Genomic DNA, 55,550 nt, shown 5'->3' with positions numbered 1-55,550 from the left:
TGCGCCGCTTCAGGGCTTTCCATATGGATCAGGACGAAATTGGTAAAACTTTCAGGCACATTTAGCCCGGCCTGAAGCAGCCGTTGGCGCAATCCGTCGCGCAATCTCGCCGTTTCCCGACAGGTTTCGCGCATGTAGCCTTGATCCAAGAGCGCAGCTTTTGCAGCCGCCTGGCCGGCTATCGTGATGTTGTTGGGGTTCATCACCTTGCGAAGCTCTCGGGCGATTTCAAGTGGAAACAAGCCCCAACCTACGCGCATCCCGGCCAGACCATACGCCTTAGAGAAGGTACGCAGAACCACCGTATCGCCGCGTTCGACCAAATCGAACACGGGCTCTCTTATATGATCTGTGAACTCGCCATATGCTTCGTCGACCACCAGTAGGGTATCGCGCGGCAAGCCTTCGCGCAGACGTACCAGTTCGGCGCGCGGGATGCGGGAGCCAGTAGGATTGCCGGGATTGGCAACGAAGACGATACGGGTGTCGTTTCGGATAGCTGCAAGCAACGCATCGACTGAAACGCGCTTGTCTTCTTCCGGGGCGTCGTCATAGCGCGCTCGTGCTATCTGCGCGGCAGTTCGGAAAAACGGGTAGGCATGCGCCGGGGCCAGTACCGAATTGTGCTCATCCGCAAACGCTTGTGTGATGCATGAAATCAGCTCCATCGAGCCACAGCCACACAGGATGCCATCGGCAGGGACACCATGAAGCCTCGCCAACGCGGCGCGAAGCTCCCCCCAATCCGGGTCGGGGTAGAGATGTCCGGCCACCAGCGCTTTCGCGGCCGCGTCTATCGCGAGCGGGCTGGGAGGGCGCAGACTTTCATTCTGAGACAGCGAGATCAGGGGCTTCCCCTTCGGTGCCTCAAGTTGAGCCAGCGCATAAGGTGACATCGCGGATATATGCCCAACGGAACGGATCATGGTTTGTACCCATAGATATCACGCGCAGCCTCTTGACTGATCAGCCCTTCGTCGAGATCGCGTCGAACGTCGTTCAAACTACGCTCATGCGGATCTCCAAAACCGCCACCACCCGGAGTTTCGAAAAGCAATGTTTCTCCTGCCTTCACCCGAACCTCACCTTTTCCAGGCAGATCTGGTCCGTCATGGCCGATGCGGATGCGCCCCGGTGCGCCAGGACCCCCTCCCTGACGCCCGCGCGCAGGGTTTAAGACACGCTCGACCGAAAGAAACACCATGAATTCTTCGTCCTGCGACGAGCGTACTTCAATATGTTGACCTAAGCCGCCGCGTGTTCGCCCGGGTCCGCCGCTGTCCGGAATGAGCTCGCGCCGTGTGATCAGGACAGGCGCGACCGCTTCGGTCGTTTCCACCTGACTTCCCCAGACACCCGACGGAAAGGCAGTAGCCGAGAGCCCATCCAGATCAGGCCGCGCCCCGGTTCCACCGCTGAATACAAGCTCCAGCGCAAACTGCTCATCCCCGCGAGACACCGCCTCGGGTGTATGGCGCAGCGGCAGGTCATACATGCATGATGCCCCCTCGGCCGGAACGGAATCCGGCAGCGCCTGCGACAGGCAGCCGTAGACCAAATCGGGTGTCATCTGCCCCAGTGTATGGCGCATGGCGACCGGTGCGGGTGCCTGGGCGTTCAGAATACAGTTCTTTGGCCCCGTAACGTGGAATGGCTCAAGCGAGCCCGCATTGTTGGGAATGTCCGGCCCGATAGTACAGCGAAGGGCAAACACCGAATATGCGGTGGCATAATTGAGCGGCACGTTGATACCCTTTTTTGACAGGCCGGAAGTGCCGCTGAAATCCAGATTAACGTAATCTTCACCGATGGTCAGGGTCGCATGAAGATCAATCTCCTGCTCATACCCGTCTACCTTCAGCACAGTGTGCCACGTCCCCGCGGGAAGCTGGGCAATGGCCTCAACGGTGCCACGATATGAAGTGTCGATGATGTAGTCGGCCAGCTCGTCCAGATGGTCGATACCGAACTCATCCATCATGCCGGCAAGTCGTGCGGCACCAGTCTCGCAACACGCGATCAGCGCATAGATATCGCCTTCATTGGCGACGGGTTCGCGAGAGTTGGCTTTCACTATCTCCATCAGAAGTGTGTTTAGATTGCCCGTATCCACTAGCTTACAAGGTGGGATGAGCAGCCCCTCGTCAAAGATGTCAGCGCCCTCTGGCCCCATGCCCAGCCCGCCCAGATCGACTAAATGCGAGGTGCAGGAGGTAAACCCGACCACCTGATCCCGAAAAAACACCGGCATCATCAACAGGAAATCGTTCAGGTGCCCAGAGGCTATCCACGGATCATTCGTTAAGTAAATGTCGCCGGGCCTCATATCCTGAAGCTGAAAGCGGCCGCGCAGTGCTTTGACTGCTTCAGCCATGGTGTTGATATGGCCTGGCGTGCCGGTCACGGCCTGGGCCAGCATTCGGCCCTGTAGATCGAATATGCCAGCGGAAATGTCACCGCATTCGCGCACGATGGGGCTGAAAGCTGCGCGTATCAGCGCCTGACCCTGTTCCTCTACCACGGCCAATAGCCGATTCCACATGACCTGCAGGCGAGTATTCGACGTGCTCATCGGTTGCCCTCCCGTTTGCGTATGAGCCAAATGTTACTGCCGCCATCCAAATGGGCTGAGAAATCGGCGCTGACGAATGTCGTGGTCTGCGGCTCGATAATCAGGGCAGGCCCGCTCACTTGGTCGCCGGGCCTGAGCGCTGCGCGCTCGTGGATATCGGCCTCGCGCCACTCACCGGTGACATCACACAGGATGCGCCGCTGCCCATCTGGCCGCGCAGGCTTTTTCTCAAGCGTCTCGGGGTAATGCTCCAGCGCGGGTGGCTCTGACGTCACCTCCAGCGCCCAATTCAGAACCTCGATAGCCATGCCTGGCACTGCGCGGCTGAATTGGCGGCTGTATTCCTCCTCGAACGTCTTGCGAAGCGCAGGAATATCCGCCTCTTTCAAAGCCCGGTCAGGTAGCGTAATTTCAATCTCATGCCCTTGCCCATGATAGCGCATGAAAGCCTGCCTTTTCCGGGTTAGTCGCCCTTCTGGTGCGCCAGCCCTCACAACGGCCTCAGCCTCACTGATCATTGCGTCGAAGAAGGCACTAAGCCCCTCAAGGTCGAGCGCCTCAAGGGTGCTATAGCGCGAGCGGATGATTTCAAACGAGACCGGAGCAAATAGGAACCCCACCGCCGAACCTACCCCTGGATCACGCGGGACTAGAATGCGATCGACTTGTGCACGCCGCGCCACCCTTGTGGCGTGCAAGGGGCCATTGCCACCAAAAGCGATCATCAACCGAGCGCCCAGATCCTTGCCAGATTCCACCGCATGCATCCGCCCTGCGGCAGCCATGTTCTCATCCACGATCTCGCTGACCCCATGGGCGACCTGTGCGCTGTTTAGCTCCAGCGCCTGCCCGATCCCCGACGCAAGCGCAGTTTCAGCCGCGTCCGTATCGATCCCAAGCCGTCCCTCAGCAAAACGCCCGGGTTCAATCAGCCCCTGCACCACATCGGCATCTGTTACCGTCGGATTGGTTCCACCCTTGGCAAAGGCGGCGGGTCCGGGCTCGGATCCCGCACTTTCGGGCCCGACCTGCAAGCGGCCTAACCGATCCACATGCGCGATCGAACCGCCACCTGCTCCAATCTCGATCATTTCGATCACCGGAATACGTACAGGCATACCCGAACCCTTAGTAAAACGCGCCGCACGTGCGATTTCGAATTTTCGGGCTGTCTGCGGGCGATATTGGTCGATCAGGCACAGCTTGGCAGTCGTACCGCCCATGTCGAAACTCAGCACTTCGCGCTCGCCGGTCTCGGCGGCGATGCGCGCAGCCAGAATGGCGCCCCCTGCAGGACCGGATTCTACAAGTCGGATCGGCAGGCGCGCGGCGGTTTGCATCGTGGTCATGCCCCCACCCGCAGTCATCATCAGGATCGGGCATTGCAACCCCTCATCGCTAAACCGCGCTTGGAAATCGGCCAGGTAGCTTTCCATCTGAGGCTGGATATAAGCGTTGGCTATGGTAGTTGAGAGCCGGTCGAACTCGCGCGCCTCGGGGCTGACCTCGTTCGATAGCGAAATCGTTAGATCGGGTAGCGCCGCCAGCAGAAGTTCTCGCAGCCGCAACTCATGTGTCGGGTTGGCATAGGCATGCATAAGGCAAATGGCCACGGCCTCAGCGCCGCAAGCAGAAAGCTCTTCAGCCAGTTGGGAAACAGCCCCATCATCGAACGGCTGTAACTCCAGCCCGCGCGAGTCCATTCGGCCTTTAATCGTAAAAGCGCGCGCACGCGGCACGATCAGATCAGGTTTAACAAGATTGATCTCATATTGGTTGTAGCGGCGCTCATAGGCGATTTCGAGAATGTCTCGAAACCCTTCGCTCGTCACAGTCGCCACAACTGCTCCGCGGCGCTCGATCAACGCATTGGTGGCCAGTGTCGTGCCATGGATAAAGCCGCTGATCTGAGGCCAGTCCGCCCCGGTTTTGCCCAACACGTACTTAGCACCCGCAAGCGCCCCAAGTGTCGGGTTTTTCGGGGTGGTCGGTGTTTTGGCAGTGGCAAGGATATGACCTTGCTCATCGACCAAAACCGTATCGGTAAATGTACCGCCAATATCAACGGCAAGACGCAACGCGTTCTTGTTGTGCATCTAGAAAAACCAGAAAATCAGGAGAGGCAGAAGAGATGAGGATGCCCGGTCTAGCAAAAGCCAAATCGGTTCATGACCAGCGTCAGTTTAGACGACCAGATCACAGCCGGTTTCCCGGCGTCCCAGTTTTGCAATCATGATTTGCGCCATGTTTGGCCGCTCTTGCTCTTTTCCATGCCCAAAACGCTGCCCGAGCACAGGACTTGCTGTCAACAAAAATGTGGACATGTCCTGCAAGCATGCTGGTGCTGTCAGACGAATTTGAACCAGTCTCAGCTAGGCCAGTAGAGCTGTCCATTGAAAAACGCGAAGATCGCGCGATCTGGATGAACGGCCGTGCGCGTCAATTTGAGTACACCCCCCGTTGGCTAGCGATCTTTCCTAATTGATGTAGTTCTAGACAAAGCAATGAACGGCAGCGAACTTCTGCTGATTTTGCATGCGCCTGAAACGCTGCATCGCGCGTTCGCGTCGCCGGAACGGCAGGTGCGAGTTCTTAACCCGGTTATTGAGCCACCTGCCCGTCTGCTGTTTTTCGGTAGCACCAAGCCCTCTGAGAGCAGCCCGATACGATGCGAAGCGATCCGTGATTACGGTTTTCGCTTTTCCGTGACGCTTCATCAGTTTCCTGAAAAATTTCAGTACTCTAGCTTTATTTTGGCGTTTGGTGACAACGGCTTCTAGCACCTCACCTCGTGATCAACAGCCCGCCAAATATAATGCCGCTTGCCATTTAGCTTCACGAAAACCTCGTCCACATGCCACGTCCATTTGGAGAATGCGCGCAGCTGCTGAACACGCTTCCGCCGTATCTCAGCAGCAAACATCGGGCCAAACCATTTCCACCAATATCGGACAGTTTCGTGGCTCACGTCGACGCCTCGCTCGTGCAGCAGATCTTCGACAGTCCGCAGCGAGAGCGGGAAACGGATGTACAGCATCACAGCAAGGCGGAAGATCTCGGGGCTGGACTAAAACACTTGAAAGAGGCAGGTCTGGTCATGGGCAAAAGCTACGCAACCGCCCTACCCCGCTCAAGCAAAGTTCTTCTGACAAGACCCGGGCTAGTATGAGACCTCCGCCTCCGCCTTCGGCAACATCAGGTTGACCTTTCCTTCGCTGAAGTTACCAAACGACAGATCCCAGCTCGTCCCAGGCCATACCAGTTGCAATTGCTTTGTTGCTGGTCGGTAGACAGCAGTATAGAGCGTTCCGAACCCCGAGCTGAATGCCGTGGAATAGAGAGGCGGACGCAGGAAAGCGTCGATGAACCGCTTTTCGCTTTCGGGGTGCTGGTTGAGACGGTTCAGCAGGAACCGTTCCCGCTCAAGCGTAGCGGTAAAGCGTGCATGTTTCGACCATTCCACCTGGCCCTGGTGGTTGGTCGCCACCGGCACGTCAGAGATTTGCGGATGCCGGTCGGGGGCCAGAAACACCGTGCCATGATTGTACTTTGCGTCCAATACGGTGACGTTATAGCTCATGTGACAGGGAATACGACTTAGGCATTCAATCGCTTCAGCGGTTGTTTCGCAGGTTTGCAGAACATAGCGCAGGATCAGTGGAACGCCGAACCCATCACCCACCTCGCGCCGTCCGCCAAACGTCAGCGACACCGTCAGACCGGCATCGTTTATACCGTCGAGCAGGCCAAGTACGCCATCACTCATCCCGATCACGCCACGCTCACCCCAGCGGGTTCTAAGCAAGGCGGCATCGAAGGTCTTGGGGTGGTAATCATAGTTTCGCACCAGAATAGGTGTCTTGCCGCGCCAGACCGCCTGACTGCACCCGGACAGGTATTTCGGCGGGCAGTAAAAGCTGAGAAACCGCGCTTGGCTGTCGCTGCCGCCGACCAGTTCAACTACCTCTTCATACAGCGACATGATCTCGGGCATATGTTTTTGCAGGGCGCGCAGGCATTCACGATAAGTGGGGCGGGCCGAATACCCCTCTTGCGCCCACCATTTGCGGTAGGCGGGCCAGTATTCGGCAAACAGCCCGGCCAGCTTGGGACCGGGCTGCGCCTCGTCGATGGAACGAAAAACAAGCGTCATAGGACTTTCTACATGATTTTGAACGCGGTGTCTTCCATCGGTTGCGCGGCGGGCAGAGGTTCAGCCATATATGCCGAAGTGATCCCATGGATCCACTTTTTCGACTTGTCAGTCAGTTTGAAACCTTTGGTCATCGACCGCCCGCGCGTCACCAGAATGCCCAGATCAGCCCCTTCATAGCGGTAATCGCCAACATTCGAGATGCGCAGGAAAAACGCCTCATTCTCGCCCACGGCGCGGCGGTGATAGTCGAACCGGTCAAACACCACACGCCCGTCTTCCAGCATCTTGTAGATCCCCGATTGCGGGGCCTGCGTGATCCTGTCGACACTGTCATCGGTGTGTTTGATCACCATCTGTGACCAACTGTCGATCATGTCCGGGTCAGCCCAGCGGGCATTCAGTTCCTCGACATCCAGTTCGAACGGTTTCTTCGAAAACTCCAGCAGGTGGAACAGGAACAGTGGCGCATCGGCATGAGCAAAGGCTGCGTGGTTGGTCATCGAACTGGCTCCGGTGATGCGGGGGTTCAATTCGCCTAGCCAGAGCTCATCTGTTTTCTTGTCGATTAGGAAGTCGAGTTCGAAATAGCCACGATAGCCGGATTTGCGGAGTTCTTCTCCGAACTGGAAGGTCAACTGCCGCGCCTGTTCGCGGGCCTTGGGTGGGAAGGCGGTCGAGAAAATCTCATTTCCGCACCAGCCGCCGCGATAGGGGGTGAGTTCCTTGAAGCCCACAAGCTCGGTCATCAGCGGGCCGACGATGGTGCCTTCGGACGTCGCGCAGGCCTCGATCGCCGCACCACGACAATCGATCCGTTTCATGATCTTGATCTCGCCTTCCCCGATGATCTCGTGCTCATGCTTTTTGAAATCGGTCTCGGACTTGATGAAAAAAGTCGTGTGGCCACTGTCGCCAAAGGCCGATTGCAGCACCAGATCGTGGCCCAGACCCGCTTTGTCGCAGATTTTCCGCAGGTGATCGTAGCTTTTGACCACATTCAGGGTGTTTGGCACCGAAGGTACACCCGCCTTATTGCCGATGCGAACTGTTTCGATCTTGTTGTCGCATTTGGTGCGCAGCTTTGCCTTAGGAAACCATAGCTGGCCACCCAACTCCTTAACCAGCGCCTCGGTGGTTTCGTCAAACATCAAGAAGACAAACTTGGGCTTGCCGCCGCGCCGTTTGATCAGATCAATGACCTCTTTGTGCTGCAACAGATAGTTATTAATGTCTTCGATCGACTGGAATTCGTCATGCGGCATCTCGGAAGGGACGAACACGTTCGGATGTCGACCGTCAAAGCAATCCATGTAGCAGATATAGGTAAAGTTCATCACCCATTCATCCAGCCCCAACAAGTTGAAATTGGTCGCCGATACAAAATAGATCGGTTCCTTGTTGGTATGAAAATACCGGCGGATTTCCGAGATGTTTTTCAGCACCTTCTTTGGCATATGGTCCTCCCAGTCCCTTATGATTTCTTGATTGTTTTCAAAGCGTCTTCGGTAAATATGCGCAGGCCCAGATCGGCGCGGAATCCATGGATTTCCGAGACGTCCAGTTCCTGCATGAATTTAAGGATTTCAGGACTGATCACCTGCCCCGGCACAAGAATGGGAAAGCCCGGCGGATAAGGGATCACAAATGTGGCCGAGACCATCTCTTCCCCTGTTTCAAGCCGGTCCAGCATGTCTTTGTCGGGCTCGACATAGTCGCAGTTGTCTTCGTCATAAGACAAGAAAAACGCTGTGCGGATGTCGCCTGCCTCAGTGCCTTTTTCACAGCGGAACGCATCGTGGAACCGGCTGAAATCGGGCAGCGGCGGGACATGCTCGCTCAGGTTCCTGACGCGCTTGTCGAAAGCCAGTTTCTCCATCTTGGACGCATCATCCATCAGATCGTCCAGTTCCTTGGCGATCTCGACCAGCACTTCGATCAGATAGGCGACGGAACTGCGCGTGGTGCCTATGTTGGTCATGAACAGCACGGTATTACGCGATGTTTTGTTGATCTGGATGCCGTATTTATCCATCAAGATCTTCGTCTTGAACGTATCGCCGTCCCAGCCCGTCGCGCCGACATGCAGGGTGATGCGGGTGGCATCAAGAACGAATTCGTCTTTGGCCCAGCAATCCCAGACATCGGCCCAACCCTGATCCGGGTCGAAATAGCTGGTCATGCCGCTTTCGCGATATTGCTCGGGGATCATGTCGCCTGCGGTGACCAGCCGGAAGTATTTCTTGAGCAATGGATGCGTTGTAACCGCCCGGCGGATTGCCATGGCGCTTTCGACCTGCCGCTGGACGAACTCATACCCTTCGATCTCGACCTGCCTGCGGCCCACGTCCAGCGATGCAATGATCTGGTAGTTGGGCGAGGTCGAGGTGTGGGTCATATAAGCCTCATGAAAGGCTTCTTCGACAGCACCTTTGAACTGCTGGTCGTTGACGTGGATCATCGAGCCCTGCCGTAGCGCGGTCAGCGTTTTATGCGTTGATTGCGTGGCATAGACCCGCACCCGTGCGTCCGGTGGTGCGATCAGGCGCGTATCGAGCCACGCGTCATCTCCCTTGCCCTTCAGTTCCTTTTGCTGTGCCGCATAGGCCTCGGCGTGTTCGGTGGTGCGGAACTCTTCTCGCAGAATATTGGCCGAACGCATCGCGGTGCGTACGCGGGTATTGGGCGCAAAGCGGGCGTAACCAAACCACGCCTCATCCCACAGGAACACAAGGTCTTTCTTGATCGCCAGACATTCCTGCATCACCCGCTGGACGTTATAGACGATGCCGTCAAAGGTGCAGTTGGTCAGCAGCACCATGCGCACCCGGTCCAGTTTGCCTTCAGCGCGCAGGGCCAGCAGTTTATATTTGATTTCACGGATCGGTACCGCACCGTACATCGAGTAATCGTGCAGCGGATAGCTGTCCATGTAGACTACGCTCGCCCCCGCCAGCACCATACCGTAATGGTGTGATTTATGGCAGTCACGGTCGACCAGCACGATGTCACCGGGCCGGACCAGCGCCTGCACCACGATCTTGTTGCAGGTCGATGTTCCGTTGGTGGCAAAGAAGGTCTGTTTAGAGCCAAACGCACGAGCGGCGGCTTCTTGCGCCTCCTTTATCGGACCTTTGGGTTCCAGCAGCGAATCCAGCCCGCCCGAGGTGGCAGAAGTTTCAGCCATGAAGATGTTCGATCCGTAGAAAGCCCCCATGTCTTGAATCCAATGGCTGCGGCTGATGGATTTACCCCGGCTGATCGGCATTGCGTGAAACACGCCTGTGGGCTGTTTGGAGTATTCCTTGAGCGCTGTGAAGAAGGGCGTCTTGTACCTTCGTTGCACCCCCCGCAGGATGTTCAGGTGCAGTTCCAGAAAGTCTTCCTGATTGTAGAACACCCGCCGGCACAGGCCGAGATCAAGACCGGCGATATCTTCCGCCGAGCGGTCAGTGATCAAATAGGCATCCAACTCGGGACGAAGCATGCCGATCCGGCGGCAGGTTTCTGGTCCGTATTCCGAGGGCGACAGCGCATCTAGATCGGCGCCCTCGCCATAGAGGCTGATATAGCGGCCCAAAACATTGGTTTCGTTCTTGGATTTCAGGCTCAGGCCCGGGCGGACGATCACAGCCTGAACGTTCTGATTGAACAGAACCCCGATCAACGCGTCCTCGACACTAGGAACCACAACGGTTTCATATATGAACTGGTCTTCGCTGCGGCGCATCCGTTGCAAGCTGGTTTGCAGGAAGCGTTCCTGATGTTCGTTGACGTTGTCGACGATCATCACTTCGAAATAGGGCCGCCCCAGCGCGCGCGCCTCGTGGCTTTGGGCCGCTTCGTCCTCGAACTCATCGCCTTCGGTTTCATCCGCGATCAGGGGGATCGAGCGGCGACGATACGCCCCCGATGTAAGCGCACGCGACACCCGGCGCACGGCGGTTGAAAAATCGCCAAAGTTGCCATGATCCAACAACCGGCGCAAATAATCGAATGCAGAACCGCCCGGAAACGCAAAATACACTTCGATCGGGGCCAGCGCCTGCAACAATTGCCGTGCCCGGTCCCGATCTTTTTCGCTACCGCCCTGATCCAGAGATTCGGCCGTTTCCCGCAGCGCGCTCCATCGGTCTGCTCTCAGCTGTGAGGCGCTGTAGTAGTCCGAGATAGTGTGGAGCTTTTCGCTATCGGAAATGCCGTGCATGAAATTTTTCCTTTCTGCCGATACCGAAAAGTTGGGCTGGTATCAGTCTGTGCCGGAGCGCCCTTTGTAGAGATACAGATTGTCGGGCTTGGTCGCGGCGTCTTCGTTATATCCCAGCGCCGTTCTGGGGTCGGATGCAGCGACACCCGCGACGTCGCCTTTCTGCGGAATACGCAGTGGGCCCAGCGTATGCAGATAAGCATCCGCCCCGCTGGTACGGTCATAAACCGGGAAGTCCGCCTCGCGGTCACGGAAACTCTTGAGAACCTGCCCCAGACCTTTCAGTCCAACTTCACGTTGGCGACGGACCTGATCCAGATCGATCTCGATGGGGAAGATGTCCTCTTGCCCTGCCGATTGGTGCAGCACAGTGGCCGATGGGTCGACGACCAGCGAGCGGCCAACGCCCCCAGTGGCCAGCCCGTTCACATCGAACACATAGCATTGGAACTGCGCGGCGGTCGCCTTGGCAATCGATAGCTCGGCCTCGCGGTCGGTTGTGCCGGTCAGGACCGGATGCAAAAGAACCTCAACCCCCTGAGAAGTCAGGTGCCGAGTTGTTTCGGGAAACCAGATATCATAGCAGATCGACAGGCCAAACCGGCCCACTTCCGGCACGTCGAATATGCAGAACTCGGTGCCTGAGGCGATGTTTTGTTCATAAGGCTTGAACGGGAACATCTTGGAGTATTTAGAAACGATCTCACCATCCGGGTTGATCACCACGGAAGTGTTATAAATCCGCCCATCCTCGCGTTTCTCGAACATCGAGCCAGGGATCAGCCAGATCCCGTAACGCCGCGCCGCGTCCTGAAAGCGCGACAGGTCGTCATTGGGAAAGGGCTGGGCAAACCGGTCAAGCGGACCATGAGGCGCCAGCTCGCTGAACAAGGCCATCTGGGTCCAGGGGAACCGAGCCATCATGATGTCGATCCGATGCAACATAGCGTCAACATTCGACTGCAGCGCGCCGACATGCATCTGGATTCCGGTTATCGCAAAGGGGGTCATATTTCGTTTCTTCTCATTTTCTCGCCGATTGCGACCGCCGCTATGATCCGGCGCTCTTCATCGGAACACAAAATCGTGTATTCACGCAAGCCTGCTGTCCTCAGGCCAATTGTTTTGGAAGATTCCGGCGTCATAAAGCCTCTTCCTCGGCTGCTTCATCTGTTAGAGTTTCCACAAAATCGATATCGTTGCGGACCCAGAAGAAACGGAAGCCACAACTGCGAAGCCATTTTTCAAGGCGGTCCAGGCTGGACCATTCCCGCCGCAGACCGCGGGTGGATTCGACCAACGCCCATTGGCTATCGACCAAAAAATACACCGTCCATGTGTTGGGATGCGTCGAATGGTTGGCAAAGCCGCCGCTGACCACCTCGCGCGCCGTGCGCACGGCGACAGGGTAATCTCCGATGCGGTTTTCAGCCGCAAGAATCGCCAGATCGTTTTGACGGATAGTGAATGTTGGGAACGGTGCGACGCTCATGCAGCCTCGGTCTGTACGGCGTCGAGCAGCGCCTTGCGCCGTTCACTGATCTCCGCCGGTTTGAGGTTTTCGATACGGGTCGCAAGCGTCCAGACATGGCCGAAGGGATCGGCGATTGTAGAGCAGCGTTCACCCCAATAGGTATCGGTCGCCTCGGCAATCAGGCGGGCGCCATTTTCCAGCGCGGTCGCGAGGGTCGCGTCAGTGTCTTCGACATACATGTGATGTCCAACCGGTGTGACCGTGCCCGAAACGGCGGGACCATGCGCACCCCAACCGGCGGTGACAAACAGCATCGAATTGCCGATCTTGATGGTGGCAAATCCCGGAGCCTCTTCCACGTCGCAGGCCTGAACCTTCGCACCAAAGGCGCTTTCGTAGAACTGCAGCGCTGCGGGTACGTCACCAACGGCAAGCGACGCGGTGCAGGTACGATAGCCACGGGGCAGAGTGGCAGGCTTCTTCATCATTCCGGTCCTCTCCGAATTGGGCGACGGTCGCCCTAAGTGACATGCAGGAATTTCCCGCACTATGCATCATACTGTGGCTCATTCCGGCGGGGCCTGCAACACTATGATGCATAGTGCTTATTTTTCACTCCAAATGCTCAGAAAGTTGGCGGTGTGCAGGCGCTGATGATCCGGCAGACTACGGGGCCGACCTGCCGGAACCGTTGCGGCGTGCGACTGTTGAAGTAATAGGCATCGACCGGCCCCAGAACCTTGCGTTGATCGCCCACCGTCACCTCGACCCGGCCCGAGATCACGACGTCGCCCTTTTCCAACTCATGCCCATACATCTTCCGAAGGCTGACTTGCCAGCGATGGCCAAGTCGTTCAAAGAAGGTGCATACTTCCTGGTTCCAATCGGAATGCTGGTTTACCTGCTGTTGGGAAAGCACAGGAGCCCAGAAAGCGTCGTGTTCTGGTCAATCATGATGATGGTCGGAATCATTGTGTTGCAGCAGGTGATACTGGCGCGTCAGCATGGTTTGTCGGTCCTGAAAGGTCTCCGGTCGGGTGGAATAATTGTATTCTACTCATTGGTTGCTGGTGCGAAATCAATGACGGGCGTTACGGCGCTGTTTGTGCGGTCGGGATCATCGTCGGAATCGTTTCATCGACCGGGCTCAACAACGCCATGCTTGGAATTGTTGAAGCACTTTCACAGGGCAACATCTACATTCTGTTATTCCTTGTGGCTGTCGTTAGCATCATCCTGGGAATGGTGCTACCGACTACGGCAAATTATATTGTCGTCGCCTCCTTGATGGCGGGCGTAATGGTCGAGCTGGGCAACGCGTCGGGTCTGATTCTGCCTCTTATTGCCGTGCATCGTTATGTGTTCTGCTTCGGGCTCATGGCAGATGCGACGCCACCAGTTTGTCTCGCAGCATTTGCGGCCTCTGCCATCTCGGGTGCAGATCCTATGAAGACGGGTATCCAGTCCTTCAAATACGCGATCCGCACGGCGATCCTTCCAATTGTGTTCATTTTCAACCCAGAACTTTTGCTGGTCGGAGTAGACAGAATCTGGCAGGGGGGCTTAAACTTTGTCGTTGCGTTGATGGCTATCTTCGCCTTCTCGTCCCTGACACTTCAGTGGATATTCATTCGCCTGAAGCTGATTGAATCCGTGTTGCTGGTTTTTGTTGTAATCAGCCTATTCCGTCCGGATTATGTGTCGGATCGATTTTGCCCTGCCTATGAAGACGTACCAATGGCACAAGTTGTTGCCGGTGAAACCTCGGTTGGAGAAGGGCAGAAAGTGCGTTTGTATGTCACCCGCGAAACCGAATACGGGACCGCTTCAAACTGTTCACTGCAACTGTTCCAAATGCATCGGAAAATTTGCTGGAAGCCGTTGGCATCTCAGTTGAGGTCGAAAGTGATGGGCGTACCGCGGTCTCTGACATTGGATTTAATGGCCCAGCCGAACAGCTTGGGGTTACCTGGGGCGATTATGTCACGTCAGTTGGTCTAGAGCAGTCCGGTCGGATGCCTAAGGAGATTATCTACATTCTCGGCATTCTGGCTTACGTTGCTGTAGTTCTGATGCAGCGACGCCAAATGAAGAAAAATCTACAAACTGATCTGGTGGAAGTGTGAAAATGGAAGCCAATATTACCGAGCCAAATGTACGCAATAAAATATGGTTCTGGCTCGACAAAAATCGAAAACAAGTCGTCGATCTGACTCAGCGTCTGGTGAAAATCCAAAGCCAACAGCCCGAAGGAGATGTTCGGGCGATGGCAGACGAAATTGAAGCCATAGCAGCATCGATACCTGGTGTCGAGATTGAGCGCTTTATCTCAGAAGAACCGGTGCATAATGTTGTCGTCCGTCTCCGAGGCAATCGCCCCGGAAAACGTCTGATCCTAAACGGGCATATGGATACGTTCCCGGCCGGCGATTTGTCTGGTTGGACCCGCGATCCAAAAGGCGAAGTGGACGGCGACAAGGCCTATGGATTGGGCATCTCTGACATGAAGGGCGGCATCGCGGCCAGTCTTCTGGCAATGAAATGTCTAGCCGAAACCGGGGCGGACTTCCCTGGTGAAATCGTGGGTACATTTGTCGGCGACGAAGAAACTATGGGGGTGCTTGGAACCCAATACTTGCTCGACAACGTGCCGCACACAAAAGGCGACGCTATGATAAGTGGCGACGTCGGGTCCCCGCACATTTTGCGGTTTGGCGAGAAAGGGATGATCTGGGCCAAGGTTACGGCAAAAGGCAAATCCACCCATGCCGCCCATGTTCACCGCGGGGAGAGCGCAATCGAGAAACTAACCGCCGTCATGGACAGCTTCAAATCCTTGCGGTCTTTCACGGTTGAAACGACGGGCAACAATGTTGTCCCGCTCATTGATCAGTGGTCGGAAAAATCCGAACGCATGTCAGGTGAAGGTGAAACGGAAGTGCTGAAAAATGTGACAATCACATTTGGCACAATTGACGGCGGCAGATTGTCAAATTTGGTTGCCGACAGGGCTGATTTTACTTGTGATGTCCGGCTGCCGGTTGGTGTTTCGGTTGCGCAAATCGAGGCTGAGTTGACCCGGATGTGTCAGGATGTTGATGGGATTGAGCTTGAAATCACACGTCGATACGAACCCAGCTGGACCGCCCCAGACCACCCCGTAATCGAAGCGGTGCGTCAAAATTGTATTGAAGTTTTGGGACAAGAGCCGGCAGTTACCATGCGCGCCGGGGCGTCTGACGCGAGGTTATATCGCTACGCAGGCGTGCCAGTCGTTGTCTGCGGATTGATGGCCCATAACCTTGGTTCAGCCGACGAATACATCATGCTGGATGAACTCTATTCTCTTGTCGATATTTTCGCCCTGTCGGCACATGACTATCTGGTGAGGAATGCTTGATCTCACCATTATATGTGTCGCCGCTTTTCTTGCAGGTGTTTTAAACTCAATTGCCGGCGGGGGTAGTTTTTTGACCTTCCCGGCGCTGGTCTTCGTAGGAGTGCCTCCCATCCCGGCTAATGCAACAAGCGCCGTTGCGGTTTTTCCGGGATATCTCAGCGGAGCGGTAGGATTTCTATCCGAGATTCGAGCCTACGACAGACGCGCACTATTCGTCCTGTTGGGGTTATCAGTCTTAGGCGGGTTCCTGGGTGCCGTATTGCTGCTGATAACGCCGTCTGAGGTATTCAGTTTTATCGTCCCTTGGCTTTTGCTATTTGCGACGCTGCTATTTGCGTTCGACAAGCAAATTCGCAGCTGGACCAAAAGTGAAGGCAAAGCGAACCCCTTAGGCAGAAACGCGGCCACACTGGCCGTCACGACCTATGGCGGATACTTCAACGGTGGATTAGGAATTATCCTTCTTGCGCCGTTTTCGGGTTTGGGGTTTCGAGACATCAACCTGATGAACGGATTAAAAAACGCATTGTCGTTCATCTTATCCAGAGCCTCTGTCGTGACGTTCCTGCTGGCCGGAATCGTCTACCTGAAATAAGCCGCTATTATGATGATCCTCGCAACAATTGGAGGATATCCAGGCGCAAGACTCGCGAAGAAGCTGCCGGTAAATGTGATCCGTTCCATCGTTACTTTCGTCGGGTTAGGGATGACAATGGTTTTTCTAGTACGCAGCTAAGTTTCCTCAATCGGCATTCTTCAGCCTCACACAGCCATACCAATCTTGTCGTAGAACGAAGTTTGTTGGGGCAATGACGGTTTTGGTCTGATTGCACCTCTTCAAGCACAGCGCAGCATCGGTCAAAGTGGGCTCAGAGCGCCAGTCGGAGCAGATGCAGCAAAGTACATCGCTGGTCCGTCATTCACTTCGAGAACGGTCCTATGCGGGCGATGATCATGCGATTGGAAAGCTGCGCTTGCAACCTGCCTTTCGGACATTCACTGCAATTGCAGAATCCTATGGTGGGCTCACAGTCTGCGCAACGCTGCGGACCTTCACCAAACGGCACTTCCTCCGGTTTATTCGGTACTAATGCAAGGGAAGTGGTCGACTACGAAATCGATCAAAACCCGCACCCGCCGCGGCAGGAAGGTTGTTCCCGGGCGTAGAATGAAGATCCCACCGCCAGCGTCTTGTTCAGTGAAATCAGTTAACATCGGCACCAGGTGGCCATTTGGCAAGTCTTGGGAGATGAGAAACTCTGGCAGCCAAGCAATGCCTCGCCCCGCGCAGCACGCTGCGTGGAGAGCTTCAAGACTGTTGCAAATGAAGCCGGGGCCAAGCCGCGCATGCCCGTGTGGTGCTCGGGCAAAACCCCAATCCGAAAGGTGCATCTCATGACGCAGGCGCAGACATTTGTGTGTGGTAAGCTCTTCCGGTCGCTGAGGGGTGCCATGCTGTTCGAGATAGGCAGTTGCAGCACATGGTACTCGCCGGTTGGTCATCAGTTTTCGCGAGACCAGGGACGAGTCGCGTAAGACACCGCTGCGGATCGCAAGGTCAAAACCTTCTCCGACCAAATCGACCGATTTGTCGGTCAGCAGCAATTCGATCTCAACCTCCGGATGTCGTTCCATGAATTCGATCGCAATGGGAACTACATGCAGGCGACCAAGAGCTGCGGCGCTTGTCACGCGGATTGTGCCGCGCAGCCTGTCGCCATCATCGGCAATATCCTCTTCAAGCGCTGTTAGGCGAGCAAGAAGACCCCGCGCTTCCTCCACATATCGCTGTCCTGCATCGGTCAAGGCCATGCGCCGGGTTGAGCGGACAAGAAGCGGCACCCTCAACCGCTCTTCCAGCTGGTGCACCCGTTTACCCACAGCGGACGGGGTGTATCCCAACACTCTGGCGGCGGCTGAGAAACTGCCGTGATCAACAACGGCCAGAAGGATCTCGATTTCTGTCTTATGTGTCATCTGTTCCAAATTCTATCAAGACGTGATCCAAGTAGCCATCTTATCATACAAAGTGATCCAAAGTATCTCAGGTGGAGATGAAAACTCCAAGGAAAACTGCTTTGAACACCGCTTCGAACATCTCCCTTTTCTCGCCACTCACTTTGCCGAATGGGCGTGTATTGAAGAACCGGATCATCAAATCAGCGATGTCGGATTCGTTGGCGGATGGCGAGGGAAACCCAACTCCTTCTCAGATGCGGCTTTATGAACGCTGGGCTGAAGGAGGGCTTGCCGCGTCGATCATCGGCGAAGTGCAGGGTGATCCGAGGTACCCCGAGAAACCGGGCAATCTGGTTCTGGATGATGCAGCCGACCTGAAAGCGTTTCGCGACCTTGCGCGGCGCGGGTCGGCTAACGGAGCCCAATTGTGGTTGCAGCTTGGGCATGCTGGGGCAATGGCTCATCTTCCGATCAGCAAACCCAGAGGGCCAAGTGCCATCGACTTTCCTGATTTCCGCAGCGAAGCCATGTCTTTCGCCGAGATAAGGGCCGTTCCAGATTGTTTTGCCCGCACCGCACTGCGTGCGGCGGAATTGGGCTTTGGCGGCGTGCAAATCCATGCCGCGCACGGCTTCCTCCTGAGCCAGTTTCTGTCGCCACTATTCAATCGCCGAACCGATGCCTATGGCGGCTCGATACAGGCGCGGATGCGGCTACTGATTGAAACGGTCGAAGCCGTTCGCGCGGCGGTCCCATCCGAATTTGTGGTAGCAATAAAGCTGAATGCAACCGATCAACTCGACGGAGGCCTAACGGAAGACGAAGCACTCGAAGTCGTTGCAGGCCTTGAAGGCAAGGGTGTCGACCTTCTGGATATCAGCGGCGGAACCTATTTCCCCGGGGCACCTTCCAGCTCGGAACGCGCCACGAAGGGTCCATACTTTGTCGAATTTGCACGCGCTGCGCGTCGACTGATATCGGTTCCACTTATGGTCACCGGAGGCTTCAAACGTAAAGAGGAGGCTGAAGCTGCAATCCGGTCAGGGGATGTGGATGTCGTGGGAGTGGCACGGGGTATTGTCCTCGATCCCTCCTTGCCCGCAAAATGGCGGACAGGTGAAAATGATCCCCCTTTCCCTCGCTTCGCCACCTTGCCGCCCGGAGGTATGACTGCTTGGTTTACCATGCGCATGACCGATCTCGGAGAAGATCGAGAGGATCAAGTTAACAGGGGCATCAGTGAAGCTATTACAGAATATGAGAAACGCGATGAATTGCGTGTCGTTCAGTGGAAGAGAAGGTTTTCTGTTCCGTAAGGTGTTCCAGCCCTGGAAGGGCGATTTTCCCCAAATCTGTCATTGACCCAATCTGCAGCGAAAGGCACGTATGGTTAGCTGTTGATGGCGTTGGCGCCATCGATTGGTGTTTCTCAACAACAATTCGCTTCGTGATGTCATCTAACGACAGACGAAGCCAATCTTTCAGGTGTCGTTCGAATTGTTGTCGAAGACCTTGTTTGTGAGCTTCCGAACGAAGCTTGGGGCGCGCCAGATAAGCCTCCATCGCTTCGGCAAGGGTTGGCGCCCCAATCTGGATCTTCTTTCCGGCCCCTCTGCCCCAATCCGGCGCAAAACCTAAGGCTGTTTGATGTGCTGCATCTGCCGAAATCACCGGATGCCGCCCAATCAGAACCCGCCGGTTTAACCTCCAACATCCTTCTGAAAATACCGAGTCTTTGACTTCTTCCCAACGAAAAGAACGAGCCCTTTAATCTCGCTGTCCCAGTGCTTGGCGGTGCCAGTTTTTGTCTGCGGAACCTTGCGCGCAAAGGTCTCAGTAAGTTCTGGCATTTTGTCAGTTTTTTGTCGGAAGTGAATTGAAACACAAGGAATCTTGAGGAACGATTATCAATAAAATAAATACATATAATTAACCACTCGGCAAAAACAGGAATGTCTTGGAAACACATTACATCAGCTTAGAAGGCTAATGTCTTACTACTATACAACGCCCTCTCAGCACGGACGCTGAGTATTCCATGTACTCACGATCGCCAAGAAGCGAAATCATTCCGATACACGCTTTTTCAGACGCTATTCTTAGTGCCCCCAAAGCCCCGCTCAAAATGTGCTATCCTTCAGACATCCGCCGACAGGCGCTGCTCGCTCTTCCTCGGCGGATATCACACGGGGGATTGATTGATGACCGAATTTGACCTCGGCACGTATCGTCGTGCCATAACAACTTCATCCGATAAAGCTCAGGAACTATTCGACCAGGGTTTGGTCTGGTTGTTCGGATATAATCATGAGGCCGCAGCCGCCTGTTTCGAACAAGCACTGACCTATGACCCGAAATGTGGCATGGCTCATTGGGGTGTCGCCTATGCCATTGGCCCCAACTACAACAAGCCGTGGGAGTTTTTTGAGCCCGATGAAAAAGCCGCAACGCTCGAGAAAGCCCAACAGTCAATCGAGGCGGCTATGGCTTTGCGCAAAACATCTACGCAGGTCGAGGCCGCTTTGATCGAAGCGATATCACATCGTTTTCCTTCGGACCCCGATATTGAGGATTACACACCTTGGAATGACGCGTTCGCGGACTCAATGCGTGAGGTCTATTCAAACAATCCAGACGATCTTGAGGTCTCATCCGTATTTGCCGAGGCTTTGATGAACCGCACCCCATGGCAGCTTTGGGATTTGAAGAAAGGGATACCTGCCGAAGGGGCTTCGACCAAAGAGGCTCAGACCGTATTGGAAACAGCGTTTGATACCCTGCCTGGCGCTTGGGACCACCCAGGACTGCTGCATATGTATATCCATCTGATGGAGATGTCGCCTGCACCCGAAAAGGCCCTGCGACACGGGGATCGGCTGGTCGATTTGGTCCCAGATAGCGGACACCTGGTGCATATGGCCACGCATATCGATGTTCTTTGTGGTGACTATCAGAATGTCGTCTGGCGCAATCATCGAGCCGCCGCCGTTGACCAGAAATACGAAGCGATGGCAGGGGGGGAGAACTTTTATACCGTCTATCGTGTCCACAATGTGCATTTCGAAGCCTACGGCGCCATGTTCCTCGGGCAGCCTGAAAAGGCACTCGCTGCATCGGAAGAGCTGATGCGGATGCTGCCTGACAATGTGATCCGGTTCTTCCCAGACCTGTTTGAATCTTTCTATGGCAAGAAGGTCCATGTCATGGTCCGATTTGGCATGTGGCAGGAAATTCTGGATGAACCACTGCCCGAAGATGCCGAACTATACAGCTACACTACGGCCGCGATTCAACAGGCACGCGCGGTCGCACTTGCAAACCTGGGACAGCTGGACGCCGCCAAACAAGCACGTGAAGCGGCTGTTGAGACACGCAAGGCGGTGCCGGAAAGCCGTCTGGTCTTCAACAATACAGCCGAGGATGTTTTGATGATTGGCGAAGCCATGATGGATGGTGAGATCGCCTTCAAATCTGGAGACCACGAAGGCGGACTAACTCATCTACGTCGGTCGGTCGAACTGGATGACGCCTTGGTCTATGACGAACCCTGGGGGTGGATGCAGCCGACGCGCCACGCGTTGGGCGCGTTGTTGATGGAGGCTGGTCGATTTGACGAGGCTGAAGCGGTCTACCGCGCCGATCTGGGCCTGGACGATACGCTGGCGCGCGCCTGCCAGCATCCGCGCAATATCTGGAGCCTTCATGGCTTGCACGAGTGTCTGGTACAGCGCGGCGAAGAGACTGAAGCGCGGCATATCAAACTCCTGCTGGATCAGGCGGCGGCGCGCGCGACGGTTCCGGTTCATGCATCCTGCTATTGCCGCAGCAAGGTGAAAGCTGCCTAGTTTTCTTGCATATGTAGGGGTTGTAATTTGTTCAGACCCATGGGTAAACCAGCACTGGTTTGCCCTCTAAGGGGTGTAAAAATTATTTGATAAAACTATTATCTTCCTGTCGTGTGAGCGCCCTAAACCCGCTGGACGGAATTACCTTGCGACAGCCAGGAGCTATCCATGAAAGACTTCGATCCTACCAACATGTCCGCCGATGATTGGGATGAGCTGCACTTCCCTCGCCCCGAGGAAAACGATTTTGATCGCGTCGTCGAAAGTGCCATATCTCGCCGCGGATTCTTGGCTGGTATTGTAGCATTCGGATCGGGTGCTGCAGCCATGGGTGCAGGTCAAATGACCTCTTCAGCCGCAGCACAGGCTGATGGTACCTCGCGCTTTGCCTTCACCCCGATCCCTGCCCAGACCGATGACACCGTCCACGTGCCCGAAGGCTATGAGTGGAAGATGCTGATGCGATGGGGTGATCCGCTGTTTTCGGAAGCGGATGGTTATGATCTGACCGATGGCGGTTCGGTTGAAAACTCTGACAAGATCTTTGGTGAGAACACCGATGGGATGGAAACCTTTTCATTCGAGGGTCACGAGTTGATCGCGATCAACCACGAATATCCGAACCGCAAGATAAACCTGCCTGCTGCGCAGGAGGGAGTTCCTGCCAGCGCAGATGACGTCCTGAAACTCCAGAACATTCAGGGCGTGACCGTGGTGGAGATCAAGGAAGGCCCTGAGGGCTGGGTGGGCGTCAAGGACAGTCCTCTCAACCGCCGGATCCACCATAATACGCCGATGAGGATCGCCGGCCCTGCTGCGGGGCACGAGTTGCTGAAGACCGAATCTGATCCGACCGGCACCGCGGCGCTGGGTACGATGAATAACTGCGGCTCGGGCAAGACGCCTTGGGGCACCTACTTGACCTGCGAAGAGAATTTCAACGGTTACTTCGGCTCCTCTGATGAAAATGCCAGCTACGACCAGAAGGTCGCAGATGGCATGAAGCGCTATGGCATCAAGGCCGAAAGCTGGAATGGCTACGAGTTGTTTGATCCACGCTTTGACACCTCGAAAAACCCTAACGAACCACATCGCGCAGGTTGGATCGTTGAAATCGACCCGACCAAGCCCGACAGCACCCCGGTCAAGCACACCGGTCTGGGCCGCTTCAAGCACGAAAATGCCGAGGTGGCGCTGGCGACCGACGGTCGTGTCGTGGTCTATATGGGCGACGATGAGCGCGGCGAGTACCTTTACAAATTCGTCTCGAACGCTGCCTACGCTCCCGGTGTCGACACCGAAAATCTGCTGAACGACGGAACACTTTTTGTCGCCAAATTTAACGACGACATGAGCGGTGAGTGGCTGCCTTTGACGCCCGATTCTACAGGTATGGATGTGGCCGAGATCCTGATCTTTACCCGTATGGCCGCTTCGGCAGTGGGCGGCACCACCATGGACCGCCCGGAATGGGTGGCCTCAAGCCCTGTTGCGGTTGAGGCCTATTGCTGTTTGACCAACAACAAGAACCGCGGCGTGAAGCCAAATGCCGGTGGGGATGACACCTCGGCCAACGGTCCAAACTCGCGCGACGCCAACAAATACGGTCAAATCGTGCGCTGGCGCCCTGCGAATGAGGATCACGCGGCCACAGGCTTTGATTGGGACCTATATGTCATGGCCGGAAACCCAACCGTACATTCGGACGACCGCGCTGGGTCAGCGAACGTGAATGAGGGCAACCTGTTCAACTCGCCAGACGGTATGGCGATCGACTCGACAGGTCTGGTCTGGATTCAGACGGATGGCAAAGACAACAACGAAGACGATTTCGCTGGCAATGGCAATAACCAGATGTTGGTTGGTGATCCGGTCACCGGCGAGATCGTGCGCTTTATGACCGGTCCTAATGGCTGCGAGGTCACCGGCCTGGCCTGGTCTACCGATCTGCGTACCATGTTCGTGGGCATCCAGCACCCCAGCAGCAATTGGCCCGATGGCGGTACGCCACGCTCATCGGTGATCGCGATCAAACGTACCGATAACGGGCTTGTTGGCTAAACCGGTCCAATGAGTGAGAGCGCCCTCGAACTCGGGTTCGGGGGCGTTTTCAGCTTTGGTTCAGATATCCTCACCCGGCGGGTCAAGTAGCCCCCCCGGGGCAAGCAGGGCACGTTCGGATAGCCAGGGATTCAATTCCAGTGCATGGTTCAGCGCCGCGCGTGCCTCATCCAAGCGCTTCAGCCCCAACAGCGACAATGCCCGCCCGCTGAGCGCCGCAACATGGTTCGGCGAGAGCGCTATGGCCCGGTCCAGATCAATCAGAGCCGCCCCATAGTTTTGCTGCAAGTAATTGACAAAGGCGCGCTGGTTGTACCCTTCGGCATATTCAGGACAGTAAGCAACGAGAGCATCGAACTCTGCCAACGCTCCAGCCAAATTCCAGGCCTCACGCATGGACATTCCACGATCCAACAAGGTTTGCGACCTCGCATCCGGAGCATCGGTCCAGAGCTGCCACATCTGGCCGGAGATGCCTCGCGCTTCTTGCTCGGTCGAAGCATCTTGAGCCTGCGCGATCAGCGAGTCGATCCCAGAGATATGGTCGGGTGCGACCGGGCAGTCAGCGGTGGCCTGCACAGCAGAGACGGCAAGGAAAACGGCAAATGCGAGTTTCATCCCCTCTAACCTGACCCCCAGAACCCATAGGTCAACCGTTTTCTAGCGGGGCGAGTAACCCCGTTTCTTTCACCGCCTCCATCGCCACGAAAGTAGAGGTATTCGCAACATGCGGCAGGGATGAGATTTTTTCGGCCAGAACAGTGCGGTATTCCGACATCGAACGGGTACGTATTTTGAGCAGGTAATCGAAGTTTGACGCGATCATGTGGGCCTGTTCAATCTCGGCAACCTTACGCACAGCCGCGTTAAACTCAGCCAGCGCCTTTTCGCGTGTATCCGTCAGACGCACTTCGACAAAGGCAACATGATCAAGGCCCAAACGGATCGGATCAAGCATGGCCCGGTATCCTGTGATGATCCCGTCCGCCTCAAGCCGCTTGAGTCGTGCTTGTGTCGGGGACTTCGATAGGCCGATCTTGCGCGCAAGATCTGTTACCGAAATGCGACCATCCTCGGCCAGCGCCGTGAGGATGGCCTGATCGAACTGATCAAGACCGGACAAGTCGTTTCGCATCATCTGACCCCAAAAAATCGGTACATTCGACTACCAGAAGAAAAAATTCAGTCCATTATCCCGCTCAGGGCCAGTTATATTAGGCAAAAGCCCCGGAGTACACATGTCACATTGCCTGCGCACCAAAATCGATACCCAAACCTACGTCGAGCAATCCACCGTGCTGGACGCTTTGATCGCTCAAGCCGACCTGTCACAAACTGACCGCGCCGACATCTGTAAGGCGGCAGCGCAGCTCGTGCGCGACATTCGCTCCAGCACGTCGCCCGGTATGATGGAGGTGTTTCTAGCCGAATACGGCCTGTCCACCGATGAAGGCGTCGCGCTAATGTGTCTTGCCGAGGCACTGCTGCGTGTCCCCGACGCGGACACTATCGACGCATTGATCGAAGACAAGATCGCGCCATCGGACTGGGGCAAGCACTTGGGACAATCATCCTCGTCGCTGGTGAACGCCTCAACATGGGCGCTGATGCTGACCGGGCGCGTTCTGGATGAGGACAAAACTTCGCCAGTGGGCGCTTTGCGCGGGGCAATCAAACGTTTGGGCGAGCCGGTAATCAGAACTGCCGTGGGTCGTGCGATGAAAGAAATGGGGCGCCAATTTGTTCTGGGCGAGACCATTCAGTCAGCCATGAAGCGCGCTGCGGGGATGGAGGACAAAGGATACACCTATTCCTACGACATGCTGGGCGAAGCCGCACGGACCGAAGCCGACGCCGCCCGCTATCATCTGTCCTATTCCCGTGCCATCGCCGCCATTGCCGAAGCCTGCACCCACAAAGACATCCGCGAAAACCCCGGTATCTCGGTCAAGCTGTCCGCGCTGCACCCCCGCTATGAACTGGCGCAAGAACAGCGGGTCATGGAGGAGTTGGTTCCCCGCCTTCGGGCTCTGGCACTGCTTGCAAAGGCCGCGGGCATGGGGCTGAATGTCGACGCAGAGGAGGCCGATCGCCTCTCTCTGTCGCTGCAGGTCATCGAAGAAGTCATGGCCGAGCCTGCACTGGCAGGCTGGGACGGGTTCGGCATTGTCGTACAAGCCTACGGCCCCCGCGCCGGTCTCGTGTTGGATACGCTCTACGAGATGGCCGAACGTCATGACCGCAAGCTGATGGTGCGGTTGGTGAAGGGCGCGTATTGGGACACCGAAATCAAGCGCGCTCAGGTCGAAGGCGTCGATGGGTTTCCGGTCTTCACCCAGAAGGCAGCGACCGATGTGTCCTACATCGCCAATGCTCGCAAGCTGCTGGATATGACCGACCGCATCTATCCGCAATTTGCCACCCATAACGCCCATACGGTCAGTGCAATCCTGCATATGGCTGACGACCAACCGTTCGAATTCCAGCGCCTGCACGGGATGGGCGAGACTCTGCATCAGATCGTGCGCGACAAGCAGAGCGCCCGCTGCCGTATCTACGCACCTGTCGGCGCGCACCGTGACCTGTTGGCCTATCTGGTGCGGCGTCTGCTGGAGAACGGGGCGAATTCGTCCTTCGTCAACCAGATTGTTGATGAAGATGTCGCACCGGAAATTGTTGCGGCAGACCCGTTCCAAGCCATTCAGACACCCGCAAAACCACTGCCGACCGGACCAGAATTGTTTGCGCCCGAGCGTCCGAACTCGAAAGGGTTCGATTTGCATCATACGCCAACACTAGACCGGGTCGACATTGCGCGCGATGCTTACCGCGCCCATCACTGGTACGCCCGGCCATTGCTTTCGGACGATGCTCAGCCCGAGTCAGATTTGCCTGTTATCAACCCGGCCCGGCCGCAGGACCGCCCGGGCTCAGTTGCTGTTGCCAGTCCGACCGATGTCGAGCTGGCGCTTGCCAGTGCCTGCCCATGGCAGGCCACGGCAGCCACCCGCGCTGAAGTCCTGAACAAAGCCGCCGACCTCTACGAGGCGCACTACGGCGAGCTATTCGCCCTGCTCGCTCGCGAAGCCGGGAAGTCTGTACCCGATGCGGTTGCCGAGCTACGCGAGGCTGTCGACTTCCTACGTTATTACGCCGCAAATATTCCGGCGGCCAAGCCAGCCGGGATTTTCACCTGTATAAGCCCTTGGAATTTCCCTCTGGCGATCTTCACGGGGCAAATTTCGGCGGCGCTGGCCACTGGCAACGCTGTGCTCGCCGCCCCTGCCCCGCAAACGCCCCTCATAGCACATCGCGCTGTTCAGTTGATGCACGAAGCAGGCGTCCCGCGCGATGTTCTGCAATTGTTGCCCGGAGGACCAAAAGTGGGTGCAGCGCTGACGTCGGACGAACGCGTCTCGGGTGTGGCCTTTACCGGTTCGACCGCAACCGCATTGAAAATTCGGTCTGCAATGGCCCAGCATATGCGTCCCGGCACACCTCTGATCGCCGAGACCGGCGGCTTGAACGCCATGATCGTGGACAGCACCGCCTTGCCGGAGCAAGCCGTACAATCGATCATCGAAAGCGCTTTCCAGTCAGCGGGACAACGGTGTTCCGCCCTACGCTGTCTCTATCTGCAGGAGGATATCGCCGAGGATGTTCTGACAATGCTGCAAGGGGCAATGGACGCTCTGCAAATTGGCGACCCTTGGCTGATCTCAACCGATTGTGGCCCAGTCATTGACGAGCAGGCTCGTCAGGGTATCGCAGATCACGTCGCCAAAGCGCGCGCAGAGGGGCGGGTTCTAAAAGAACTCTCTACCCCACCCGAAGGTACGTTCATCGCACCAACTCTGATCGAAATCCCCGGCATCTCAGCCTTAGAACGTGAAATATTCGGGCCGGTGTTGCATGTCGCCCGTTTCAAGGCGCAAGAGATCGACAAGGTTATCGCAGAAATCAACGCCACAGGATATGGCCTGACTTTCGGCTTACACACACGGATCGACGATCGCGTGCAGCATGTGACCGAAGCGATCCACGCCGGCAATATCTATGTCAACCGCAACCAGATCGGCGCAATCGTTGGCTCACAACCGTTCGGTGGTGAGGGTCTTTCGGGCACTGGGCCCAAAGCGGGCGGACCGAATTATATGGCGCGGTTCTGCGCCACGGATCGGCAGAATTCTTCGGGACACTGGGACAGTGCGGCAGAGATGAACGCACCCGAAGGACAACCTGCCCCACCTCGCACGCAATCGCTGCCCGGCCCAACCGGAGAATCAAACCGATTGACCGAATATGCGCGTGAGCCACTCTTGTGTATGGGCCCTGGACCCGATGCAGCCGAGGCACAGGCGCAGGCGGTTATAGGCTTGGGCGGAACGGCAGTCCGGATGGCCGGAGCGCTGGATTTACACCGGCTTGAAAACCTGACCGGTTTCTCGGGCGTTCTGTGGTGGGGCGACGACGACACCGCCCGCCAGATCGAGCAGCATCTGGCCCGGCGCAATGGTCCGATTATCTCACTGATACCCGGTCATCCTGACCGTGCGCGTGTTCTTGGCGAACGCCATGTCTGCGTCGACACGACCGCTGCCGGAGGTAATGCCGCACTACTCGGAGGTGCGGCATAACCGGGCCTTGACGCTGGGCGGTGAAAAGCCCAGCGTCGCGCCATGTTTCCGATCCGCGATCATAACCCTTCGGGGCGTACTCCGTATGTCGTCTATGCCCTTCTGGCGGCAAATATCCTGATCTTCCTCGGCTATGTAGGGATCATGGACGATGCGCGGGCCATGAATCGGCTCTACTTCGACTACGCCGTCATTCCTGCACGGATCACCGACGGCTATGGGCTCGAGACGCTTGTGACTTCAATGTTCCTGCACGGGGGCTGGATGCATTTGGCCGGGAACATGCTGTTTTTATGGATCTTCGGCGATAATCTCGAAGATGAAATGGGGCATGTTCTGTTTCTTGTATTCTATCTGCTGGCGGGGATCGGCGCGGGGCTTATCCACGTTGTCTCGGCACCTGGCTCTTTGGTGCCGACAATCGGCGCTTCCGGCGCTATTGCCGGGGTCATGGGCGGTTATCTTCTGCTTTTCCCAAAGGCGCGCGTCGATATCCTTTTGATCCTGATTGTCTATATTCGGATATTCACCATCCCGGCATTTGTCATGCTTGGGGTCTGGCTGGGTCTTCAGTTCTTTGGAAGCCTGTCCAGCAACCCTGATGAGGGTGGCGTTGCCTATTGGGCCCATACCGGAGGGTTCTTTGTTGGCCTGATCCTGTGTGTCCCTCTTTGGCTCAAGCGCGGAGGCCCTGGATTCTGGGACCGCACCCATGGCCATCCTCCACACCCGGGACACAAGTATAAGCTGTCGCAATCACGTATTCCCAAAGTGCCGCGCAAGTAATCGCGGATCACTGGCTGGGCGATCCACCTCCACTCAGATGGGTAATCTCCTGTGCCGCGTTTCGTACCAGCATACCCAGCTCAGGCGCGCGATCGAGGCTGAACCGCACAGTTGGGCCGGACACTGAGATGCCTGCGCAGGGTTCGGCGCGATCATTGAAAATCGCCGCGCCAATGCAGGACATGCCCTCGTAGCGCTCTTCATGATCGTAAGACCAGCCGCGCCTACGGGTCTCCGCCAGATCGTCATGCAGCCCTGCTTGGGGGAGATTGGTGTTCTCAGTAAAGGCAATCAAGTCAGTCCGAGCCAACACCTTGTTTAAACCATCCTCGCTCAGAGCAGCGAGAATCGCCTTCCCCGTACCCGAAGCATACATTGGAGTTCGCGCACCTGGCGGAAAGAAGGCCCGGATCGGATTTTGGGTTTCAACCTGCCCGACAAAGACAACTTCTGGCCCATCAGGCACCGCCAGATTAGCGGTCTCACCACTGTCCAGCATCAGACGACGAAGGATCGGCCTACCAATCTCGAGAACGTTATTGCGTCGAAGGAAAGATGCACCAGTCCGGTAGGCTTCGATACCGACCATCCACTCTTGCCGCTCTTCGTCGAAACTGACGAACCCGTGCTTCTGCAATGTCACCAGAATACGGTGCGTGGTGGCAGTTGGTATATCGACCTCGCGTGCCAGGTCACTTAGCGCGACACGTTCCAGCCCGGCGACGGTTGTAAGTACGCCCAGCGCTCGGTCCAGCGACTGCATGGTTCCGGCTGAGCTTTCCTTGAACATCGATTTCGGCCGACCACGAGGCCTTTTCTGAGACTCCATTTTCTAGCTCACCTTCCGATATTAGTGTCCGTACTGATTCAAGTTTTTCAGATCGCAATTCCATGGCAATAAAATTGAGAAACTAAATTCCCATCCATTTCAGCGCCTTATCTATTTAATGAATAAAATGAAAATGTTTTTCAAGAAAATTGCAACCTAGACCCGTTCCAGCGACACTTATTTCCAAAGCAGAGGATTGAGTCATGTCGAACCAAAACCCGGTCTTTATCCCAGGCCCAACCAACATACCTGATCGCTTGCGCCTTGCCATGCAGGTGCAGACACAAGATCACCGCGCCCCGGATTTCGTTGAGACTTTCGCCCCGGTGCTGGAGGATACAAAGAAAGTCTTCGGCACGACCGAGGGTCAGATCATCACCTTCCCCGCCAGCGGCACCGGGGGTTGGGAGGCAGCGATCACTAATACGCTCAGCCCAGGAGACAAGATTTTGGTCGCGCGTTACGGCGTTTTCAGTCACCGCTGGATTGACCTGTGCGAACGGCATGGGCTGGACGTTCAGATCGTCGAATGCACGTGGGGCACTGGTGCACCTGCAGACCGCTTTGAAGCGATCCTGTCAGCTGACAAAGCGCAGGACATCAAGGCCGTTTTGGTAACCCACAATGAAACCGCAACCGGAGTGCGTTCTGACATCAGGGCCGTACGGCACGCTATGAACGCGGCAAATCATCCAGCGATGATGTTTGTGGATTGCGTCAGCTCGCTGGCCTCGATGCCATTTGAATTCGATCAGTGGGGCGTCGATATCGCTGTCTCGGGATCGCAAAAAGGGTTCATGCTGGCGACCGGCATGGCAATCCTGTGTGTTAGCCCCAAGGCGCTGGCAGCAATGGAAACTGCGAAGCTGCCCCGGACATTCTTTGATTTTCGTGACATGATGGCGGCAAATGCCTCGGGTGGATTTCCTTACACGCCTCCGTTGCAACTGATCTACGGTATGCGCGAAAGCCTGAAGATGTTGTTCGAGGAAGGACTGGACAATGTTTATGCCCGCCACACGCGCCTGGCCGAAGGGGTTCGACGCGCGGCCAACGCATGGGGGCTGAAACTCGTCGCGCAGACTCCGGATCTATATTCTGATACTGTCAGCGCGATCTATGTGCCCGAAGGGTTCGACAGTAACGAACTGACCGACCATGCCTTTAACTCCTACGGCGTTTCGTTCGGCATCGGGTTGGGAGAGTTGAATGGCAAAGCCTTCCGCATCGGCCATCTGGGCAGTCTGACGGATGTGATGGTTCTGTCAGGTTTGGCCACGATAGAAATGGCGATGGCCGATCTGAACTATCCAATTGAGCTGGGCAGCGGCGTCGCGGCGGCACAAGAATTTTATCGCGCTGGAACATCCGGCCACGCCAAAGCTGCAGCCTGAGGAGGACCATAATGTTGGATCAAATCCCAGTTGCTGACCTGACTATTGAAGATATGCGGGCAGCGCATGAAAGGATCAGGCCACATATTCGGCGCACACCGGTTATGACTTCTGATTACCTAAATGACCTGACTGGCGCACAGCTGTTCTTCAAGTGTGAGAACTTTCAAGAGGCCGGCGCTTTCAAAGTGCGCGGAGCCAGCAACGCTGTCTTTGGTTTAAGCGATGAGATGGCAACCAAGGGCGTTTGCACCCATTCCAGCGGAAACCACGCACTGTCTCTTTCATATGCTGCGGGTCGCCGAGGTATTCCTTGTAATGTGGTCATGCCGCGAACAGCCCCGCAAGCCAAGAAAGACGCAGTACGTCGCTATGGTGGTACGATCACCGAATGCGAGCCTTCAACCTCTTCCCGCGAAGCAACGTTCGCCGAGATTCAGGCCAGAACCGGGGGCGAATTCGTACACCCTTATAATGACCCGCGCGTCATCACTGGTCAGGCGACCTGTTCGGCCGAGTTGCTGGAGCAAACGGATGGTGTGGATGCGGTAATCGCACCGATCGGGGGCGGAGGCATGGTCTCGGGCACTTGCCTAACTGTATCAAACCTAGCACCGGAAACCGCAATCTACGCGGCTGAACCCGAGCAGGCGGACGATGCGTACCGTTCATTCAAAGCAGGTCACATTATCGCGGATGATGCCCCGAAAACGGTGGCCGATGGTCTGTTGGTGCCGCTCAAGGAAAACACCTGGCACTTCGTTTCAAACTACGTGACCGACATCTTCACCGCCTCCGAACAAGAAATCATCGACGCGATGAAGCTCACCTGGAAATACCTGCGGGTAGTGATGGAGCCATCTTCAGCTGTCCCGCTTGCGACCATTATCAAGAACCCTGACACATTCCGAGGCAAGCGGGTCGGAGTGATCATCACAGGTGGCAACGTGGATTTGGACAAACTGCCCTGGCTCAATGGGTAAGGAGAAACAGGATGAATAAACCGATGAACATTGATCAGCTTGAAGTTGGCTACGACATCCCTGCCGCAATCGGTATGGATGAAAGTGAAATTCAGACGCCCTGCCTGATCCTCGATCTGGACGCGCTTGAGCGGAATATCAAAAAGATGGGCGATTACGCCAAGGCCCATGGGATGCGCCATCGGGTGCATGGCAAAATGCACAAATCGGTAGATGTGGCGAAACTGCAGGAAAAGCTGGGCGATGCCGTTGGCGTTTGCTGCCAGAAAGTGTCCGAAGCCGAGGTGTTCGCCCGTGGTGGTATCAAAGACATTTTGGTGTCCAACCAAGTGCGCGATCCGGCCAAGATCGATCGTTTGGCACGCTTGCCTCAGTTGAGTGCGCGTACGATTGTGTGCGTCGATGACATCGAGAATATCTCCGACCTGTCCGAAGCGGCGCAACGCCACGGGACCGATCTGGAAGTATTCGTTGAAATCGACTGCGGTGCCGGTCGGTGTGGGGTAACAACGACCGAGGATGTCGTTGCCATCGCCAAGGCTGCCGAAGCTGCGCCAAACCTGAAATTCACTGGCATTCAGGCCTATCAGGGCGCGATGCAGCACCTTGATACCTATGAGGCCCGAAAAGAGAAACTGGATGCCGCCATCGCTATGGTCGAAGACGCGTATGACGGCCTAAAGAGCGCTGGTATCGACTGCGAGCTTGTCTCGGGCGGTGGAACGGGATCGTACTACTTTGAAGCCAACTCAGGCGTGTATAATGAACTGCAATGTGGGTCCTACGCCTTCATGGATGCCGATTATGGCCGAATTCTCGATAAGGATGGCAACCGGATTGACCAAGGCGAATGGGAAAACGCGCTGTTCATTCTGACCAGCGTGATGAGCCATGCCAAAGCTGATAAGGCGATCTGTGATGCAGGTCTTAAGGCGCAATCAGTCGATAGCGGCCTGCCCTTCATATTTGGACGCGACGATGTGGAATACCTCAAATGTTCTGACGAGCACGGGGTCATCGGTGATCCAAACGGCGCGTTAAAGGTAAACGACAGATTACGGCTTGTACCGGGGCATTGCGACCCGACCTGCAATGTTCATGACTGGTACGTTGGTGTGCGGAACGGAAAAGTCGAAGCGCTTTGGCCAGTCTCGGCACGCGGCAAGGCCTATTGATCATAGCAGGAAAGGCAGGCGGCTCATGTCGCCTGTCTAACCGTAGATCATCAGTACTCACGAAAGGCAAAATAGATGATCATCGTTCCTGAAAAGGAAATCGGCGCTCTGCTGGGCCGCAACGAAAGCTACGAGGCGATCGAACAGGTATTTGCCGCAATGGCGGCAGGAGATGCCTATAATTTTCCAGTCGTGCGCGAAGCCATTGGCCATGCAAACGCGCTTTATGGCTTCAAGGGCGGATTTGATCGGGCGGGCATGACGCTTGGCCTCAAGGCCGGTGGATATTGGCCCAACAATCTGGAAACGAACGGGCTGATCAATCATCAATCCACCGTATTCCTGTTTGATCCTGATACGGGCCGGGTGAAGGCGATTGTCGGAGGCAATTTGCTGACAGCCCTGCGCACGGCGGCTGCCTCATCCGTATCCATCAACCATCTGGCAATTAAAGACGCCAAGGTGATCGGCATGGTCGGTGCGGGCCATCAGGCCAAGTTCCAATTGCGTGCTGCGTTGGAGCAAAGAGAGTTTGAGAAGGTCATCGGCTGGAATCTGCACCCCGATATGTTGCCCAACATCGAAGAAGTCGCGTCTGAGGCTGGCCTGCCCTTTGAAGCTGTTGAATTGCCCGGCATGGTCGAGGCGGATGTGATCATCACGATTACATCGTCATTTGCGCCTACTCTGATGTCGGATCATGTATCAGACGGCACACATGTCGCCTGCATGGGCACCGATACGGTTGGCAAACAAGAAGTCGGGGTCGACCTGATCAACCGCGCCACTGTCTTTACGGATGAGGTCGCTCAGTCCATCACACTGGGCGAATGTCAGCACGCAGTCTCCAGTGGATCGAAAAACGAAACCGATATCCGGCAGATTGGTGAAGTCATCAATGGCACACATCCCGGACGGCAATCCGATCAAGAGGTCACACTATTCGATGGAACGGGCGTCGGGTTGCAGGACTTGGCCGTCGCAAGCGCTGTGGTCGAGCTTGCTGTTGAGCAAGGGATCGCGATCGAAGTGGATTTCTAGACAAATACGCGCGCTCCAATCGGGCGCGCGTTCATCTATTACGCTGGAAGAGCCGTTCAGCCCCGGATCACTTTGGCAAAGTTGTCAAAGATCGGCTCATTCGCACAAACTACTTCGCCATCTTCAAGCACGCTGCCTTCGGGGTTCAGCGCCTGAACGAACCCGCCTGCTTCTTTCACGATGATGATGCCCGCTGCCACGTCCCACGCGTTGAGCCGGCGTTCCCAGAAGCCCTCATAACGACCTGCGGCAACATAAGCCATGTCCAGAGCAGCCGCACCCCAGCGGCGCACACCAGCACAGGCTGGCATCAAACGGGCGAGATCCTGAAGGGTCGCAGGCAGGTCCGAACGGCCGCCGAATGGCAAACCGGTTGAGAAGATCGACTCGATCATACGGTGCCGTCCCGAGACACGAATGCGCATGTCGTTCATCCACGCACCCTCGCCTTTTTCGGCAAAGAACATCTCGTCCTTGGCTGGGTCATAGATCACACCGGAGACGATCTTGCCCTTGTGTTCGAGAGCGATCGAGACAGCCCAATGCGGCAGGCCGTGCAGGAAGTTGGTGGTCCCGTCCAGCGGGTCAACAATCCAGCGGCGGGTCGGGTCTTCGCCATCAATCGCACCACCTTCTTCGGCCAGCCAGCCATAGGTCGGGCGGGCACCCAGCAGTTCCTCTTTCAAAATTGCTTCGGCCGCAATGTCGGCCTTGGACACAAAGTCGCCTGCGCCCTTCATCGACACCTGCAGGTTCTCGACTTCACGAAAATCCTTGACCAGAGAACGCCCCGCTTTCCGCGCGGCTTTGATCATGATGTTGAGATTTGCACTGCCAACCATTTTAAATAGGCTCCTGTCCGGTCAAGCCGCGCGTATACTGGGGCAACGCGCCCTTGCCAAGAGGAATGATGCGCATGGCTGATCTGAGTCTGGCGCTATTGCGTCTGCAGCTTGCGCGCCTCAGTCCGGGCCAGTTTTACCAGCTCTTGCACAAAGGGTTTTTCAAGGTCCTCACTGCGTACTGCAGCATAAAGCCTGCGGGTGATCCCATCTTTGGTCAGTGGGCGGGTTACATAGTCTGAATTGTACTTCACCTCACGCACAACCCAATCCGGCAGAACTGAAATACCTCGGTTCGACGCAACCAACAAAAGGATCACAGCTGTCAGTTCAACCTGACGGATTGTGGCGGGTTCAACACGAGCCGGGATTAGTAACTGGCTGAATACGTCTAGACGTGTCCGTTCGACCGGATAGGTGATCAGTGTCTGGCCGCGAAAGTCCTCGGCATCTATGAATGGTTTATCAGCCAGCGGGTGCGAGGACGCCGCAACAAACACGGCTTGATAGTCAAAGAGTTCAATAAACTCGACACCCGGCAAATCTTCAGGGTCGGAGGAGACCACAAGATCTACCTCTTCCTTCTGCAACGCAGGCAGCGCGTCGAATGCGAGACCTGGGCGAATGTCTACATCGACATCAGACCAGGATTTTCGGAAGGCTTCGAGCACAGGGAACAGCCATTCGAAACAAGCATGACATTCGATCGCAATATGCATACGCCCGGTGCGACCGTCGCGCAGCGATGAAAACTCATCCTGCATTGCCTCGACCTGCGGCAGTATTTGCTCTGCCAGCCGCAACAGTCGCAGACCGGCTGCAGACAGTTTCATTGGCTTGGACCGGCGCAGGAACAATTCAACCCCGGCCTGATCCTCTAAGCCTTTGATCTGATGGCTCAATGCTGACTGGGTAATGTTTAATTGATCAGCAGCACGTGCCAAACCACCACATTCGTGGATGGCTTTGATCGTCCGCAGATGTCGGAACTCAATATGCATATGCTGCGTGACTCATGTTGTTGTTGAATAATATGAGTTTGTCTCACAACACCTCAGGTGGCACAAGAGCGTAAATAACAGTTACGAGGCCATTATGACCAAGCCTGAGATCTCATTCGAATTTTTCCCGCCCCAGACGCTGGAGGCCTCGTTTCGCCTGTGGGATACGGTGCAGACGCTGGCTCCGCTGAACCCTCGCTTTGTGTCCGTCACCTATGGCGCTGGGGGCACGACGCGCGAACTGACACGTGATGCGGTTGCAACCCTGCACAAATCTTCAGGCCTGCCCGTTGCCGCGCATCTGACCTGTGTAGATGCCTCGCGTCAGGAAACCCTTGAGATTGCCGATACGTTCGCACGCGCAGGAGTTCAGGATATCGTCGCGCTTCGCGGCGATCCTCCCAAGGGACAGGACCGGTTCCAGCCACATCCGGAAGGATTTGCCAATTCGGTAGAATTGATATCCGCGCTGGCAGAAACGGAGATGTTCAGTATTCGCGTCGGTGCCTATCCTGACATCCACCCCGAGGCACAGAACGCCCGCACCGATGTGGATTGGCTAAAGGCAAAACTGGACGCGGGTGCGGACGAAGCGCTAACCCAGTTCTTTTTCGAAGCCGAGACTTTTTTCCGATTCCGAGATGAATGCGAAAAAGCGGGTATTGATAAGCCAATCGTGCCCGGAATTCTTCCAATCGAAAACTGGAAAGGGGCACGCAAATTCGCAAAACGCTGTGGAACCCGAGTACCCGAGTGGATCGAAAATGCATTTGAGAAGGCGATCCGCGACGATCGCGAAGACCTTCTTGCCACTGCGCTTTGCACCGAACTCTGCTCGGACCTGATCGAAGGTGGTGTGGACAAGTTGCATTTCTACACGCTCAATCGCCCTGAACTGACCCGCGATGTGTGTTTCGCATTGGGTATTACACCTCAGACCGAATTGCAGAACGTCGCTTGAACTTGTGGCCTGTCCGGTGGCAAATCTGTCGCTGGGCACACCCACCACTACCGATGTGCGGCACGCCGATTAGAGCGCGGGCGACAATCCAGAATTGATACCAGCAACTGTTGCTGGGATTAACGCTAATATCTAAGAAAATTTGACAACAATGTGATCGATGGCACTCTGAGCGCAGTGTAGTTTTAATGAGTGTTATCAGTATGGAGCCAGTGAGCAAAGTTAAGGCTCGGGCAGAAGCGTTGCAGGTTCTTGGCCTGCCTATCCACGCCAACGCAAACGACATCAGAGACGCCTGGCGCAATATCGCCTTTCATGATCACCCTGATCATACAGATGGTGACCATTCGGTTTTTTCCAAAGCCAAGTCGGCTTACGATTTTCTGCGTAGCGAGGGTCTGACCCGAAAGGGCGTGACGAGTTCGTCGACACCACGTCGTCCACGCCTAAAGAAACGTGTGATCGAACTGGACGCCGATGAGATCAATGCTTGCCGTGATTTGCTAAATCCCGAATACGTGCTTTCAGATATGTCTGCGATTGACCACGCCGCGACGAGCGACGACCAAGATCAGTCATCTGACCATGTGCCAGATGCAATCGGCTGTTTCGGACGTGACCTGACTTACTTCGTCGCGTCTTCTGTCTGTGAGGGTGAAAACCGAGTCGCCTTGCCAACCTCGGTTCTGGCAAGTTGCAGGAAAACTGAAACCGAGATTTTGACATTTAAATCCAAAGGTGCGGGTTCGGGTGAAATTGTCATTCCCGACCCTATACGCGAACGGAAGTTTCCCGGTGCCCGAAACGTTAGGATTCGGTTTGAAGCAGACCAGCAAATGCGGGATTTGTTTGAGTTGGCAGGGTGAAAGAACCTACCAGCAAAATAAGCCCGGCCGTTAAGGCCGGGCTTATTTTTTTCACCAATATCAGTTGGACACTGGACCTTCCGAAGTAAATTTCGGGATCACGCTGGTAGACGCCGCGTCGGGTTCGATACCCGGCCAGTTGCCTTCTGCCAAATTGATGTTGCCGGGAACGTCCTCTTCCCAAAAGCCGACGACTACATCGGTGATGTTCAGATACAGTTTGTCATCGACGATCCGCCACAGGTTCGGGTTGGCCGGAACCTTGCCGCCACGCGACACGCCATAGGCGCAGTGCCCATCATATTGCGGCGCATAATAGGCCGGATTTTCGAGAAACTTGTCGCGGTTTTCTTCAGTCGAAAATGCCCAGGTCGCACCGTTATAATCGGCAGTGATGTCAGACCGGCCGCGAACTGCCTCGGGCTGCGATTGACCCACGGCTACTTGATCCAAGTCGCGATAGGCGACGACGTCATACCCTGACACCGCAAATCCGGTACCATCAACATATTGATCTCCTGCGAATGCAGGCATGGCGAAAGCCATCGTCGCTGCAAGGGTCAGTGCAAAGCGTTTCATGTGAATTGTCCTCATGTCCTATCGGTTTCTGGGCACCCGTGCTACGGGGCTGCTCAGACAATAGGTGTTTTTGGCCTCGCGCGAAGACCCACTCGCGCCGCTGTGAAAACGAATTGGGAATTGTGAGGTGTATCCGGGGGATTGTTACAAAATTCCCGCGGTGTTTGGGGTTGGACTCTGAGTTCTGCAATATTAGCTGTTGATTTAGCGGTCCATTGGCCAGCAACGCAGGAAAGGCATGATATGAGCGAACAATCCACCTATACCCCTCCTAAGGTCTGGACGTGGGACAGTGAAAGCGGCGGACAATTTGCCAATATCAACCGGCCAATTGCTGGGGCCACACATGACAAGGACCTTCCGGTCGGAAAGCACCCTCTGCAGCTTTATTCGCTCGCTACACCCAACGGCGTCAAAGTCACTGTAATGCTCGAAGAGCTGCTGGCTCTGGGCCACAGTGGGGCAGAGTACAATGCCTGGCTGGTCAATATTGGCGAAGGCGACCAGTTTAGTTCGGGCTTTGTCGGAGCCAACCCCAACTCGAAAATTCCCGCGCTTTGGGATCATTCGGATGAAACACCTGTGCGCGTGTTCGAAAGTGCCTCAATTCTTATGCATCTGGCAGAGAAGTTCGGTGAGTTTCTACCCGCGAGTGGTGCGGAACGGACTGAGGTTATGAACTGGTTATTCTGGCAGATGGGCAGCGCACCCTATCTGGGTGGCGGCTTTGGCCACTTCTACGCCTACGCCCCTGAGAAGTGGCAATACCCGATTGACCGTTTCGCCATGGAAGCCAAACGCCAGTTGGACGTATTGGATCGGGAACTTGCTGAAAAGACCTATATCGCTGGCGAAGAATATACGATCGCCGATATGGCTATCTGGCCTTGGTACGGACAACTGGTTCTGGGCCGTCTATACGATGCGGCGGAATTCCTTGATGTCGAAAGCTACAAGAACGTAATGCGGTGGGCCAAAGCAATCGACGCGCGCCCAGCCGTTCAGCGTGGTCGAATGGTCAATCGCCCATTTGGCGAACCTCACACTCAATTGCACGAACGTCACGATGCAAGCGACTTTGAGACGCGAACACAGGACAAGCTGGAAGCGGCAGACTAACGCGCTTTGTTATTTCAGGATCGGGGGTCGCTCAGGATCACTGCCTGGGGCGGCCCTTTCAATTTGCGGGGCCTGCGGCTGGGGTAAATCGAACCTAAGTCCGACCTTTGCCAGCGCGGCGGCGGCCGGCTCATCCGCTTCAAAGAACCCGACATCCAATGCACCCGCCTCGATCCCCGAAAATGTCAGCGCCTCAGAAACGGCGCGCGCCAGAGCAGGCTGCGCGTTTTCAACTGCCGAGACAAATCCCAAAAGATGGCCCCGCCCGCCATCATCCGTCTTCGTTCCCACTAGAAAAGCTGCAGTGGCGAGTCCTGCTGCAGTCGCCAGCTTGGTATCAAGTGCAGTCAGCAATTTATCTGGCAGACCGGCGGGTGGGTGAAATTCAGCAAGCCTCTGCTGCACTTCTTGCGGACCGTGCTGCAGCGTGCTTTCCAACCAGCCCAACGCCTCGGTCGGGATCAACATCGACGACGGAGCGGTCTCAAGGTTCAGGCCCAAACCAATTCCCTGCCCTGACAGCATTCCGGATAAAACACGCCCGGACAGAGCAACATACGGAACCGGATGCCCTGCGAACTCTGCCAAACGTTCCTCAAGATCAAAGGCCAGCACGAAACGGCCATCAGCCACATCGAAGAGCTCAGGCGAAATATTCTCGTCCCTGGCCTCTTCCGACAGCATCAGGAACAGCTCGCTGTCGGCTAACCTTTCAAAGAAACGCAGCCGTGCTGAATCGTCTTCTGGCGCTGCAAGCATAGCGGCATGTGCAGCATCTAAAGCTGTAGTTTCAGTCATTCAGAACCTCTTGCACCCGTTGCCGGAGAACCGGCAAAAGCTCGGCCTCAAACCAGGGGTTTTTCTTCAGCCAAGCCGTATTGCGCCAAGACGGGTGAGGCAAGGCAAAGACCCGCGGCGCATGGTCTCTCCAACGGCTGACGGTCTCGGTGACCGGCGTTTTCACACCCAGATGGTATTTGTGCGCGTGACCGCCAACGAGGATTGTCAGCGGCACCTCTCCCAGCGCATTCATCACTTTTTCATGCCATGTGCGCCCACATAGCGGCGGTGGTGGCAGGTCGGCCTTACGCTCATTATATCCAGGAAAACAAAATGCCATCGGCACAATCGATACCCGCGAGCGGTCATAAAAGCCTTGTTCGTCCAGTCCCAACCAATCCCTTAGGCGATCACCCGAAGGATCGGTAAAGGGCTTTCCCGACAGGTGCACCCGAGCCCCCGGTGCCTGACCCGCGATCAGAATTCGTGCACCGGAATGGAACCAGACAACCGGGCGCGGCTTGTGCGCGGTAGCCGTCTGCGCAAACCTGTCCGCGCAAAGTCGGCACTCTGCGATATCCTTAATGAGCGACTTCATCGGATTGAATCGTTCCCGCAATGAACACTCGATTAAGATAGGAATGAACACGGTCGGAGCCAACAGCACCTAACTTGGCAACACTTCAATGTCATATCGCGGGATCCGCATTGATCATTTGTTTCATATTTCGACATAATGTGGCCAACATGGACCCGTAGCACACACACCTTCGAGCCATAACAAAACAGTACGATGACAGGCCGCAAATGCTGGAATTCGAAAATGTCAGCAAGTCATTCTGGACCGGAACCCGCCGCAAAGTGATTCTGGATCAGGTGTCGTTCCGTGTCGAACTGGGCACCTCCCTTGGGGTCCTGGCCCCGAACGGAACAGGCAAAACCACATTGATCAATATGATGGCGGGGTTGGAAAAACCGGACGAAGGTGTAATTCGACGGGATTGCCGTGTGTCTTTCCCCATGGGCTTCACCGGGGGTGTCGCCAAACGCCTGTCAGCGCTCGAAAACGCGCGCTCGATCGCCAAGATCTACGGCATGGACCCTGATTATGTCGAAGCCTATTGTAAATGGCTGTGCAATCTGGGTGAGTATTTTGACCAGCCGCTTGGCACCTACTCGTCCGGTATGCGCGCCAGATTCACCTTTGCGCTGATGTTGGCTCTGGATTTCGACATGTATCTGATTGACGAAGGGATGCCCTCGACCACAGATGTGGAATTCAACAAGAAAGCCGGCGATATCCTGAAAGAGAAGCTTCGGACAACAACCTTGGTAATCGTGTCACACAATCCATCAACCCTCGAGAAATTCGCGCGCCAAGCTGCTGTTTTGGTGGATGGTCAGCTTTATATGTTTGAAACCTTGGAAGAGGCGAAGCAGCTCTATGACTACCAAGCCCAAGGCTAGAAAATACAACCCTGACCGCGCAGCGCGCGGAGCTGGCACTGCTGAGGCGCGCTCGGATGCGATCGATCGTATTCGCAAGGCGACTCAGGCTTCTGGTTCCGGCACAGACGCGCAGCAGCCGGGGACCGAATTGGACGCAATCAAGCGCGAAGGGTTAACCGGGCGGCAATTGCGGGTCGCCAGACGGCTTGCCCACAAGAATGGGTTGGCGGCAACCTCTGATTATGACGCAGTGCGACTGTTGCGTAAGAAAGGGATTGATCCGTTTCAGCGTTCCAATCTGCTAGATCTTGCAGCTTACGATCAACGTAATTCAACCGACGACAAAGCGACGCAAGATAACATTAAAATTCACTTGCCTCAGACAGCCAAAGAAACTCAAAAAAACCTGCCAGGTCCAGAGCTCAGCCCGGCCCAACGCCGCGAATATGAGATCGGGCAAATCCAGAAAGACATCGCCCGCAGACGGCGCCGCAAACTTGTTGCATTATTTGCGCGGCTAACGGCCTTTGTGATCCTGCCTACATTCATAGTGGGATACTATTTCTATCGGGTCGCAACGCCGATGTACGCCAGCGATTCCGTGTTTTCGATTTTGCAAGCCGACGGTGGAGGGGCCTCTTTCGGAGGCTTCCTCGCGGGGACACAGTTTGCAACTGCACAGGATTCGGTATCCACTCAAGAGTTTTTGGAATCCAAGGACGCGCTGGAACGCCTTGAACGGGATGTCGGGTTTGCTGAGTTCTTTCAGCAAGACAATATTGATCCGATCCAACGTTTGCCCTCTGATGCGACGCTTGAAGAAACCTACAAGCTTTTTAAGCGAATGATCACGATCGGGTACGACCCTAGTGATGGTGTCATTCGCATGGAGGTCGCCGCGCCCAGCCCTGAAATCTCGGTCGATCTATCCAATCGTCTGATCTCTTACGCTGAGGAGAGGATTAATGGCCTGACCGAGCTGAAACGCGAAGATCAAATGCGTGATGCATTGGCGGGCTTTGAAACCGCGCAAGAAGCGCGCAGGCAGGCACAGGAAGACCTGATCGAATTGCAGTTGCAGGGTGCCATACTGGATCCGCAAAGCGTGATCGCCAGCTTGCGTGCCAGAATCGATCAGTTTGAAATTGAGCTGCAGGATAAAGAACTGCAGCTGGCCGCCCTTCTCGACAATGCACGGCCCAACAAAGCTAAAGTGGACGGCACGCGCGCAGATATTAAACGGCTGGAGGCAGTGCTGTCAGAATTGAATGCTGAGATGCTGGATGCCTCAGCAGGCGAAAATTCGCTGGCGCGTCTGAGCGTACGTATTCAGATGGCACAGGCCGATCTAGCGGCCCGAGACATGATGCTGCAAACGGCAATGCAGCAAATGGAAGCCACACGGACCGAGGCCAACCGGAAAGTGCGGTATCTGACAGTCTCGGTGAACCCTGTTGCCAGCCAGGAACCCAGCTATCCGCGCAAGTTCGAAAATACGATTTTGGCTTTCCTGTTATTTGCTGGTATCTACCTGATGATCTCGCTTACCGCGTCGGTCCTTCGTGAACAGGTATCCTCGTAAGACTCATGAAACATGTAAAAATCGCCGACCTCATGGTTGGCAACGACCTTCCGCTGACCATCATCGCTGGCCCTTGCCAGCTTGAAACCGCCGATCACGCCCAGATGATCGCGGGCACTATGAAAGAGGCATGTGACGCCGCCGGGGCGCAGTATGTATTCAAGGCCTCGTATGACAAAGCCAACCGGACCTCGCTGTCCGGCAAGCGTGGCATGGGCATTGATGCTGGGCTGAAGGTGCTGGACGACATTCGCAAAACCATGGGCATTCCAGTTTTGACCGATGTTCATACCGAGGCCCAATGCGCGATTGCAGCCGAGGCTGTCGATATCCTGCAAATCCCTGCGTTTCTGTGTCGTCAGACGGACATGCTGCTGGCGGCAGGCAATACTGGAAAAGCGGTCAACGTGAAGAAGGGACAGTTTCTCGCCCCGTGGGAAATGCCCAATATCGTTACTAAGATCGAAAGCACTGGCAATCAGAACATCCTGCTGACCGAGCGCGGAACTTCGTTTGGCTACAATACGCTGGTCGCGGACATGCGGTCGCTGCCGCAGATGGCGCAAACCGGATATCCGGTCGTCATGGACGCAACCCATTCGGTGCAACAGCCCGGCGGCCAAGGCGGTTCCTCAGGGGGACAGCGTGAGTTTGCGCCAGTGATGGCGCGTGCCGCTGTCTCTCTGGGCGTCGGAGCCGTTTTCATAGAAACCCATCAGGATCCCGACACCGCACCCTCAGATGGGCCGAACATGATCCCTCTGGATCAGATGGGCCATCTGGTTGACACATTGATGCGATTTGATGCGCTAGCCAAAGAAAACCCAATTCAGATTTAACGATTGAGATTTGTAATGACCAATCCCTTTAGTGAGGTAACCCCAAACACCTGGAGCTTTCTGCGCGACCCGATGATCAAGCCCACGGGCTTTCGCGAGTATGACGCGCGGTGGAAATACCCCGATGAGATCAATCTGCCAGGCATGACGGCCCTGGGTTTGGGTCTGGGCACACAGATGCACAAACGCGGGATCGAACCCGTGATTGCAGTGGGCAATGATTATCGCGATTATTCCCTGTCGATCAAAAACGCGCTGATCGTCGGGCTTATGCAGGCGGGTATTCACGTGAAAGATATCGGCCCAGCGCTCAGCCCGATGGCGTATTTCGCGCAATTCCATCTGGACGTACCTGCGGTTGCGATGGTCACGGCAAGCCATAACCCGAACGGCTGGACCGGCGTCAAAATGGGCTTTGATCGCCCCCTGACCCACGGCCCGGACGAGATGTCGGAACTGCGCGACATCGTCCTGAACGGCGAAGGTGTTGCGCGCCCGGGCGGGTCATATGAATTCGTCGACGGTGTGAAAGAGGCCTATATCGACGATCTGGTCGGCGACTTCAAAATGTCCCGTCCGCTGAAAGTGGTCTGCGCCACCGGCAACGGCACCGCCGCCGCATTCGCGCCCGAGATTTTCGAACGGATCGGGGTTGAGGTTGTGCCAAGCCACACGCGGCTGGATTACACATTCCCCAACTACAACCCGAACCCGGAAGCTATGGAAATGCTGCATGACATGGCAGAAACGGTCAAAGCCAGCGGCGCCGATCTGGCGCTTGGTTTTGATGGCGATGGGGATCGTTGCGGCGTCGTAGACGACGAAGGCGAAGAGATATTTGCCGACAAGGTCGGCGTCATCATGGCCCGCGATCTGGCCAAGATATATCCGAATTCGACCTTTGTCGCCGATGTGAAGTCAACCGGTCTGTTCGCCAGCGACCCCGAGTTGCAAGCGCTTGGGGTCAAAGCCGACTACTGGAAAACCGGCCATAGCCATATGAAGCGCCGGGTCAAGGAAATCGGTGCGCTGGCCGGCTTTGAGAAATCGGGTCACTATTTCTTGGCCGAACCGGTCGGGCGCGGATATGACTGTGGGATGCGCGTAGCGGTGGAAATCTGCAAGCTGATGGACCGCAACCCAGATCAGAGCATGTCAGACCTGCGCAAGGCGCTGCCTAAGACGTGGTCAACACCCACGATGTCACCTTATGCAGCGGATACCGAGAAATATGATATCTTGCAGCGCCTCGTTGATAAGTTGGTCGCAAAGGCCGATGCTGGCGAAAGCTTTGCGGGCCGAGCGATCAAAGAGGTTGTGACCGTCAATGGCGCGCGCGTCATTCTGGACAATGGCAGCTGGGGGCTGGTGCGCGCCTCGTCGAATACTCCGAACCTCGTGGTGGTTTGCGAAAGCAGCGAAAGCGAAGACGAAATGCGGGCGATATTCGCCAATATTGACGCTGTTATTCGCACCGAGCCCGGCGTTGGCGAGTACGATCAAACCATCTAGCCCTCCTAACAAGGGCGCTGATTTCAGCGCCCTTGATCGGCGCAATCAATCCCCGCCCAGCAGTTTGAGAAGGCTTTTCTTGGCCTCGTCCTCCAGCTTATCTTTAAGGGCATCCTCGATCTGACCGGTGTCCGTTACTGTGGTATCAAGTTCCTTCCCGACCTTTTCAAATACCTTTTGCTTGGCGTCATCTTCCAGAGCTTTGACTTTGCCCTCTGCTGCGGCCTCAATGACTTTGGTGAGGTCCGGCTTGATCGACGGGTCGCTCCACGGCCCCACTATTCGAACGGGCACCGATATCCCCTCGCCTGCATTGGCGCGTAAAGCCACCGGCGTAAACAGATAGTCGATATCGCGAGCACCAAGACCAATTCGGCCCGTGCCATCCGCTCGAAAATTATCCAGTTTCATCAATAAGTCGTCGTTGTTCAGATCACCATCTTTCATCGTGAAGCTGGCAGTGAGGCTATTGAAAACCGTTGTGCCGCCTGAACCCCCTCCGCGCCCCATAAGGCGGTCCAGATCCACCCCGGAAATGACCCCTTTCCCGACTTCGATATTCCCTTTGCCGCTCAGCGACCGCATGATCTGATCTTCATTCTGCCCCACACCCAGAAACTCTAGATGTCCTGACCCGGTTCCCGACAGGCGCTTGATATCCCCAAGCGTTACAAGGGCTTCATTGATATCGATATTATCGGCCGTCAGATTTCCACCGACCGACAGACCATTGCGATTGTTGGCAACCACCTGGCCATTCAGATGCCCTGAAAAAAGCGACGCGGGATGCATTTTCAACACCGCTCTCGAACGATCAAGGTTGAGCGTCAGATCACTTTTGCCAAAGCGCATGCCTGGCACCGAAATCGAGTTCGCTTGCAGTCGGATCGTCCCGTTTGCGAGTGCCAGCGATGACGCATCTATTCTGGCTTTAGACCACCCGTCAGCCTCGGACCCGCTGCTTGATACGTCATCACCACTTACATTGGACAAATCGAGATCGCCCGCTTTCAGGCGCGCCGTGATTTTTGGCGGATCAGAGATCTGAATATCCGCTTCACCCTCAAGCCGATTATTGTCGAGGACAGCAACCATTTTCCGCAGTGAAATCCGCCCGTCTCGGGTATAGGTCATCTGCCCGGATACATTCGCAACCCGGCCCAAGCCTTCGGGAACGGTGACACCTCCCTGACCAAATGCAGCCAACATCTTGTGTGTATTTTTTGCGGTGACAGTAGTCTTGCCGTCCATTTCTCCGGCCAGATTCACCCGGCCGGAAAACTGAATCCCACCACCGGGTGCAGTCAGACTTAGTTCCAACGGGGTCACCACCCCGCTCGAGAACGCAGGCAGGTCAGGAATGTTCAGGTTAACCTTAACGTTGCCTCCGGTCACGGGCATGCTGGCCTGCATTTCCATCGGGGCAGTCACGTCGGGCCAACGGGCAGATAGATCAACATCGGCGAACTCCATGCTGACCGCGCCATTCTCAATGTAGATCAACCGCGCGTTCTGCAGTTCCAACTGTTCCAGAGTCACCGGCCGACTTTCAACCGCTTGCGCCGACGCACCGGTGTCAGATGAATTTCCGGGTTGGTGCAACTCCCAATTCCCGCGCCCATCCGAACGTTCCAAACGCAGTGTCGGATGATCGGCTAGCACTCTCTTGATCCGGATATCACCCGACAGCAGCGCCGAGGCATCGACCCCTACAGCCAGACTTTGAGCGCTCAGCATCGGCTCGGACCCGGCCCAGGGCGCATTGCCAAAGGTTACGCGACCGGTTTCCATGCCCAAAACGGGCCAGAAGGATAGTTTGACATCCCCGGACAGTTTTAATTCGCGACCAGTTTGTGCCTTGACTTGCTCAGCCAGGATCGTGGCAAGTTTGTCTCCTGGCATCAGCAGCAAGGCACCAATCACCAGCCCGAAGGCCGCAACCACAAGAAAGAGAATACGAATGAGCCACTTCATGAGTTTGCCTTTCCGGCTTATCTGCTCTGGTACAAGTCAGCCCTGTGTGGGCAGGATTTGCAAGGGGAAGCATTCCCCTCTATATGCCCGGCCATGAGCACGAACCCACCGAACCTCCGCCCCGATCTGGCCCCAGGGGCCCGCATCGCCGAGTCACCCCGCCGCGGTCAGCCAACACTTGGAATGGTGTCGCTGGGCTGTCCTAAAGCGCTGGTTGATAGCGAACGTATTCTGACCCGTTTGCGTGCCGAAGGTTACGGTATCTCGCCGGACTATGCCGGAGCTGATGCCGTAATTGTGAACACCTGCGGTTTCTTAGATAGCGCTAAGGCCGAGTCTCTGGATGCCATCGGCGAGGCGCTGGTCGAAAATGGCAAAGTCATCGTGACGGGCTGTCTGGGGGCCGAACCCGATTATATCCGCAAGCATCATCCACGTATTCTGGCGGTGACCGGACCGCATCAATACGAACAGGTACTGGATGCGGTTCATGCCGCGGTTCCCCCGGATCCGAACCCCTATGTCGATCTGCTTCCGGCTTCGGGCGTGAAGCTGACGCCGCGCCACTACAGTTACCTCAAGATTTCCGAGGGTTGTAATCATAAGTGCAAGTTTTGCATCATCCCGGACATGCGCGGAAAGCTGGCCAGCCGCCCAGCGCATGCTGTGCTCCGCGAGGCCGAGAAACTGGTCGATAGCGGCGTGCGCGAATTGTTGGTGATCTCGCAGGATACCTCGGCCTATGGCTTGGATCGCAGATATGATCTGAATCCGTGGAAAGATCGCGAGGTGCGCAGCCATATCACTGATCTGGCGCGTGAGCTGGGCCAATTCGATGCTTGGGTGCGGTTGCATTATGTCTACCCCTACCCCCATGTGCGCGATCTGATTCCGCTTATGGCGGATGCGGGCTGTAACGTGCTGCCCTATCTAGACATTCCGTTCCAGCACGCGCACCCGGACGTGTTAAAGCGCATGGCCCGGCCGGCCGCAGGGGCAAAAACTCTGGAAGAGATCTCGGCATGGCGCAAGACCTGCCCCGATATCACCCTTCGCTCGACATTCATTGTCGGATATCCTGGAGAAACCGAAGACGAATTCCAAACATTGCTCGACTGGATGGACGAAGCCCAATTGGATCGTGTCGGTTGCTTCCAGTACGAAAATGTCGATGGCGCCCGCTCAAACGATCTGCCAGATCATGTTCCAGTTGACGTAAAACAAGATCGGTGGGAGCGCTTCATGGAGAAGGCGCAAGCCATTTCCGAGGCTAAGCTGATGGCCAAAGTCGGGCAAACGATCGAGGTCATTGTAGATGACATCGATGATGAGGCCGCGACCTGCCGCACCAAATCCGACGCGCCTGAGATCGACGGCAATTTGTTTATCGATGAAGGGTTCAAGAACCTCAAACCGGGGGACATCGTCACCGTCGAGGTGGACGAAGCCGGGGAATACGATCTTTGGGGACGTTTGTGTTCGTCGGTGTGACCGAGACCCGGACTACAACAGCCCAAACAGAATCACGACCCAAGCAACACCAGCGGCAACAGCAGTAAGTGCCACTGCTGCACTTGCCGCGTCCTTGGCCTGCCCCGCCAGCAAATGGTGGTCAGTCGAGGTATGATCGACTGCTCGTTCGATGGCTGTATTGAACAGTTCAGCCACCAATACCAGTATACCGAGCGCAAGGATCAACGCTTTTTCAGCGGAATCGAGCGGAAGCAGGAATGCCAAAGCGCCTGAAACAAGATTTGCCCAGCCCCAAGCCCGAAACGAATATTCTTCGCGCCAAGTAGCTGATAGGCCCTGCCAACTCCAGCGAGTGCGATCTTTCAGGTGATCAAATAATTTTCGCATAGGCCTTTCCGATCAATTCCACCTGAACCGACGTTCGCGACCTGCGGCAGAAAGGCAAGAAAAAACCGCCTTTCGGCGGCGGCAGCGGCTTGAATGTGCAGGCGGTCCGAATAGATGGACCGCCTGCGAAACGCTTATTGCGTGACCGGATTACACACGGTCTGACCCGCCTCGGTCGTGGCCAGTTCGTAGCCTGCCGAACAGCTGGGCGTGCCATACTTGTCATAGTCGGGTTGGATATAGACCGGGGTCGGTTCCTCTTGCTGCGAGCACGCAGTCAGTACAACGGCCGTGGCGCAGATAGCAGCAAATTTCAGTTTCATGTCCATCAATCCTCTATTACTTTTCTGATATTGCCCAGTTTTTCGGGGCCGGTATCAGAATAGGACCAAGAATTTCATATGGCAACCGAATCGATAACGCTTTCGTGAATTAAGGCGAATCCACGCTGGAAGGCGGATTTTCATTCGCAGACTACCTTTTTTGACAAAGAACCCTAAACTCTGACTTCGACGTTAGCTAAAGACGGAGTAGCCACATGTCAGACGCCCCGATCATCGCCCAGAAATCGCCCTATCCGGTCGAAGTGACCGAAGGAAAAACCTATTTCTGGTGTGCCTGTGGCAAGTCCAAGCGGCAACCATTTTGCGACGGTTCGCACAAAGACACGTCGTTCGAACCAGTAAAATACACGGCTGAGGCCAGCAAGAAGGTGTTCTTTTGTGGCTGTAAGCACTGCGCCAATCCGCCGCTATGCGACGGGACGCACAATAAGCTCTGACGGTCAGGTCAGATCGTTCAGAGCACTGGCATTGGCGCAAAACTGCGGTGCAGCGGATGCTTTTTCCTGCTGATCAGCGAGCCAAAACTGGCATTGCTCGCTGCATCCAGCACTGCGGCAACGGGTCACCATCCGGGCGTATTCTTGAGGCGTGATCCTTCCCTCGGCCATTCCTTCGGTCAGGGATATCCCCATGCAACGCGCCACCGATCGTGTCAGCCAAAAGTGTTTTTCGATCTCACCCAGTCGGGGTCGAGGATCGTGCTCAACCATTGCTTCCTACCTTTATCGCCGCAAACATTGCCCGATTTGGGCAGGCGACTGGTGCCTTCTCTACATTTTCGTTCTTATGCAACCAGTCAGTACAGGCGTGCGCCCATTCGCAACCACGGCATGCCTGGATCATCTGAGCCCAGTCTTGCTGATCCAGGCGCCCATTCCGATGTGCCGCCACAACATCAGCGCCAATCGCCTGCGCCATTCTCTGAACTAAATGGAAATGGGGCATAATCCGCCCAAGTTGCAGCATGAACATGCTCCTCCTTTATGGCGCTAGCCTGTTCAACAATTCCTGGTTGCGGCAGTATTCCGGTGCACTGCCCAAGTCGGTGCCCTGGTCCAAAAGGGCCGCGCAATGCCCCGGATTTGGGCATTGGGCACAGCGCAGTACTGCGTCCGAGATTTCATCAAATCGCAAGGCACCGTCGATCGCGGCCTCCTGCAGATCGACCCCGAGCGTTGTAGCCATCTCATCCATCAGACCTGCGTGATGTCGCAGTGTTGCGCGGTCAGACATGCGTTTCTCTTTCTTTGCTCGCTGAAGAAAAGGTAGCCCATGCATCAAACGATGCCTTTGACTCAGGTCAATGTCCGGCTTCTAACTGGTCCAGATACACTCGGGTGGCATCTTGTACCCGGCGGAACCTGTCTCCACCCAGTTTCTTGCCGCCATACCAACGCGTCACGATTATGACGTGATCCGAAAGACCCGCGCGCTCCATCATCCGCAAAATGACCATCGCGGCACCGGATTCTCCGTCGTCGGCCTTAAGCGCTCCGGTTGGCAACATCGCGGCCCAGGTGTTGTGCGTTGCCTTGGCATAAGCCTTGTCGGATTTAAGCTCTGCTAGCGCTGCATCAACGTCGGAACGGCTGGTAACCTTTGCACCGGTAACTGCATATTTCGACCCGCGATCGCTGAGCACCACGCCCAATCGGTCTAGCTGAATCATTATCGCAATCCCAACTGGCGGGCCGTTTGCAGAACCGCCTCGACCCGTTCAGCATTTGGCGGGTGTGTCGCCAAGAAGCGGTCACCCGGATCTGGAATTCGCTGGAAAAAGACCATTCCAACCATTGGATCATATCCTGCCGCATGGGTGATTTTTGTCCCCAAACGATCCGCCTCAAGCTCGAACACGCGCGTATAGTTCTGCACCCCGACCTCGGCACCCAGAGCCTGTGCACGCTCAATTCCCGCATCATCTGCACCTTGCTTGCGGGCGAGTTCGCCAAAAATGCGCGCGCTCTCCTTGGCATTTTTCGTTTGTCGGGCGATGTGACCCAGAATGTGATGGGCTGCTTCATGCCCCATGACAAAAGCCATCTCTTCCGCATTCTCTGTTGAATCAATCATCGGCCGCGTGAATATGATCAACGGTCGCCCGTCCTCGTCCAGCGTCTGGAATGCATTTGCTGGCGCTCTTGATGACAGATCAACCAGTATGGCAAAATCACAATTGGCAGAACGTGCCTGGCGGCGGCATTCCATTTCAGCCGACGCTGCAACCGCGCGGCTGACCTGCTCGAATTCCCGTGCCTTCTCGCGAAGAGCCGGTGATGAGGGTTTCCATTCCGCTGCCGGAATCGCGATTACGGACGAAGAGCCGCAAGCCGCCAACAGCAAAACCAGCGACAAGGCAAAACCGCGCATTCCTATTCCTTTCAGTCAACCTGTCGGCAGGCAAGCATAACGCGCCCAATTTGCCTGGGCTACTGCCGAATGCCGCTGCAACGGGTTGCATTGCGATCTCTGCCTAGGCACTGTGCCAATATGTTTTCAATTGAACACGAATTCGACTCGACGGTCATTACTCTGGTGGACGAAGGTGCTAAACCATTGCAAGAGGACGTCGTCATCAACAACTTTGCCGAGTGCGTCACGCTTGAGCAGTTGGACCCCCGAACTGATCAGATACAAAAAATCACCCTGTCACCTGAGCAGGTACGCGATCTGGCGGCGGCTTTGGATTTACCCGAAGGCGTCTATCAGATTCGTGAGAGCGACGATTTCATTGAATAGCGGTTCCCTTCCGTCTCTTTATCTGATCTCAGGCCGCTTTTCCGATTGAATTAGTCACCTTTTAGGGGGCAATTTGCCCTTGAAAGAAGATGGCATGCCTCCGACATAAGCACTGCCCATGTGAAGGAAGTTAACATATGTCCCTGAAAAACCAAGCTGCGTTGGATTTTCTGCAGGTGCGCCGATCGCGCCCAGCAAAGACGCTTGTGGCACCAGCCCCGACGCGGGAAGAGTTGATGCCTTTGCTCATCGCTGCCGCGCGCAGTCCCGACCACGGAAAGCTTGAGCCCTGGCGCTTTGTCGTTATCGAACATGGGGCCATGCAACGTCTTGCGGCGCTGACCGAAACCTGCGGTCTGGCCATGGGCAAAAGCGCCGAAGATATCGCCAAGGCACGCAGCCAGTTCGACATGGGCCATCTGGCCGTAGCTGTCATCGAAGTGCAGAAACCTTCCGAAAAGATCCCGGCAATTGAACAGACCTATTCGGCAGGCGCCGTTTGTCTGGCATTGTTGAACGCGGCATTGGCTGCGGGTTGGGGCGCGAACTGGCTTTCAGGCTGGCAGTCCCATAACCGCAGCTTTTGCGAGCAAGGACTGGGGTTGTCCAAAAATGAGAAAATAGCAGGCTTCATCCACATTGCGACTGAAGGGACTGCCCCTCCCGAGCGACCGCGCCCGGATGTAACTACACTGACGCAATGGGTCTCAGAATGATCATCGTTCAGTCATTTCTGCAGGCTCTGGGTCAGATCGGCGACCCAAGATTTCGCAAGGTTCTTCTGTTGGGTGTTGGCCTGACCTTCGCTCTGTTGGTGGCTGCCTATGCCGGCTTTTTGTGGCTGATAAACGCACTGGTCGGCGATCAGGCCACCCTGCCGATATTGGGTGAGGTGACATGGCTGAACGATCTGCTCAGTGTCTCCTCGTTCTTGTTGATGATGGTTTTATCGGTATTCCTGATGGTCCCCGTCGCCTCGGCCATTACCTCGATGTTTCTGGACGAGGTCGCGCAGGCGGTTGAGGACAAGCACTATCCCACTCTACCCCCTGCCACTCGCATCCCATTCGGCGACGCCCTGCGGGATACGCTCAGCTTTTTGGGGGTTTTGATCGTCGCCAACCTGCTGGCGCTGATACTCTATGCATTTTTCACCCCATTTGCGTTGTTCATTTTCTGGGGCATGAACGGGTTTCTATTGGGGCGAGAGTATTTCACGTTGGCCGCCATGCGTCGACTGGGGCGCGAAGGTGCACGGAAACTGCGGGCAAAACATGCAACAACAATTTGGGTCGCGGGCGTCCTTATGGCAGTTCCGCTCTCGGTTCCGCTGGTCAATCTGCTGATCCCGATACTTGGTGCCGCGACCTTCACCCATATCTACCACGGCTTATCGGATGACCAACGCTAATTTAGCCGCGTGGTTCCAGTTGGTTCAGCCAATCAAAATCCCTTACGCTGATCAATCCCGATATGATGATGCCTGCAATGATGGCCCACAGAACCACTGAAATCCCGGTGGTGATCCACAGCTTCTTCTTCATGTGATGAACTTCTGGCGCGCCGGCATGGGTTCCCGGAACAATATCGCCCAGATCACCCTGTGTTTTGATGCGAATCGGCAGGACCACAAGCAGGGTCATAAACCAGATAACTGCGAATAGAACAAAAGCTGCAGTGATGGTCATAGGCGTTAAACCTGTTCCAGCTCGACCAGGCAGCCGTTGAAGTCTTTTGGATGCAGGAAAAGAACTGGTTTGCCGTGCGCACCGATTTTGGGCTCACCCGAGCCTAAAACCCGCGCCCCTGTCTCTTTCAGATGATCGCGGGCCGCGATAATGTCTTCGACCTCATAGCAGACATGATGGATACCACCTGAAGGGTTCTTTTCCAAAAACCCATTGATAGGGCTGTTCTCACCCAATGGATACAAGAGTTCAATCTTGGTGTTGGGCAATTCGATGAACACCACGGTGACCCCATGATCTGGTTCATCTTGAGGTGCGCCGACCTTGGCACCCAGCGCATTGCGATACTGGGCCGAGGCAGCCTCGAGGTCGGGAACAGCGATGGCAACATGGTTCAGGCGACCGATCATGGAACTCTCCTTCATTCTGCGCTGCGGCGGTTATGGGGGTTGTCCGGCTAAAGGGCAAGTGCGCCAAAACGCGCGTTAACCCTGTATTAGCCAGAAGTTCCTAGCGTGAGATATCTGCTAATCAGGAGTTCTGCCATGGACGATTCGGAACCTTTCGCTTCTCCGGCGTTGCCAACCAAAATTCGGCCACTACTGGGCCAAACCATCCTAGTGGTCGAAGACAGCCGCTATGCTTGCGACGCGATACGCTTGATGTGCCTGCACAGCGGAGCGCGTATTCGGCGGGCGGATTGCCTGAAATCGGCGCGGCGGCATTTGCAGATCTACCGACCTTCGGTCCTGATTGTTGATATGGGTCTTCCCGATGGTTCGGGCGCAGATCTGATTGCCGAGTTGACCCATGCAGTTCCCCGAATCGGCGTCATTCTGGGGTTGTCTGGCGATGACAACGCCCAATCACTTGCCCGGCGTGCAGGGGCGGATGGTTTT

General features: G+C 55.7%; 56 protein-coding genes and 1 pseudogene (2 of these 57 cut by a window edge). 26 read left to right on the top strand and 31 right to left on the bottom strand.

Annotated elements, in window-relative coordinates:
- From ACR0IU_RS15220 to ACR0IU_RS15170, 11 genes and pseudogenes are all read right to left on the bottom strand, one after another.
- Positions 1 to 926, bottom strand: the 5' portion of a protein-coding gene (locus ACR0IU_RS15220) for a pyridoxal phosphate-dependent aminotransferase (RefSeq protein WP_480716838.1). The gene continues 157 nt to the left of window position 1, outside the view; 926 of the gene's 1,083 nt are visible here — the first part of the coding sequence; it begins with the start codon at positions 924 to 926; its stop codon lies beyond the left edge, outside the window.
- Complete coding sequence (locus ACR0IU_RS15215) at positions 923 to 2,572, bottom strand: hydantoinase B/oxoprolinase family protein (RefSeq protein WP_480716837.1); 1,650 nt, start codon at positions 2,570 to 2,572, stop codon at positions 923 to 925. Before ACR0IU_RS15215 ends, ACR0IU_RS15220 begins: the two co-directional genes overlap by 4 nt.
- On the bottom strand, positions 2,569 to 4,668 hold the full coding sequence (locus ACR0IU_RS15210; protein WP_480716836.1) for a hydantoinase/oxoprolinase family protein: 2,100 nt from the start codon (positions 4,666 to 4,668) through the stop codon (positions 2,569 to 2,571). The genes ACR0IU_RS15215 and ACR0IU_RS15210 overlap by 4 nt, the downstream gene beginning before the upstream one ends.
- A gap of 399 nt (positions 4,669 to 5,067) precedes the next feature.
- Positions 5,068 to 5,671 (bottom strand): annotated as a pseudogene (locus ACR0IU_RS15205) (IS6 family transposase); the annotation flags it as partial.
- A gap of 61 nt (positions 5,672 to 5,732) precedes the next feature.
- Positions 5,733 to 6,725, bottom strand: a complete 993-nt coding sequence (locus ACR0IU_RS15200; RefSeq protein WP_480716835.1) for a C45 family autoproteolytic acyltransferase/hydolase — start codon at positions 6,723 to 6,725, stop codon at positions 5,733 to 5,735.
- 8 nt (positions 6,726 to 6,733) lie between these two features.
- On the bottom strand, positions 6,734 to 8,182 hold the full coding sequence (locus tag ACR0IU_RS15195; RefSeq protein ID WP_480716834.1) for a biotin carboxylase: 1,449 nt from the start codon (positions 8,180 to 8,182) through the stop codon (positions 6,734 to 6,736).
- Between the two features lie 17 nt (positions 8,183 to 8,199).
- Complete coding sequence (locus ACR0IU_RS15190) at positions 8,200 to 10,932, bottom strand: aminotransferase class I/II-fold pyridoxal phosphate-dependent enzyme (RefSeq protein WP_480716833.1); 2,733 nt, start codon at positions 10,930 to 10,932, stop codon at positions 8,200 to 8,202.
- Between the two features lie 42 nt (positions 10,933 to 10,974).
- Positions 10,975 to 11,943 carry a carbon-nitrogen hydrolase family protein gene (locus tag ACR0IU_RS15185; protein WP_480716832.1) on the bottom strand — a complete coding sequence of 323 codons (969 nt, stop codon included), beginning with the start codon at positions 11,941 to 11,943 and terminating at the stop codon, positions 10,975 to 10,977.
- Positions 11,944 to 12,073: 130 nt separating this feature from the next.
- Positions 12,074 to 12,424 (bottom strand): hypothetical protein, encoded by a 351-nt coding sequence (locus ACR0IU_RS15180; protein WP_480716831.1) that lies wholly within the window; start codon positions 12,422 to 12,424, stop codon positions 12,074 to 12,076.
- Entirely contained in the window at positions 12,421 to 12,894 is a 474-nt protein-coding gene (locus tag ACR0IU_RS15175) for a VOC family protein (RefSeq protein WP_480608701.1), read from the bottom strand. Before ACR0IU_RS15175 ends, ACR0IU_RS15180 begins: the two co-directional genes overlap by 4 nt.
- Positions 12,895 to 13,031: 137 nt before the next feature.
- Positions 13,032 to 13,325, bottom strand: a complete 294-nt coding sequence (locus ACR0IU_RS15170; RefSeq protein ID WP_480716830.1) for a cupin domain-containing protein — start codon at positions 13,323 to 13,325, stop codon at positions 13,032 to 13,034.
- Between ACR0IU_RS15170 and ACR0IU_RS15165 the strand changes: the two genes are divergently transcribed.
- The 4 genes from ACR0IU_RS15165 to ACR0IU_RS15150 are packed head-to-tail and all read left to right on the top strand — an operon-like array spanning position 13,274 to position 16,401.
- Positions 13,274 to 14,407, top strand: a complete 1,134-nt coding sequence (locus ACR0IU_RS15165) for a DUF3394 domain-containing protein (protein WP_480716845.1) — start codon at positions 13,274 to 13,276, stop codon at positions 14,405 to 14,407. The genes ACR0IU_RS15170 and ACR0IU_RS15165 overlap by 52 nt on opposite strands.
- Positions 14,293 to 14,532: a DUF3394 domain-containing protein gene (locus tag ACR0IU_RS15160; protein WP_480716844.1), complete on the top strand. Its 240-nt coding sequence runs from the start codon at positions 14,293 to 14,295 to the stop codon at positions 14,530 to 14,532. The genes ACR0IU_RS15165 and ACR0IU_RS15160 overlap by 115 nt, the downstream gene beginning before the upstream one ends.
- Before the next feature lie 2 nt (positions 14,533 to 14,534).
- Positions 14,535 to 15,806 carry a M20/M25/M40 family metallo-hydrolase gene (locus tag ACR0IU_RS15155; protein WP_480716829.1) on the top strand — a complete coding sequence of 424 codons (1,272 nt, stop codon included), beginning with the start codon at positions 14,535 to 14,537 and terminating at the stop codon, positions 15,804 to 15,806.
- A complete protein-coding gene (locus ACR0IU_RS15150) occupies positions 15,799 to 16,401 on the top strand; it encodes a sulfite exporter TauE/SafE family protein (protein ID WP_480716828.1) in 603 nt (200 codons plus the stop codon). Before ACR0IU_RS15155 ends, ACR0IU_RS15150 begins: the two co-directional genes overlap by 8 nt.
- 482 nt (positions 16,402 to 16,883) lie before the next feature.
- Here the strand turns inward: ACR0IU_RS15150 and ACR0IU_RS15145 are convergent, their stop codons facing one another.
- The gene (locus ACR0IU_RS15145; RefSeq protein ID WP_480716827.1) at positions 16,884 to 17,783 is read right to left on the bottom strand and encodes a LysR family transcriptional regulator; all 900 of its coding nucleotides are present in this window, start codon (positions 17,781 to 17,783) and stop codon (positions 16,884 to 16,886) included.
- Positions 17,784 to 17,884: 101 nt separating this feature from the next.
- Between ACR0IU_RS15145 and ACR0IU_RS15140 the strand changes: the two genes are divergently transcribed.
- On the top strand, positions 17,885 to 19,081 hold the full coding sequence (locus ACR0IU_RS15140; protein ID WP_480716826.1) for an NADH:flavin oxidoreductase/NADH oxidase family protein: 1,197 nt from the start codon (positions 17,885 to 17,887) through the stop codon (positions 19,079 to 19,081).
- Here the strand turns inward: ACR0IU_RS15140 and ACR0IU_RS15135 are convergent.
- The gene (locus ACR0IU_RS15135; protein ID WP_480716825.1) at positions 19,014 to 19,436 is read right to left on the bottom strand and encodes a hypothetical protein; all 423 of its coding nucleotides are present in this window, start codon (positions 19,434 to 19,436) and stop codon (positions 19,014 to 19,016) included. The two genes, ACR0IU_RS15140 and ACR0IU_RS15135, sit on opposite strands and share 68 nt — an antisense overlap.
- 530 nt (positions 19,437 to 19,966) lie before the next feature.
- Here ACR0IU_RS15135 and ACR0IU_RS15130 point away from each other — a divergent pair.
- Positions 19,967 to 21,610, top strand: a complete 1,644-nt coding sequence (locus tag ACR0IU_RS15130; RefSeq protein ID WP_480716824.1) for a hypothetical protein — start codon at positions 19,967 to 19,969, stop codon at positions 21,608 to 21,610.
- Positions 21,611 to 21,778: 168 nt separating this feature from the next.
- A complete protein-coding gene (locus tag ACR0IU_RS15125; RefSeq protein WP_480716823.1) occupies positions 21,779 to 23,671 on the top strand; it encodes a PhoX family protein in 1,893 nt (630 codons plus the stop codon).
- 60 nt (positions 23,672 to 23,731) lie between these two features.
- Here the strand turns inward: ACR0IU_RS15125 and ACR0IU_RS15120 are convergent, their stop codons facing one another.
- The gene (locus tag ACR0IU_RS15120) at positions 23,732 to 24,289 is read right to left on the bottom strand and encodes a tetratricopeptide repeat protein (protein WP_260022947.1); all 558 of its coding nucleotides are present in this window, start codon (positions 24,287 to 24,289) and stop codon (positions 23,732 to 23,734) included.
- Between the two features lie 31 nt (positions 24,290 to 24,320).
- Positions 24,321 to 24,806 (bottom strand): Lrp/AsnC family transcriptional regulator, encoded by a 486-nt coding sequence (locus ACR0IU_RS15115; RefSeq protein WP_260022948.1) that lies wholly within the window; start codon positions 24,804 to 24,806, stop codon positions 24,321 to 24,323.
- Positions 24,807 to 24,909: 103 nt separating this feature from the next.
- On the opposite strand from ACR0IU_RS15115, the gene putA reads away from it, so the two are divergent.
- Both putA and ACR0IU_RS15105 read left to right on the top strand, forming a co-directional pair.
- Positions 24,910 to 28,308, top strand: coding sequence for a bifunctional proline dehydrogenase/L-glutamate gamma-semialdehyde dehydrogenase PutA (gene putA / locus ACR0IU_RS15110; RefSeq protein WP_480716822.1), 3,399 nt, complete (start codon positions 24,910 to 24,912; stop codon positions 28,306 to 28,308).
- A gap of 42 nt (positions 28,309 to 28,350) precedes the next feature.
- Positions 28,351 to 29,094, top strand: coding sequence for a rhomboid family intramembrane serine protease (locus ACR0IU_RS15105; protein ID WP_010441853.1), 744 nt, complete (start codon positions 28,351 to 28,353; stop codon positions 29,092 to 29,094).
- Positions 29,095 to 29,101: 7 nt separating this feature from the next.
- Here the strand turns inward: ACR0IU_RS15105 and ACR0IU_RS15100 are convergent, their stop codons facing one another.
- Positions 29,102 to 29,923: an IclR family transcriptional regulator gene (locus ACR0IU_RS15100; protein ID WP_480716821.1), complete on the bottom strand. Its 822-nt coding sequence runs from the start codon at positions 29,921 to 29,923 to the stop codon at positions 29,102 to 29,104.
- Positions 29,924 to 30,126: 203 nt separating this feature from the next.
- Here ACR0IU_RS15100 and bhcA point away from each other — a divergent pair, with 203 nt between their 5' ends.
- From bhcA to bhcD, 4 genes are all read left to right on the top strand, one after another.
- A complete protein-coding gene (gene bhcA, locus ACR0IU_RS15095) occupies positions 30,127 to 31,317 on the top strand; it encodes an L-aspartate--glyoxylate aminotransferase BhcA (RefSeq protein WP_480716820.1) in 1,191 nt (396 codons plus the stop codon).
- A gap of 11 nt (positions 31,318 to 31,328) precedes the next feature.
- Positions 31,329 to 32,300 (top strand): beta-hydroxyaspartate dehydratase BhcB, encoded by a 972-nt coding sequence (gene bhcB / locus ACR0IU_RS15090; protein WP_170772499.1) that lies wholly within the window; start codon positions 31,329 to 31,331, stop codon positions 32,298 to 32,300.
- 11 nt (positions 32,301 to 32,311) lie between these two features.
- Positions 32,312 to 33,475 (top strand): 3-hydroxy-D-aspartate aldolase BhcC, encoded by a 1,164-nt coding sequence (gene bhcC, locus ACR0IU_RS15085; protein WP_480716819.1) that lies wholly within the window; start codon positions 32,312 to 32,314, stop codon positions 33,473 to 33,475.
- Between the two features lie 75 nt (positions 33,476 to 33,550).
- The gene (gene bhcD, locus ACR0IU_RS15080) at positions 33,551 to 34,516 is read left to right on the top strand and encodes an iminosuccinate reductase BhcD (protein ID WP_480716818.1); all 966 of its coding nucleotides are present in this window, start codon (positions 33,551 to 33,553) and stop codon (positions 34,514 to 34,516) included.
- Positions 34,517 to 34,572: 56 nt separating this feature from the next.
- Here bhcD and ACR0IU_RS15075 read toward each other — a convergent pair whose 3' ends face one another.
- Both ACR0IU_RS15075 and ACR0IU_RS15070 read right to left on the bottom strand, forming a co-directional pair.
- On the bottom strand, positions 34,573 to 35,358 hold the full coding sequence (locus ACR0IU_RS15075) for an inositol monophosphatase family protein (RefSeq protein WP_480716817.1): 786 nt from the start codon (positions 35,356 to 35,358) through the stop codon (positions 34,573 to 34,575).
- A 95-nt stretch (positions 35,359 to 35,453) separates the two neighbouring features.
- Entirely contained in the window at positions 35,454 to 36,359 is a 906-nt protein-coding gene (locus tag ACR0IU_RS15070) for a LysR family transcriptional regulator (protein WP_010441846.1), read from the bottom strand.
- A 94-nt stretch (positions 36,360 to 36,453) separates the two neighbouring features.
- Between ACR0IU_RS15070 and metF the strand changes: the two genes are divergently transcribed.
- Entirely contained in the window at positions 36,454 to 37,320 is an 867-nt protein-coding gene (gene metF, locus ACR0IU_RS15065; RefSeq protein WP_480716816.1) for a methylenetetrahydrofolate reductase [NAD(P)H], read from the top strand.
- A gap of 203 nt (positions 37,321 to 37,523) precedes the next feature.
- A complete protein-coding gene (locus tag ACR0IU_RS15060; protein ID WP_480716843.1) occupies positions 37,524 to 38,186 on the top strand; it encodes a J domain-containing protein in 663 nt (220 codons plus the stop codon).
- Between the two features lie 60 nt (positions 38,187 to 38,246).
- Here ACR0IU_RS15060 and ACR0IU_RS15055 read toward each other — a convergent pair whose 3' ends face one another.
- A complete protein-coding gene (locus ACR0IU_RS15055; RefSeq protein ID WP_010441843.1) occupies positions 38,247 to 38,765 on the bottom strand; it encodes a YHS domain-containing (seleno)protein in 519 nt (172 codons plus the stop codon).
- Between the two features lie 243 nt (positions 38,766 to 39,008).
- Here ACR0IU_RS15055 and yghU point away from each other — a divergent pair, with 243 nt between their 5' ends.
- On the top strand, positions 39,009 to 39,884 hold the full coding sequence (yghU, locus tag ACR0IU_RS15050) for a glutathione-dependent disulfide-bond oxidoreductase (RefSeq protein ID WP_319545030.1): 876 nt from the start codon (positions 39,009 to 39,011) through the stop codon (positions 39,882 to 39,884).
- A 9-nt stretch (positions 39,885 to 39,893) separates the two neighbouring features.
- On the opposite strand, the gene ACR0IU_RS15045 is transcribed toward yghU, so the two are convergent.
- Entirely contained in the window at positions 39,894 to 40,682 is a 789-nt protein-coding gene (locus tag ACR0IU_RS15045; RefSeq protein WP_480716815.1) for an SseB family protein, read from the bottom strand.
- A complete protein-coding gene (locus ACR0IU_RS15040; protein WP_170541217.1) occupies positions 40,675 to 41,262 on the bottom strand; it encodes a uracil-DNA glycosylase family protein in 588 nt (195 codons plus the stop codon). The genes ACR0IU_RS15045 and ACR0IU_RS15040 overlap by 8 nt, the downstream gene beginning before the upstream one ends.
- A 209-nt stretch (positions 41,263 to 41,471) precedes the next feature.
- On the opposite strand from ACR0IU_RS15040, the gene ACR0IU_RS15035 reads away from it, so the two are divergent.
- The 4 genes from ACR0IU_RS15035 to ACR0IU_RS15020 are packed head-to-tail and all read left to right on the top strand — an operon-like array spanning position 41,472 to position 46,046.
- Complete coding sequence (locus ACR0IU_RS15035; protein WP_010441839.1) at positions 41,472 to 42,131, top strand: ABC transporter ATP-binding protein; 660 nt, start codon at positions 41,472 to 41,474, stop codon at positions 42,129 to 42,131.
- Positions 42,109 to 43,695 (top strand): KpsE/RkpR family capsule polysaccharide export protein, encoded by a 1,587-nt coding sequence (locus ACR0IU_RS15030; RefSeq protein ID WP_480716814.1) that lies wholly within the window; start codon positions 42,109 to 42,111, stop codon positions 43,693 to 43,695. Before ACR0IU_RS15035 ends, ACR0IU_RS15030 begins: the two co-directional genes overlap by 23 nt.
- 5 nt (positions 43,696 to 43,700) lie before the next feature.
- On the top strand, positions 43,701 to 44,534 hold the full coding sequence (gene kdsA / locus ACR0IU_RS15025) for a 3-deoxy-8-phosphooctulonate synthase (RefSeq protein ID WP_260022954.1): 834 nt from the start codon (positions 43,701 to 43,703) through the stop codon (positions 44,532 to 44,534).
- A gap of 15 nt (positions 44,535 to 44,549) precedes the next feature.
- The gene (locus ACR0IU_RS15020; RefSeq protein ID WP_480716813.1) at positions 44,550 to 46,046 is read left to right on the top strand and encodes a phosphomannomutase/phosphoglucomutase; all 1,497 of its coding nucleotides are present in this window, start codon (positions 44,550 to 44,552) and stop codon (positions 46,044 to 46,046) included.
- 45 nt (positions 46,047 to 46,091) lie between these two features.
- On the opposite strand, the gene ACR0IU_RS15015 is transcribed toward ACR0IU_RS15020, so the two are convergent.
- Positions 46,092 to 48,020, bottom strand: coding sequence for an AsmA family protein (locus ACR0IU_RS15015; RefSeq protein WP_480716812.1), 1,929 nt, complete (start codon positions 48,018 to 48,020; stop codon positions 46,092 to 46,094).
- Between the two features lie 93 nt (positions 48,021 to 48,113).
- Between ACR0IU_RS15015 and rimO the strand changes: the two genes are divergently transcribed.
- Complete coding sequence (gene rimO, locus ACR0IU_RS15010) at positions 48,114 to 49,511, top strand: 30S ribosomal protein S12 methylthiotransferase RimO (protein ID WP_480716811.1); 1,398 nt, start codon at positions 48,114 to 48,116, stop codon at positions 49,509 to 49,511.
- A gap of 12 nt (positions 49,512 to 49,523) precedes the next feature.
- On the opposite strand, the gene ACR0IU_RS15005 is transcribed toward rimO, so the two are convergent.
- Both ACR0IU_RS15005 and ACR0IU_RS15000 read right to left on the bottom strand, forming a co-directional pair.
- Positions 49,524 to 49,880 (bottom strand): diacylglycerol kinase, encoded by a 357-nt coding sequence (locus ACR0IU_RS15005; protein ID WP_480716810.1) that lies wholly within the window; start codon positions 49,878 to 49,880, stop codon positions 49,524 to 49,526.
- 134 nt (positions 49,881 to 50,014) lie between these two features.
- Positions 50,015 to 50,203, bottom strand: coding sequence for a hypothetical protein (locus ACR0IU_RS15000; RefSeq protein WP_010441832.1), 189 nt, complete (start codon positions 50,201 to 50,203; stop codon positions 50,015 to 50,017).
- 215 nt (positions 50,204 to 50,418) lie between these two features.
- Between ACR0IU_RS15000 and ACR0IU_RS14995 the strand changes: the two genes are divergently transcribed.
- Entirely contained in the window at positions 50,419 to 50,661 is a 243-nt protein-coding gene (locus ACR0IU_RS14995; protein ID WP_010441831.1) for a CDGSH iron-sulfur domain-containing protein, read from the top strand.
- Between the two features lie 3 nt (positions 50,662 to 50,664).
- On the opposite strand, the gene ACR0IU_RS14990 is transcribed toward ACR0IU_RS14995, so the two are convergent.
- From ACR0IU_RS14990 to ACR0IU_RS14970, 5 genes are all read right to left on the bottom strand, one after another.
- Complete coding sequence (locus tag ACR0IU_RS14990; RefSeq protein ID WP_170779558.1) at positions 50,665 to 50,934, bottom strand: DUF6455 family protein; 270 nt, start codon at positions 50,932 to 50,934, stop codon at positions 50,665 to 50,667.
- On the bottom strand, positions 50,927 to 51,190 hold the full coding sequence (locus ACR0IU_RS14985) for a DUF6455 family protein (protein ID WP_480716809.1): 264 nt from the start codon (positions 51,188 to 51,190) through the stop codon (positions 50,927 to 50,929). Before ACR0IU_RS14985 ends, ACR0IU_RS14990 begins: the two co-directional genes overlap by 8 nt.
- 15 nt (positions 51,191 to 51,205) lie before the next feature.
- Positions 51,206 to 51,457: a DUF6455 family protein gene (locus ACR0IU_RS14980; RefSeq protein ID WP_010441828.1), complete on the bottom strand. Its 252-nt coding sequence runs from the start codon at positions 51,455 to 51,457 to the stop codon at positions 51,206 to 51,208.
- Positions 51,458 to 51,524: 67 nt separating this feature from the next.
- The gene (locus tag ACR0IU_RS14975) at positions 51,525 to 51,893 is read right to left on the bottom strand and encodes a YigZ family protein (RefSeq protein ID WP_170541238.1); all 369 of its coding nucleotides are present in this window, start codon (positions 51,891 to 51,893) and stop codon (positions 51,525 to 51,527) included.
- Positions 51,893 to 52,594: a M48 family metallopeptidase gene (locus ACR0IU_RS14970; RefSeq protein ID WP_480716808.1), complete on the bottom strand. Its 702-nt coding sequence runs from the start codon at positions 52,592 to 52,594 to the stop codon at positions 51,893 to 51,895. Before ACR0IU_RS14970 ends, ACR0IU_RS14975 begins: the two co-directional genes overlap by 1 nt.
- Before the next feature lie 120 nt (positions 52,595 to 52,714).
- On the opposite strand from ACR0IU_RS14970, the gene ACR0IU_RS14965 reads away from it, so the two are divergent.
- The 3 genes from ACR0IU_RS14965 to ACR0IU_RS14955 all read left to right on the top strand — a co-directional run bounded on the left by ACR0IU_RS14965 (position 52,715) and on the right by ACR0IU_RS14955 (position 54,374).
- Positions 52,715 to 52,963: a hypothetical protein gene (locus ACR0IU_RS14965; protein WP_480716807.1), complete on the top strand. Its 249-nt coding sequence runs from the start codon at positions 52,715 to 52,717 to the stop codon at positions 52,961 to 52,963.
- Between the two features lie 137 nt (positions 52,964 to 53,100).
- Positions 53,101 to 53,679, top strand: coding sequence for a nitroreductase family protein (locus ACR0IU_RS14960; RefSeq protein ID WP_010441824.1), 579 nt, complete (start codon positions 53,101 to 53,103; stop codon positions 53,677 to 53,679).
- Positions 53,676 to 54,374: an EI24 domain-containing protein gene (locus ACR0IU_RS14955; RefSeq protein WP_480716806.1), complete on the top strand. Its 699-nt coding sequence runs from the start codon at positions 53,676 to 53,678 to the stop codon at positions 54,372 to 54,374. The genes ACR0IU_RS14960 and ACR0IU_RS14955 overlap by 4 nt, the downstream gene beginning before the upstream one ends.
- A gap of 1 nt (position 54,375) precedes the next feature.
- On the opposite strand, the gene ACR0IU_RS14950 is transcribed toward ACR0IU_RS14955, so the two are convergent.
- Positions 54,376 to 54,651 (bottom strand): DUF1467 family protein, encoded by a 276-nt coding sequence (locus ACR0IU_RS14950; RefSeq protein ID WP_170472854.1) that lies wholly within the window; start codon positions 54,649 to 54,651, stop codon positions 54,376 to 54,378.
- 5 nt (positions 54,652 to 54,656) lie between these two features.
- A complete protein-coding gene (mce, locus tag ACR0IU_RS14945) occupies positions 54,657 to 55,061 on the bottom strand; it encodes a methylmalonyl-CoA epimerase (protein WP_010441821.1) in 405 nt (134 codons plus the stop codon).
- Positions 55,062 to 55,196: 135 nt separating this feature from the next.
- Here mce and ACR0IU_RS14940 point away from each other — a divergent pair, with 135 nt between their 5' ends.
- Positions 55,197 to 55,550, top strand: partial view of a response regulator gene (locus tag ACR0IU_RS14940; RefSeq protein ID WP_480716805.1) — the 5' portion only. 363 nt of this gene lie beyond the right edge of the window; 354 of the gene's 717 nt are visible here — the first part of the coding sequence; its start codon is at positions 55,197 to 55,199; the stop codon falls past the right edge of the window.

This window comes from Ruegeria sp. CL5, from assembly GCF_056536485.1.
Note: the sequence above shows the minus strand (reverse complement) of the source record. Positions and strands in the feature narration are given on the sequence as shown.

What these genes read in the sequence shown, in the direction of transcription:
- ACR0IU_RS15145 (WP_480716827.1), bottom strand. Translation starts at nt 17,783, where the DNA reads ATGACACATAAGACAGAAATCGAGATCCTTCTGGCCGTTGTTGATCAC.
- ACR0IU_RS15150 (WP_480716828.1), top strand. Translation starts at nt 15,799, where the DNA reads ATGCTTGATCTCACCATTATATGTGTCGCCGCTTTTCTTGCAGGTGTT.
- rimO (WP_480716811.1), top strand. Translation starts at nt 48,114, where the DNA reads ATGAGCACGAACCCACCGAACCTCCGCCCCGATCTGGCCCCAGGGGCC.
- kdsA (WP_260022954.1), top strand. Translation starts at nt 43,701, where the DNA reads ATGAAACATGTAAAAATCGCCGACCTCATGGTTGGCAACGACCTTCCG.
- ACR0IU_RS15190 (WP_480716833.1), bottom strand. Translation starts at nt 10,932, where the DNA reads ATGCACGGCATTTCCGATAGCGAAAAGCTCCACACTATCTCGGACTAC.
- yghU (WP_319545030.1), top strand. Translation starts at nt 39,009, where the DNA reads ATGAGCGAACAATCCACCTATACCCCTCCTAAGGTCTGGACGTGGGAC.
- ACR0IU_RS15070 (WP_010441846.1), bottom strand. Translation starts at nt 36,359, where the DNA reads ATGCATATTGAGTTCCGACATCTGCGGACGATCAAAGCCATCCACGAA.
- ACR0IU_RS14965 (WP_480716807.1), top strand. Translation starts at nt 52,715, where the DNA reads ATGTTTTCAATTGAACACGAATTCGACTCGACGGTCATTACTCTGGTG.
- ACR0IU_RS15045 (WP_480716815.1), bottom strand. Translation starts at nt 40,682, where the DNA reads ATGACTGAAACTACAGCTTTAGATGCTGCACATGCCGCTATGCTTGCA.
- ACR0IU_RS15060 (WP_480716843.1), top strand. Translation starts at nt 37,524, where the DNA reads ATGGAGCCAGTGAGCAAAGTTAAGGCTCGGGCAGAAGCGTTGCAGGTT.
- ACR0IU_RS15115 (WP_260022948.1), bottom strand. Translation starts at nt 24,806, where the DNA reads ATGCGAAACGACTTGTCCGGTCTTGATCAGTTCGATCAGGCCATCCTC.
- ACR0IU_RS14960 (WP_010441824.1), top strand. Translation starts at nt 53,101, where the DNA reads ATGTCCCTGAAAAACCAAGCTGCGTTGGATTTTCTGCAGGTGCGCCGA.
- ACR0IU_RS15100 (WP_480716821.1), bottom strand. Translation starts at nt 29,923, where the DNA reads ATGGAGTCTCAGAAAAGGCCTCGTGGTCGGCCGAAATCGATGTTCAAG.
- ACR0IU_RS15020 (WP_480716813.1), top strand. Translation starts at nt 44,550, where the DNA reads ATGACCAATCCCTTTAGTGAGGTAACCCCAAACACCTGGAGCTTTCTG.
- ACR0IU_RS15180 (WP_480716831.1), bottom strand. Translation starts at nt 12,424, where the DNA reads ATGAGCGTCGCACCGTTCCCAACATTCACTATCCGTCAAAACGATCTG.
- ACR0IU_RS15000 (WP_010441832.1), bottom strand. Translation starts at nt 50,203, where the DNA reads ATGAAACTGAAATTTGCTGCTATCTGCGCCACGGCCGTTGTACTGACT.
- ACR0IU_RS15105 (WP_010441853.1), top strand. Translation starts at nt 28,351, where the DNA reads ATGTTTCCGATCCGCGATCATAACCCTTCGGGGCGTACTCCGTATGTC.
- ACR0IU_RS15015 (WP_480716812.1), bottom strand. Translation starts at nt 48,020, where the DNA reads ATGAAGTGGCTCATTCGTATTCTCTTTCTTGTGGTTGCGGCCTTCGGG.
- ACR0IU_RS14985 (WP_480716809.1), bottom strand. Translation starts at nt 51,190, where the DNA reads ATGCTGCAACTTGGGCGGATTATGCCCCATTTCCATTTAGTTCAGAGA.
- ACR0IU_RS14970 (WP_480716808.1), bottom strand. Translation starts at nt 52,594, where the DNA reads ATGCGCGGTTTTGCCTTGTCGCTGGTTTTGCTGTTGGCGGCTTGCGGC.
- ACR0IU_RS15035 (WP_010441839.1), top strand. Translation starts at nt 41,472, where the DNA reads ATGCTGGAATTCGAAAATGTCAGCAAGTCATTCTGGACCGGAACCCGC.
- metF (WP_480716816.1), top strand. Translation starts at nt 36,454, where the DNA reads ATGACCAAGCCTGAGATCTCATTCGAATTTTTCCCGCCCCAGACGCTG.
- ACR0IU_RS14995 (WP_010441831.1), top strand. Translation starts at nt 50,419, where the DNA reads ATGTCAGACGCCCCGATCATCGCCCAGAAATCGCCCTATCCGGTCGAA.
- ACR0IU_RS14950 (WP_170472854.1), bottom strand. Translation starts at nt 54,651, where the DNA reads ATGACCATCACTGCAGCTTTTGTTCTATTCGCAGTTATCTGGTTTATG.
- ACR0IU_RS15125 (WP_480716823.1), top strand. Translation starts at nt 21,779, where the DNA reads ATGAAAGACTTCGATCCTACCAACATGTCCGCCGATGATTGGGATGAG.
- ACR0IU_RS15155 (WP_480716829.1), top strand. Translation starts at nt 14,535, where the DNA reads ATGGAAGCCAATATTACCGAGCCAAATGTACGCAATAAAATATGGTTC.
- bhcD (WP_480716818.1), top strand. Translation starts at nt 33,551, where the DNA reads ATGATCATCGTTCCTGAAAAGGAAATCGGCGCTCTGCTGGGCCGCAAC.
- ACR0IU_RS14980 (WP_010441828.1), bottom strand. Translation starts at nt 51,457, where the DNA reads ATGTCTGACCGCGCAACACTGCGACATCACGCAGGTCTGATGGATGAG.
- bhcA (WP_480716820.1), top strand. Translation starts at nt 30,127, where the DNA reads ATGTCGAACCAAAACCCGGTCTTTATCCCAGGCCCAACCAACATACCT.
- ACR0IU_RS15195 (WP_480716834.1), bottom strand. Translation starts at nt 8,182, where the DNA reads ATGCCAAAGAAGGTGCTGAAAAACATCTCGGAAATCCGCCGGTATTTT.
- ACR0IU_RS15215 (WP_480716837.1), bottom strand. Translation starts at nt 2,572, where the DNA reads ATGAGCACGTCGAATACTCGCCTGCAGGTCATGTGGAATCGGCTATTG.
- ACR0IU_RS15185 (WP_480716832.1), bottom strand. Translation starts at nt 11,943, where the DNA reads ATGACCCCCTTTGCGATAACCGGAATCCAGATGCATGTCGGCGCGCTG.
- ACR0IU_RS15210 (WP_480716836.1), bottom strand. Translation starts at nt 4,668, where the DNA reads ATGCACAACAAGAACGCGTTGCGTCTTGCCGTTGATATTGGCGGTACA.
- putA (WP_480716822.1), top strand. Translation starts at nt 24,910, where the DNA reads ATGTCACATTGCCTGCGCACCAAAATCGATACCCAAACCTACGTCGAG.
- bhcB (WP_170772499.1), top strand. Translation starts at nt 31,329, where the DNA reads ATGTTGGATCAAATCCCAGTTGCTGACCTGACTATTGAAGATATGCGG.
- ACR0IU_RS14975 (WP_170541238.1), bottom strand. Translation starts at nt 51,893, where the DNA reads ATGATTCAGCTAGACCGATTGGGCGTGGTGCTCAGCGATCGCGGGTCG.
- mce (WP_010441821.1), bottom strand. Translation starts at nt 55,061, where the DNA reads ATGATCGGTCGCCTGAACCATGTTGCCATCGCTGTTCCCGACCTCGAG.
- ACR0IU_RS15120 (WP_260022947.1), bottom strand. Translation starts at nt 24,289, where the DNA reads ATGAAACTCGCATTTGCCGTTTTCCTTGCCGTCTCTGCTGTGCAGGCC.
- ACR0IU_RS15130 (WP_480716824.1), top strand. Translation starts at nt 19,967, where the DNA reads ATGACCGAATTTGACCTCGGCACGTATCGTCGTGCCATAACAACTTCA.
- ACR0IU_RS15175 (WP_480608701.1), bottom strand. Translation starts at nt 12,894, where the DNA reads ATGATGAAGAAGCCTGCCACTCTGCCCCGTGGCTATCGTACCTGCACC.
- ACR0IU_RS15040 (WP_170541217.1), bottom strand. Translation starts at nt 41,262, where the DNA reads ATGAAGTCGCTCATTAAGGATATCGCAGAGTGCCGACTTTGCGCGGAC.
- ACR0IU_RS15005 (WP_480716810.1), bottom strand. Translation starts at nt 49,880, where the DNA reads ATGCGAAAATTATTTGATCACCTGAAAGATCGCACTCGCTGGAGTTGG.
- ACR0IU_RS14955 (WP_480716806.1), top strand. Translation starts at nt 53,676, where the DNA reads ATGATCATCGTTCAGTCATTTCTGCAGGCTCTGGGTCAGATCGGCGAC.
- ACR0IU_RS15075 (WP_480716817.1), bottom strand. Translation starts at nt 35,358, where the DNA reads ATGGTTGGCAGTGCAAATCTCAACATCATGATCAAAGCCGCGCGGAAA.
- ACR0IU_RS15030 (WP_480716814.1), top strand. Translation starts at nt 42,109, where the DNA reads ATGACTACCAAGCCCAAGGCTAGAAAATACAACCCTGACCGCGCAGCG.
- bhcC (WP_480716819.1), top strand. Translation starts at nt 32,312, where the DNA reads ATGAATAAACCGATGAACATTGATCAGCTTGAAGTTGGCTACGACATC.
- ACR0IU_RS15055 (WP_010441843.1), bottom strand. Translation starts at nt 38,765, where the DNA reads ATGAAACGCTTTGCACTGACCCTTGCAGCGACGATGGCTTTCGCCATG.
- ACR0IU_RS15200 (WP_480716835.1), bottom strand. Translation starts at nt 6,725, where the DNA reads ATGACGCTTGTTTTTCGTTCCATCGACGAGGCGCAGCCCGGTCCCAAG.
- ACR0IU_RS14990 (WP_170779558.1), bottom strand. Translation starts at nt 50,934, where the DNA reads ATGGTTGAGCACGATCCTCGACCCCGACTGGGTGAGATCGAAAAACAC.